Annotated in this window: 61 protein-coding genes, 3 tRNA genes and 3 pseudogenes; 26 read left to right on the forward strand and 41 right to left on the reverse strand. The window is 28.0% G+C overall.

Annotated features, from left to right (window positions below; genetic code table 11):
- The first annotated feature begins 125 nt into the window (after positions 1–125).
- Both AVBRAN12647_RS05275 and AVBRAN12647_RS05280 read left to right on the forward strand, forming a co-directional pair.
- Entirely contained in the window at positions 126–1,442 is a 1,317-nt protein-coding gene (locus AVBRAN12647_RS05275) for a hypothetical protein (RefSeq protein ID WP_336614796.1), read from the forward strand.
- Between the two features lie 42 nt (positions 1,443–1,484).
- Positions 1,485–2,303, forward strand: a complete 819-nt coding sequence (locus tag AVBRAN12647_RS05280; RefSeq protein WP_336614797.1) for a hypothetical protein — start codon at positions 1,485–1,487, stop codon at positions 2,301–2,303.
- Positions 2,304–2,600: 297 nt separating this feature from the next.
- Here AVBRAN12647_RS05280 and AVBRAN12647_RS05285 read toward each other — a convergent pair whose 3' ends face one another.
- Both AVBRAN12647_RS05285 and AVBRAN12647_RS05290 read right to left on the reverse strand, forming a co-directional pair.
- The gene (locus AVBRAN12647_RS05285; protein WP_239803156.1) at positions 2,601–2,912 is read right to left on the reverse strand and encodes a hypothetical protein; all 312 of its coding nucleotides are present in this window, start codon (positions 2,910–2,912) and stop codon (positions 2,601–2,603) included.
- Complete coding sequence (locus tag AVBRAN12647_RS05290; protein ID WP_336614798.1) at positions 2,905–3,372, reverse strand: hypothetical protein; 468 nt, start codon at positions 3,370–3,372, stop codon at positions 2,905–2,907. The genes AVBRAN12647_RS05285 and AVBRAN12647_RS05290 overlap by 8 nt, the downstream gene beginning before the upstream one ends.
- 286 nt (positions 3,373–3,658) lie before the next feature.
- Here AVBRAN12647_RS05290 and dcm (AVBRAN12647_RS05295) point away from each other — a divergent pair, with 286 nt between their 5' ends.
- The gene (dcm, locus tag AVBRAN12647_RS05295; protein ID WP_336614799.1) at positions 3,659–4,594 is read left to right on the forward strand and encodes a DNA (cytosine-5-)-methyltransferase; all 936 of its coding nucleotides are present in this window, start codon (positions 3,659–3,661) and stop codon (positions 4,592–4,594) included.
- Here dcm (AVBRAN12647_RS05295) and AVBRAN12647_RS05300 read toward each other — a convergent pair.
- Positions 4,586–4,909, reverse strand: a complete 324-nt coding sequence (locus AVBRAN12647_RS05300; protein WP_239803153.1) for a type II toxin-antitoxin system YafQ family toxin — start codon at positions 4,907–4,909, stop codon at positions 4,586–4,588. The two genes, dcm (AVBRAN12647_RS05295) and AVBRAN12647_RS05300, sit on opposite strands and share 9 nt — an antisense overlap.
- Complete coding sequence (locus tag AVBRAN12647_RS05305) at positions 4,902–5,081, reverse strand: hypothetical protein (RefSeq protein WP_239803152.1); 180 nt, start codon at positions 5,079–5,081, stop codon at positions 4,902–4,904. The genes AVBRAN12647_RS05300 and AVBRAN12647_RS05305 overlap by 8 nt, the downstream gene beginning before the upstream one ends.
- Before the next feature lie 372 nt (positions 5,082–5,453).
- Between AVBRAN12647_RS05305 and AVBRAN12647_RS05310 the strand changes: the two genes are divergently transcribed.
- Entirely contained in the window at positions 5,454–6,050 is a 597-nt protein-coding gene (locus AVBRAN12647_RS05310) for a peroxiredoxin (protein ID WP_214116319.1), read from the forward strand.
- Here the strand turns inward: AVBRAN12647_RS05310 and AVBRAN12647_RS05315 are convergent.
- From AVBRAN12647_RS05315 to AVBRAN12647_RS05340, 6 genes are all read right to left on the reverse strand, one after another.
- The gene (locus AVBRAN12647_RS05315; RefSeq protein WP_336614800.1) at positions 6,045–6,845 is read right to left on the reverse strand and encodes a hypothetical protein; all 801 of its coding nucleotides are present in this window, start codon (positions 6,843–6,845) and stop codon (positions 6,045–6,047) included. The two genes, AVBRAN12647_RS05310 and AVBRAN12647_RS05315, sit on opposite strands and share 6 nt — an antisense overlap.
- Before the next feature lies 1 nt (position 6,846).
- The gene (locus tag AVBRAN12647_RS05320; RefSeq protein ID WP_336614801.1) at positions 6,847–7,152 is read right to left on the reverse strand and encodes a thioredoxin family protein; all 306 of its coding nucleotides are present in this window, start codon (positions 7,150–7,152) and stop codon (positions 6,847–6,849) included.
- On the reverse strand, positions 7,139–8,527 hold the full coding sequence (locus AVBRAN12647_RS05325) for a cation:dicarboxylate symporter family transporter (protein ID WP_336614802.1): 1,389 nt from the start codon (positions 8,525–8,527) through the stop codon (positions 7,139–7,141). The genes AVBRAN12647_RS05320 and AVBRAN12647_RS05325 overlap by 14 nt, the downstream gene beginning before the upstream one ends.
- Before the next feature lie 109 nt (positions 8,528–8,636).
- A tRNA-Asp gene (locus AVBRAN12647_RS05330) sits at positions 8,637–8,713 on the reverse strand.
- Positions 8,714–8,729: 16 nt separating this feature from the next.
- Positions 8,730–8,805: transfer RNA gene (locus AVBRAN12647_RS05335), tRNA-Val, on the reverse strand.
- A gap of 8 nt (positions 8,806–8,813) precedes the next feature.
- Positions 8,814–8,889 (reverse strand) — tRNA-Lys (locus AVBRAN12647_RS05340).
- 345 nt (positions 8,890–9,234) lie between these two features.
- On the opposite strand from AVBRAN12647_RS05340, the gene phsA reads away from it, so the two are divergent.
- The 3 genes from phsA to nrfD (AVBRAN12647_RS05355) are packed head-to-tail and all read left to right on the forward strand — an operon-like array spanning position 9,235 to position 12,894.
- Complete coding sequence (gene phsA, locus AVBRAN12647_RS05345) at positions 9,235–11,370, forward strand: thiosulfate reductase PhsA (protein ID WP_336614803.1); 2,136 nt, start codon at positions 9,235–9,237, stop codon at positions 11,368–11,370.
- Between the two features lie 2 nt (positions 11,371–11,372).
- Positions 11,373–11,939 carry a 4Fe-4S dicluster domain-containing protein gene (locus tag AVBRAN12647_RS05350; protein WP_336614057.1) on the forward strand — a complete coding sequence of 189 codons (567 nt, stop codon included), beginning with the start codon at positions 11,373–11,375 and terminating at the stop codon, positions 11,937–11,939.
- Positions 11,932–12,894, forward strand: a complete 963-nt coding sequence (gene nrfD / locus AVBRAN12647_RS05355; RefSeq protein WP_214150088.1) for an NrfD/PsrC family molybdoenzyme membrane anchor subunit — start codon at positions 11,932–11,934, stop codon at positions 12,892–12,894. The genes AVBRAN12647_RS05350 and nrfD (AVBRAN12647_RS05355) overlap by 8 nt, the downstream gene beginning before the upstream one ends.
- A 23-nt stretch (positions 12,895–12,917) precedes the next feature.
- Here the strand turns inward: nrfD (AVBRAN12647_RS05355) and AVBRAN12647_RS05360 are convergent, their stop codons facing one another.
- The 4 genes from AVBRAN12647_RS05360 to AVBRAN12647_RS05375 all read right to left on the reverse strand — a co-directional run bounded on the left by AVBRAN12647_RS05360 (position 12,918) and on the right by AVBRAN12647_RS05375 (position 16,231).
- A complete protein-coding gene (locus AVBRAN12647_RS05360; RefSeq protein WP_214119630.1) occupies positions 12,918–13,574 on the reverse strand; it encodes a hypothetical protein in 657 nt (218 codons plus the stop codon).
- A 281-nt stretch (positions 13,575–13,855) separates the two neighbouring features.
- Positions 13,856–14,230, reverse strand: coding sequence for a hypothetical protein (locus tag AVBRAN12647_RS05365; RefSeq protein ID WP_336614054.1), 375 nt, complete (start codon positions 14,228–14,230; stop codon positions 13,856–13,858).
- A 987-nt stretch (positions 14,231–15,217) separates the two neighbouring features.
- Positions 15,218–15,883, reverse strand: a complete 666-nt coding sequence (locus AVBRAN12647_RS05370; protein ID WP_336614804.1) for a hypothetical protein — start codon at positions 15,881–15,883, stop codon at positions 15,218–15,220.
- Between the two features lie 171 nt (positions 15,884–16,054).
- Entirely contained in the window at positions 16,055–16,231 is a 177-nt protein-coding gene (locus tag AVBRAN12647_RS05375) for an SEL1-like repeat protein (RefSeq protein WP_336614805.1), read from the reverse strand.
- Here AVBRAN12647_RS05375 and nrfD (AVBRAN12647_RS05380) point away from each other — a divergent pair.
- A pseudogene (gene nrfD / locus AVBRAN12647_RS05380) lies at positions 16,225–16,413 on the forward strand (NrfD/PsrC family molybdoenzyme membrane anchor subunit); the annotation flags it as partial. The gene AVBRAN12647_RS05375 and the pseudogene nrfD (AVBRAN12647_RS05380) sit on opposite strands and share 7 nt — an antisense overlap.
- 73 nt (positions 16,414–16,486) lie before the next feature.
- Here the strand turns inward: nrfD (AVBRAN12647_RS05380) and AVBRAN12647_RS05385 are convergent.
- Positions 16,487–16,870, reverse strand: coding sequence for a DUF4878 domain-containing protein (locus AVBRAN12647_RS05385; RefSeq protein ID WP_336614806.1), 384 nt, complete (start codon positions 16,868–16,870; stop codon positions 16,487–16,489).
- A gap of 188 nt (positions 16,871–17,058) precedes the next feature.
- Here AVBRAN12647_RS05385 and AVBRAN12647_RS05390 point away from each other — a divergent pair, with 188 nt between their 5' ends.
- A complete protein-coding gene (locus tag AVBRAN12647_RS05390) occupies positions 17,059–17,586 on the forward strand; it encodes a hypothetical protein (RefSeq protein WP_214119628.1) in 528 nt (175 codons plus the stop codon).
- 537 nt (positions 17,587–18,123) lie between these two features.
- Here AVBRAN12647_RS05390 and dcm (AVBRAN12647_RS05395) read toward each other — a convergent pair.
- Entirely contained in the window at positions 18,124–19,077 is a 954-nt protein-coding gene (dcm, locus tag AVBRAN12647_RS05395) for a DNA (cytosine-5-)-methyltransferase (protein WP_336614807.1), read from the reverse strand.
- Positions 19,078–20,214, reverse strand: coding sequence for a restriction endonuclease (locus AVBRAN12647_RS05400; protein WP_336614808.1), 1,137 nt, complete (start codon positions 20,212–20,214; stop codon positions 19,078–19,080).
- A 169-nt stretch (positions 20,215–20,383) separates the two neighbouring features.
- On the opposite strand from AVBRAN12647_RS05400, the gene AVBRAN12647_RS05405 reads away from it, so the two are divergent.
- The 4 genes from AVBRAN12647_RS05405 to AVBRAN12647_RS05420 are packed head-to-tail and all read left to right on the forward strand — an operon-like array spanning position 20,384 to position 25,238.
- A complete protein-coding gene (locus tag AVBRAN12647_RS05405) occupies positions 20,384–22,048 on the forward strand; it encodes a hypothetical protein (RefSeq protein ID WP_336614809.1) in 1,665 nt (554 codons plus the stop codon).
- 16 nt (positions 22,049–22,064) lie between these two features.
- Positions 22,065–22,592 carry a hypothetical protein gene (locus tag AVBRAN12647_RS05410; RefSeq protein WP_336614810.1) on the forward strand — a complete coding sequence of 176 codons (528 nt, stop codon included), beginning with the start codon at positions 22,065–22,067 and terminating at the stop codon, positions 22,590–22,592.
- A 16-nt stretch (positions 22,593–22,608) separates the two neighbouring features.
- Complete coding sequence (locus AVBRAN12647_RS05415; RefSeq protein WP_336614811.1) at positions 22,609–22,797, forward strand: hypothetical protein; 189 nt, start codon at positions 22,609–22,611, stop codon at positions 22,795–22,797.
- A 14-nt stretch (positions 22,798–22,811) separates the two neighbouring features.
- The gene (locus AVBRAN12647_RS05420; protein WP_239803839.1) at positions 22,812–25,238 is read left to right on the forward strand and encodes a hypothetical protein; all 2,427 of its coding nucleotides are present in this window, start codon (positions 22,812–22,814) and stop codon (positions 25,236–25,238) included.
- Between the two features lie 39 nt (positions 25,239–25,277).
- On the opposite strand, the gene AVBRAN12647_RS05425 is transcribed toward AVBRAN12647_RS05420, so the two are convergent.
- Genes AVBRAN12647_RS05425 through ilvC form a run of 10 tightly spaced genes read right to left on the reverse strand, consistent with a single transcriptional unit; the run spans position 25,278 to position 32,896 of the window.
- Positions 25,278–26,150 carry an RsmB/NOP family class I SAM-dependent RNA methyltransferase gene (locus AVBRAN12647_RS05425; RefSeq protein WP_336614812.1) on the reverse strand — a complete coding sequence of 291 codons (873 nt, stop codon included), beginning with the start codon at positions 26,148–26,150 and terminating at the stop codon, positions 25,278–25,280.
- Positions 26,150–26,809 (reverse strand): tetratricopeptide repeat protein, encoded by a 660-nt coding sequence (locus AVBRAN12647_RS05430; protein WP_336614813.1) that lies wholly within the window; start codon positions 26,807–26,809, stop codon positions 26,150–26,152. Before AVBRAN12647_RS05430 ends, AVBRAN12647_RS05425 begins: the two co-directional genes overlap by 1 nt.
- 25 nt (positions 26,810–26,834) lie before the next feature.
- Positions 26,835–27,701 (reverse strand): tetratricopeptide repeat protein, encoded by an 867-nt coding sequence (locus AVBRAN12647_RS05435; RefSeq protein WP_336614814.1) that lies wholly within the window; start codon positions 27,699–27,701, stop codon positions 26,835–26,837.
- 32 nt (positions 27,702–27,733) lie between these two features.
- On the reverse strand, positions 27,734–28,501 hold the full coding sequence (locus tag AVBRAN12647_RS05440; RefSeq protein WP_336614815.1) for a tetratricopeptide repeat protein: 768 nt from the start codon (positions 28,499–28,501) through the stop codon (positions 27,734–27,736).
- Positions 28,502–28,517: 16 nt separating this feature from the next.
- Complete coding sequence (locus AVBRAN12647_RS05445) at positions 28,518–29,174, reverse strand: tetratricopeptide repeat protein (RefSeq protein WP_336614816.1); 657 nt, start codon at positions 29,172–29,174, stop codon at positions 28,518–28,520.
- 23 nt (positions 29,175–29,197) lie between these two features.
- Positions 29,198–29,704, reverse strand: coding sequence for a tetratricopeptide repeat protein (locus AVBRAN12647_RS05450; protein ID WP_336614817.1), 507 nt, complete (start codon positions 29,702–29,704; stop codon positions 29,198–29,200).
- Between the two features lies 1 nt (position 29,705).
- A complete protein-coding gene (ruvX, locus tag AVBRAN12647_RS05455; protein ID WP_214119608.1) occupies positions 29,706–30,080 on the reverse strand; it encodes a Holliday junction resolvase RuvX in 375 nt (124 codons plus the stop codon).
- Positions 30,080–30,859: a DNA-processing protein DprA gene (locus AVBRAN12647_RS05460; RefSeq protein WP_214150099.1), complete on the reverse strand. Its 780-nt coding sequence runs from the start codon at positions 30,857–30,859 to the stop codon at positions 30,080–30,082. Before AVBRAN12647_RS05460 ends, ruvX begins: the two co-directional genes overlap by 1 nt.
- The gene (locus tag AVBRAN12647_RS05465) at positions 30,834–31,877 is read right to left on the reverse strand and encodes a divergent polysaccharide deacetylase family protein (protein ID WP_336614818.1); all 1,044 of its coding nucleotides are present in this window, start codon (positions 31,875–31,877) and stop codon (positions 30,834–30,836) included. Before AVBRAN12647_RS05465 ends, AVBRAN12647_RS05460 begins: the two co-directional genes overlap by 26 nt.
- Complete coding sequence (gene ilvC, locus AVBRAN12647_RS05470; protein WP_214150100.1) at positions 31,877–32,896, reverse strand: ketol-acid reductoisomerase; 1,020 nt, start codon at positions 32,894–32,896, stop codon at positions 31,877–31,879. The genes AVBRAN12647_RS05465 and ilvC overlap by 1 nt, the downstream gene beginning before the upstream one ends.
- 99 nt (positions 32,897–32,995) lie before the next feature.
- On the opposite strand from ilvC, the gene AVBRAN12647_RS05475 reads away from it, so the two are divergent.
- From AVBRAN12647_RS05475 to rpsR, 6 genes are all read left to right on the forward strand, one after another.
- The gene (locus AVBRAN12647_RS05475; protein WP_214116357.1) at positions 32,996–33,814 is read left to right on the forward strand and encodes an HDOD domain-containing protein; all 819 of its coding nucleotides are present in this window, start codon (positions 32,996–32,998) and stop codon (positions 33,812–33,814) included.
- Positions 33,807–35,717: a ribonuclease R family protein gene (locus tag AVBRAN12647_RS05480; protein ID WP_336614046.1), complete on the forward strand. Its 1,911-nt coding sequence runs from the start codon at positions 33,807–33,809 to the stop codon at positions 35,715–35,717. The genes AVBRAN12647_RS05475 and AVBRAN12647_RS05480 overlap by 8 nt, the downstream gene beginning before the upstream one ends.
- A complete protein-coding gene (locus AVBRAN12647_RS05485; RefSeq protein WP_214116361.1) occupies positions 35,710–36,657 on the forward strand; it encodes a hypothetical protein in 948 nt (315 codons plus the stop codon). The genes AVBRAN12647_RS05480 and AVBRAN12647_RS05485 overlap by 8 nt, the downstream gene beginning before the upstream one ends.
- Positions 36,658–36,747: 90 nt before the next feature.
- Positions 36,748–37,131, forward strand: coding sequence for a 30S ribosomal protein S6 (gene rpsF / locus AVBRAN12647_RS05490; protein ID WP_214116362.1), 384 nt, complete (start codon positions 36,748–36,750; stop codon positions 37,129–37,131).
- A 10-nt stretch (positions 37,132–37,141) separates the two neighbouring features.
- On the forward strand, positions 37,142–37,666 hold the full coding sequence (gene ssb, locus AVBRAN12647_RS05495; RefSeq protein WP_214116364.1) for a single-stranded DNA-binding protein: 525 nt from the start codon (positions 37,142–37,144) through the stop codon (positions 37,664–37,666).
- Between the two features lie 10 nt (positions 37,667–37,676).
- Complete coding sequence (gene rpsR / locus AVBRAN12647_RS05500) at positions 37,677–37,937, forward strand: 30S ribosomal protein S18 (protein WP_214116366.1); 261 nt, start codon at positions 37,677–37,679, stop codon at positions 37,935–37,937.
- A 3-nt stretch (positions 37,938–37,940) separates the two neighbouring features.
- Here the strand turns inward: rpsR and AVBRAN12647_RS05505 are convergent, their stop codons facing one another.
- Together AVBRAN12647_RS05505 and AVBRAN12647_RS05510 are read right to left on the reverse strand one after the other, a co-directional pair.
- Positions 37,941–38,726, reverse strand: coding sequence for a hypothetical protein (locus AVBRAN12647_RS05505; RefSeq protein WP_336614819.1), 786 nt, complete (start codon positions 38,724–38,726; stop codon positions 37,941–37,943).
- 3 nt (positions 38,727–38,729) lie between these two features.
- Positions 38,730–39,152, reverse strand: coding sequence for a TOBE domain-containing protein (locus AVBRAN12647_RS05510; protein WP_214116375.1), 423 nt, complete (start codon positions 39,150–39,152; stop codon positions 38,730–38,732).
- Positions 39,153–39,249: 97 nt separating this feature from the next.
- Here AVBRAN12647_RS05510 and dcd point away from each other — a divergent pair, with 97 nt between their 5' ends.
- The 3 genes from dcd to AVBRAN12647_RS05525 all read left to right on the forward strand — a co-directional run bounded on the left by dcd (position 39,250) and on the right by AVBRAN12647_RS05525 (position 43,196).
- Positions 39,250–39,810: a dCTP deaminase gene (gene dcd, locus AVBRAN12647_RS05515; protein WP_214116378.1), complete on the forward strand. Its 561-nt coding sequence runs from the start codon at positions 39,250–39,252 to the stop codon at positions 39,808–39,810.
- A 220-nt stretch (positions 39,811–40,030) separates the two neighbouring features.
- Entirely contained in the window at positions 40,031–40,597 is a 567-nt protein-coding gene (locus tag AVBRAN12647_RS05520) for a cytochrome C (RefSeq protein WP_214116380.1), read from the forward strand.
- Positions 40,598–40,607: 10 nt separating this feature from the next.
- Complete coding sequence (locus tag AVBRAN12647_RS05525; protein ID WP_267525481.1) at positions 40,608–43,196, forward strand: molybdopterin-dependent oxidoreductase; 2,589 nt, start codon at positions 40,608–40,610, stop codon at positions 43,194–43,196.
- Positions 43,197–43,411: 215 nt separating this feature from the next.
- Here the strand turns inward: AVBRAN12647_RS05525 and AVBRAN12647_RS05530 are convergent, their stop codons facing one another.
- From AVBRAN12647_RS05530 to nspC, 7 genes and pseudogenes are all read right to left on the reverse strand, one after another.
- Positions 43,412–43,705 (reverse strand): hypothetical protein, encoded by a 294-nt coding sequence (locus tag AVBRAN12647_RS05530; RefSeq protein ID WP_336614820.1) that lies wholly within the window; start codon positions 43,703–43,705, stop codon positions 43,412–43,414.
- A gap of 349 nt (positions 43,706–44,054) precedes the next feature.
- A complete protein-coding gene (locus AVBRAN12647_RS05535; RefSeq protein WP_336614821.1) occupies positions 44,055–44,336 on the reverse strand; it encodes a hypothetical protein in 282 nt (93 codons plus the stop codon).
- 85 nt (positions 44,337–44,421) lie between these two features.
- Positions 44,422–45,393: pseudogene (gene selD / locus AVBRAN12647_RS05540) on the reverse strand (selenide, water dikinase SelD); the annotation flags it as partial.
- 44 nt (positions 45,394–45,437) lie between these two features.
- Positions 45,438–45,983: a sulfurtransferase-like selenium metabolism protein YedF gene (gene yedF, locus AVBRAN12647_RS05545; protein WP_214149899.1), complete on the reverse strand. Its 546-nt coding sequence runs from the start codon at positions 45,981–45,983 to the stop codon at positions 45,438–45,440.
- Complete coding sequence (locus tag AVBRAN12647_RS05550; RefSeq protein WP_214116391.1) at positions 45,983–46,327, reverse strand: winged helix-turn-helix domain-containing protein; 345 nt, start codon at positions 46,325–46,327, stop codon at positions 45,983–45,985. Before AVBRAN12647_RS05550 ends, yedF begins: the two co-directional genes overlap by 1 nt.
- A pseudogene (locus AVBRAN12647_RS05555) lies at positions 46,317–47,135 on the reverse strand (formate dehydrogenase subunit gamma); the annotation flags it as partial. The gene AVBRAN12647_RS05550 and the pseudogene AVBRAN12647_RS05555, both read right to left, overlap by 11 nt.
- 117 nt (positions 47,136–47,252) lie before the next feature.
- Positions 47,253–48,413: a carboxynorspermidine decarboxylase gene (gene nspC, locus AVBRAN12647_RS05560; RefSeq protein WP_214116395.1), complete on the reverse strand. Its 1,161-nt coding sequence runs from the start codon at positions 48,411–48,413 to the stop codon at positions 47,253–47,255.
- A 70-nt stretch (positions 48,414–48,483) separates the two neighbouring features.
- Here nspC and AVBRAN12647_RS05565 point away from each other — a divergent pair, with 70 nt between their 5' ends.
- From AVBRAN12647_RS05565 to AVBRAN12647_RS05580, 4 genes are read left to right on the forward strand one after another with little or no spacing between them, the layout of a single operon-like run.
- A complete protein-coding gene (locus tag AVBRAN12647_RS05565; RefSeq protein ID WP_214116397.1) occupies positions 48,484–50,847 on the forward strand; it encodes a putative bifunctional diguanylate cyclase/phosphodiesterase in 2,364 nt (787 codons plus the stop codon).
- Positions 50,834–51,055 (forward strand): MoaD/ThiS family protein, encoded by a 222-nt coding sequence (locus AVBRAN12647_RS05570; protein ID WP_214116399.1) that lies wholly within the window; start codon positions 50,834–50,836, stop codon positions 51,053–51,055. The genes AVBRAN12647_RS05565 and AVBRAN12647_RS05570 overlap by 14 nt, the downstream gene beginning before the upstream one ends.
- 2 nt (positions 51,056–51,057) lie before the next feature.
- The gene (locus AVBRAN12647_RS05575) at positions 51,058–51,513 is read left to right on the forward strand and encodes a molybdopterin synthase catalytic subunit (RefSeq protein WP_214149902.1); all 456 of its coding nucleotides are present in this window, start codon (positions 51,058–51,060) and stop codon (positions 51,511–51,513) included.
- A gap of 3 nt (positions 51,514–51,516) precedes the next feature.
- The gene (locus AVBRAN12647_RS05580; protein WP_214116403.1) at positions 51,517–51,981 is read left to right on the forward strand and encodes a hypothetical protein; all 465 of its coding nucleotides are present in this window, start codon (positions 51,517–51,519) and stop codon (positions 51,979–51,981) included.
- Here AVBRAN12647_RS05580 and AVBRAN12647_RS05585 read toward each other — a convergent pair.
- From AVBRAN12647_RS05585 to AVBRAN12647_RS05605, 5 genes are all read right to left on the reverse strand, one after another.
- The gene (locus AVBRAN12647_RS05585) at positions 51,976–52,620 is read right to left on the reverse strand and encodes a response regulator transcription factor (RefSeq protein ID WP_214116405.1); all 645 of its coding nucleotides are present in this window, start codon (positions 52,618–52,620) and stop codon (positions 51,976–51,978) included. The two genes, AVBRAN12647_RS05580 and AVBRAN12647_RS05585, sit on opposite strands and share 6 nt — an antisense overlap.
- Positions 52,614–53,807: a PAS domain-containing sensor histidine kinase gene (locus tag AVBRAN12647_RS05590; protein ID WP_336609332.1), complete on the reverse strand. Its 1,194-nt coding sequence runs from the start codon at positions 53,805–53,807 to the stop codon at positions 52,614–52,616. The genes AVBRAN12647_RS05585 and AVBRAN12647_RS05590 overlap by 7 nt, the downstream gene beginning before the upstream one ends.
- Before the next feature lie 2 nt (positions 53,808–53,809).
- Positions 53,810–54,412 carry a sulfite exporter TauE/SafE family protein gene (locus AVBRAN12647_RS05595; protein ID WP_336608691.1) on the reverse strand — a complete coding sequence of 201 codons (603 nt, stop codon included), beginning with the start codon at positions 54,410–54,412 and terminating at the stop codon, positions 53,810–53,812.
- Positions 54,413–54,432: 20 nt separating this feature from the next.
- On the reverse strand, positions 54,433–54,984 hold the full coding sequence (locus AVBRAN12647_RS05600; protein WP_214116410.1) for a DUF507 family protein: 552 nt from the start codon (positions 54,982–54,984) through the stop codon (positions 54,433–54,435).
- Positions 54,985–55,152: 168 nt separating this feature from the next.
- The gene (locus AVBRAN12647_RS05605) at positions 55,153–56,397 is read right to left on the reverse strand and encodes a citrate synthase (protein ID WP_214116418.1); all 1,245 of its coding nucleotides are present in this window, start codon (positions 56,395–56,397) and stop codon (positions 55,153–55,155) included.
- Between the last annotated feature and the right edge of the window lie 211 nt (positions 56,398–56,608).

Consider the following 56,608-nt stretch of genomic DNA (forward strand, 5'->3'; position numbering starts at 1 on the left):
CTTAAGGAAATTCCTAGTTTTATATTTGAAATTTTTGTAGAATTTGAAATTGCTTTTTTACTTTAAATAAATTAATAAAAATCTCTTATTTTATTAAGCTAGGAACAAAGAACCTAGAAAATCAAGTGCAAAAAGGTGCAATTGATTTAGATATAGCTAAGCAAACTAAAGATGAAAAAATCGCACAAGAGCAAATAAAAACTGCAAACGATATGGAAACTCTAAAACAAAATCAATTCGCTACAAAAACACAACCTGAAATATTTAAAATGCAAAAGGAAAATCACAAAGCAAACTTAAGCAATACCTATTCGATTATAAATGAGCGTAAGCAAAATATGTTTTTTAAAGACCAAGCTTATAAAGAACAAGAAGAAGCTAAAAAAGTAATGAGTGATTTTAATGAGTTTTCACTCAAGTTTCCTAACTTAAAAGGAGATGATTTAAAGAATGCTTATTATAAGCATTTAAACTATATGCAAATGGCTGCTTTTAATGACCCATTAGCAACAGATACCCCTACTCAAATAGCAAACGCTCAAAAATACTTAGATAAACAGCGTTTATTTGAAAAGCATTTAGGATATACAGGACAAGGCTATCGTGCAAACGAAGATAACTTTAACCCTATTCCTAAAGGTAGTGGCAATAGTGCAAATAGTATGAATGATTATTTTGGAGTTTTAGACAAGGTTTCACAAATAAGCGATACAAAAGAAAACCTAGAAAAAGAATTAAAAGATATTGATAGTAAAATATTGTTAGCTAAAAAAGATGGAGAAAAAGAAAATATAATAAAATTAGAGCAAAGAAAAGATGAATTAAAAAACAATTTAAAACAATATGGAAATATTAATATCCCTAATGTAGGAGTAATACATACTTTAGGAGCATTGCAACAAATTTATGGTAAAGAAGAAGGACTTAATAGACAAAACGAACTAGAAAATCTAGCGGCACAAAAGAAACTATTGAATACTTATGCAGGATTAATTGAAGAGTCTAACCTACACGGATGGGATGGAAATGTATTAAATAAAACGCTTAATATTTTAGGATATGGAACAGTTAAAGACAACTTAAGAGAAGTAGCAAAACAAATAAAAGTATTAGCACAGACAAAAAGTATGAAGCTAAAACAACAATATGAAATATTTGCTTCTTTAGTTGATGATGATAGCTTATTCGGACAAAATGATGAAAGACTTATGCAAAATGCTAAGATATTTGATAATTTCTTAACTACTCAAGTAGATAGTGTATTAACAGCGTTTAATGATAGACAAAAAAATATGATAAAACAAGGGGTAAAATACGACCTTAAGCCTGTAGAATATTATTTCAAAAACAAACCTAAAAAAGCAAATTATCAAGGTATAAAAACTAATTATTCTAATAAAGGACTTGGTTATAACAATCCTTATGCAGGTGCAACTATATAAGTTTTAACTCCTTTTATGTTAATATAAATAAAAGGAGTTTTAATGAAATATATAGTTTATTTATTATTAATATGTAGTAGCTTATTTGCTTTTAGCGATGATGAATTATTTAATCAATTACCTAAAAATTGGGATGATGAACAAAAGAAAGAAATAGTTAAATATTATAAAGAATATGGTAAAAATTATAATAACATAAATGATTATGCAAATGATACTAGAAATAATTTCTCTAAGCTTTATAAACAATCAGAATATTTAATTAACGATGATAATCTTTATGCTCATTATGAGCTAAATGATAAGCATAGAGTGATTAATTCATATATAAATTATTTAAACGACAAAACACTAAAAAAAGAAAACGCCCTAGATTTTAACGCTTTTATATTTAACAAAATTAGTAGATTAGAAAGTGATTTAAAATCGGAATTACAAAGCTATTATGCAGTATTAAACGCTAGTAATATAAAAAACTCTTGGCTAAATGAATATGCAAGGGATTATAATAAGGCTTTAAAGATGAACTCAAGCTATGATGAAATAGTATTTAATATCTTTATAAAAGCACATTTTAACGAATATGAATTAAGTAAAAATGCAAAAAATGAAATAATAGCAACGGACAAAGCCTTAGGGCTTAGTGCAAATGTAGGCGATATAGAAAGCTTTAATTACTATACCTTAAAAGCATTTATTTTAAACTATCTAGTAAGTTTTTTAGGGCTAATTGTAGGCGTAGTTCTGTGTGTAAAATATAAACATAAGGCATTAGTATATATAAGTCCTGTTTTATTATTTATCATAGGTTTAACGATTGATTATTTTGTAATCGGAATAAAATTACTTAAATATGTGTAAACCCTAGCAAAACACGGCTAATTTGCTAGGGTTAGGTGAATTGCTTTAAGCTTAGGCTAAGCCGTGCTTCACTATAATTTGATTAAGGTATTTTCAAAGTAGTTGCTTTACTAGAACTTTTTTAAGGTTCTAAGTAAAGCTATGATTAAAACGATTAAAATAATTGTTTCCCCCATATTACCACCTTTCCACCCTAACAAGCCTAAGGCAAAAAGCAAATCATATTATAAATTAATTTTTATTAAAAACATTTTAAATAATATTTTTATGGTATTTTCCGTTTTGGAAATAACCACTTTAATTAAAATAAGCTAAGCAAGTTTCTAAATCTTCTACACTAGAATTATGATATTTTTTAACTTTACTAATAAGATTTGTAATACCTATTAAGTCATAATTAAATAAAACAGCAAAAGCCTCATTGATATCTTTGTGCTTACATTCGCTAGAACCACAATAATTGTTTATATCATCATAGCTTACTAAAGCACCACTACATAAAGCGTTCTTTATAAAATCTAAATTGCTTTTATTCTTTTCTTTAAAATATTTTTTAAATAATTCTGTTAAGGCTATTTTTCCACGACCAACTGATATAGAATTAGGCATTAGCTAAGCCTTTTGCATATTCTATAATATCAAAATCTTTACTTTTAGCCATTTTGTAACTAATATCGCCTACAAAATCAAACAAATCTTTATTTAATCTTGTTTCTAATGAATTTTTTGTAGCTATTAATAAAGATTTAGCTTTTAAATCTATTTTTGAAAACTCATCATTTACCACAATATCTTCTGCAAATAATTTTAAAGTTTTGTTTATTTGCTCTATACAAGCTTGTGCATCATCTTTTAAATCGCTTTCAATATATCCTATTTTTAACAAATCAAAAAAACACTGCTCCAAACGATTACAAGCTTCTTTGTATTGATTTAACAAAACAAAACATTCATCATCACTTTTACAAACATTAACCTTAGTTACTTCGTGTATCTTTTCAGCATCTAAAGAACTACTACATAATAGAAGCGAAAGGGCTAATGATTTTAATATTATATCTACTTTCATAATTTAATTCTACTACACATTACATTATAAGGTAACAAAACACCTTCTAAAAAATATCGCTTAATGCGATATCACTACTCCCTCAATAAACTTTACATTTTTGTAATTAAATCAAAAAAACTTTAATTAATGATTAAAAATTTTATGGCACTAAATTTGATTTTGATTTTTTGTTAAACTTTTGCAAGCAACTTGCGAAAGTTTAAAAATCAAAAAAAGCTTAAAAATTACGGCACTAAAACGACTTTTAGCTTTACGCTATCTTGAAAATAAAAAGGATAGACAAATGCTAAAAGTTGCGGGATTTTTTGCAGGTAGTGGTGGGATTGAACTTGGATTTAGCCAAGCTGGATTTAATATAATTTATGCAAACGAGATAAATCCATTAGCAGCTAAAATATACGAAGCAAACTTCAAACACAAAGTAGATATTAAAGATATAAAAGATGTAGATAATGTGCCTAATTGTGATGTAATAGTGGGTGGTTTTCCTTGCCAAAGTTTCTCTTTAGCTGGTCTTAAGCTTGGATTTAGTGATAAAGTTAATGGTAATTGCTTTTTTGAACTTGCAAGAATGATAAAGCTTAAAAATCCAAAAGCATTTATGCTTGAAAATGTAAAAGGACTTGTAAATCACGATAAGGGTAAAACACTAAATATTATTAAAAACACTCTTAAGGATTTAGGATATTACTTACATATAAATATTTATAATGCAAAGGAATATGCAAATATCCCACAAAATCGTGAGAGAATATTTATAATCGGATTTAAAGATAAAAAAGCTTATGAAAGATACAAGCCTTTAGAAAAAGTGCCTTTAACTAAAAGTATAAATGAGTTTGTAGATTTTAATGCTTTAGTAGATGAGAAATACTATATAAAAGAGAGTTTTACTAGATATGAATTAGTAAAAGATATAGAAAAATATAAAATATATACTATTGCATTCAAACAAGCTAGAACAAATAAAGATGATGTATGCCCTTGCTTACTTGCAAGTATGGGCAAAGGTGGTGGTAGAACACCTTTTATAAAAACAAGTAATAATAGGATTAGAGCATTAACTCCTAAGGAGTGTTTTAAACTGCAAGGCTATCCTGATGATTTTATTTATCCACAAAATATATCTAAAACACAACTTTACATAGCAGCAGGTAATAGCGTAGTAGTCCCACTCATAAAAGAAATCGCATTAAGTATCAAAGAAGCTTTAGAATAATTCAGAGTGCGAACCTATCGCATAAAGATATAAAATCAATTTGCCGTTTTCGTAGTTATAAACGAGTAAAATATCAGGCTTTATATGACATTCATAATATTTAGAATATTTGCCACTAAGTTTATGATTTTTGTATTTTTCATCTAGGCTTTTATGATTTGCTAAAGTGCTTATAACTTCTAATAACACTTCTAGCTCATCGTTTTTAAGCTCTAGTTTTTTAAGTTGTTTTTTAAAAACCGATGAAAAAACGACCAAATCATCAAAATTAGCAGTTAGTGTTTTGTAAAAATATATTAATTGATTTTTATTCATTCTCTAGCTCTTTTAAAATATCACTAGCTTTATAAAATTCTCCGCTTATTGCTTCATCTAATAGATTAATTCTTTTGATATTAGCACTTTTATCAAGGTTTTTGATAAAGGTTTCTAACGCACTATAAACTTCATTTGAAATATTGGTGTTTTCTATGATTATCGTTGCCATAATAACTCCTTTTGTAAAAATTATAGCACTAAAATGAGATTTTACAAAACGCTAAACTCTTTTTAATTTAATTAAAAGGAGTTTTGATGACTTATGAAGAATTTCAAAAATTATATAATGAAGATAAAGAGTTTAAAAGTTTAATAGATGAAAAAGCAAATCATATTATAAATTAATTTTTATTAAAAATATTTTAAATAGTTATTTAAATTAAATAATCTTAAAACTAATACTAATTCATAATTTTTATAAAATTACTTAAAATCTTGATTTAAATTATTTTAGGATAATTTTTGTATGATTAACATTTCTATTAACTTTTAACATTTATAATTTTTTAACAAATAAAAATTATTAATAAGGAGACAAATTATGTTAGTTACAAAAAAAGCACCAGATTTTACAGCTCCAGCTGTATTAGGAAACAATACAATAGATAACAATTTTAATCTATATAAAAATATGGGTAAAAAAGGAACAGTAGTATTCTTTTATCCAAAAGATTTTACATTCGTATGTCCAAGTGAAATTATCGCATTTGATAAAAGATTTAAAGATTTCCAAGATAGAGGAATTAATGTAATCGGAATTAGCGGCGATAATGAATTCTGCCATTTTGCTTGGAAAAACACTCCAGTAAACCAAGGCGGTATTGGTAATGTTCAATTTCCTTTAGTAGCAGACCTTACAAAAGAAATCGCTCGTGGTTTTGATGTATTATTTGATGAAGCAGTAGCTTTAAGAGGTTCATTCTTATTAGATGCTGATGGCACAGTTCGCCACGCAGTAATTAATGACCTACCATTAGGAAGAAATATTGATGAAATGATTAGAATGGTAGATACAATGCTATTTACAAATGAGCATGGTGAAGTATGTCCAGCTGGCTGGCATAAAGGCGAAAAAGGTATGAAAGCTGATCCAAAAGGTGTTGCTGATTACCTAGCTAACAATAGCGAAAAACTATAATTTAAAGGCTAGGATTTTCCTAGCCCACTTAAAATTAAATAATTTTTTAAATATTGATTTTTTCACTTCTGTTTTCTTACTTATAAAATTTACTTTTATATTATTTATATTATTTGGTATAAAGTCTTTGTTGATTTTGTGATTATTTATATAAAAATATTTTTTGCTAATATTATTTGCGAATGGAATTTCATTAAAAGATACATTGCCATTTCCAAGTGCTTTAAAAATCTCATCTTTTCTACTTTTTCTAAAATCATAAAACCTAAAGCCTTGCTTAATGCAGTTTAAATAAAATTCCACTTCTTTATCTATATCAAAATCTATCTCATTTGGGCTAAAAATACTATGATTTTTGGGTTTGAAATTATACAAAAACTCACAATTTTGATTAAATATTTTTATAAAATCTTGAGTGTATATAAATCTTAAAAATCTAGTTTTTTTACCCTTGAAATGTCTTAAATCTGATTTTAAAAATCCGTTTGCAATAATTTTTACATTTTTTGGAAAATTTATATTTTTTAAAAATGATAAATTTTCAATGAAAATATAGTCAAAATATTTCAATTTTTTAACTTGTAAAATCGCTAAATCATTAAAAATATCTATGTGATAAATATTTTTATTTAAGCCTTTTGTATCGGTATTACAAATATATAAAACTAGATGATTTTTGCTTAGATTATTTGCTAATTCTTTTAAAAGAATTTCAATTTCGCTATTTTTAGAATATATATAAAATCCATCAAAATTCTGTGAAAACACATTGTTAAGTGATGGATTTTTAAACATTTTAAAGCTTTAAAACGCCTTCTTCAATCAAAGAAATTGAGTGTGGCTCAACCACTCTTATATGCACTTCCTCTCCATTTTTTAAAAAAAGTATCGTAGGAATATGGCGAATACCCAAATCAGCTCTTATATTTTCATCTTTATCAATATTTACATGGTAAAAATTTATATTAGTATATTTTTGACTAAGCTCTACCAAAAACGGCTCAGCAATCTTACAATCCCTACACCAAGGTGCTCCAAAAGCTATAACACAAGTTGCATTGTCTTTAATATCTAAATATTCTTGATAATTAATCTCTTTCATTGTTTAAATCCTTATATTCATTTTTATTTAATGTTTTTAACTCGCTATCAGTCGCAATCGCTGCAATCATAGCACCATTTACATTGCTCATAGTTCTTACCATATCTATAATAGGGTCAATTGCAAAAATCACACCTAGCAAATAAAACTTATCTCCAAGTCCAAGCCCTGTAATCATAATAGAAGCTGCTACAATTGAAATTCCAGGAATTCCTGCGATGCTTAAAGACCCAACAAGAGTAATTATAATAATTAAAACTGCACTAGATAAATCAATGCTAAGCCCTGCACTATGCATAATAAACGCAGCCACAAGCCCTACATAATACCCAGCACAGCCACTCATTCCTATAGTAGCACCCAGCCCTGCTACGAAGTTTGCATTGTTTTCACTAACGCCTAATTTAGTATGAAGTGTGCGAATGGTAATCGGTAAAACACCCGCTGAACTTCTTGAAGTAAAAGCCAATAATAGCACTTCAAACGCTTTTTTATAATACACCATAGGAGATAAGCCGTGAAATGCTAAAATGATAGAAAATACAACAATCATTAAAATTCCACTTGCATAAGTTAATATTATAAATAACCCAGCTTCTTTCATAGCTGCAACTCCATTTGCTATTAGCACATTTGCAATCATCGCAACAACAGCATAAGGCATTAGTTGGATTATATTTGTAATTACATTCATAATAATTTTGTTTATAAAAATTACTAGGTTTTTATAGGTGCTAAATATTTCTTTATTTTCTTCTTTTGTGCCTATTTTTCTTGCACCAAGAGTGAATAAAAATGCTACTAAAATTACTCCTAAAATATTATTATTTGCAAAAGAATCTATGATATTATTTGGCATTAAACCTAATAAAATTGAGCTTAGGGTTCTAGCTTCTTTTATAGTTTTTGAAGTTTGCACTACAACATCGCTTCCTAGATTAAATATTACACCTAAACTAAGACCTATAGCACTTGCAATTGCAGTAGTTATTAAAAGCCAAAAAATACTTCTACTAAGAATTGATGAAATTTTTACTCCACCTTCAAGCTTTAATAAAGATGATGAAATTCCAAAAAACACAATAGGAACTATCATAAGTTTTAATAAGCTAATAAAAATACTTACAACGAAAGAATACCAAATTCTAGTTTGCTCAAGCCATAAAATTTCTTTAGAATTTGCAGGATAATTTGCCAAATATTGAGCTAATACACCCAAAATAACACCTAAAAATAGTGCCAATGTCATTCTTTTTGCAAAACTTATAGTATATGCTAAACGATTTAGCCAAAAGCATAATATTAAATAAACTAATACAAAAGTAATTGATAAAGGCTCTGAAAGTGTAAAAAAGTTAATGAAAAAATCTTTCATAATTCTCCTTTAATATTTTTTTTAAGAGATAGATTTTATCCTAAATAAATTAAGAAATAAAAATATTAAAGGAGAGAACTATTGTTTAAATTTTTAAAAGAAAGGGAAATGGCGCGGCGGACGGGGCTCGAACCCGCGACCTCCGGCGTGACAGGCCGATATTCTAACCAGCTGAACTACCGCCGCAACCTAGTTTAAGAAATGGTGGTCGCTATAAGACTCGAACTTATGACATCCACCTTGTAAGGGTGGCGCTCTACCAACTGAGCTAAGCGACCAAGATTGATGGTGTCCTGTGCTGGATTCGAACCAGCGGCCCCCTCATTAAAAGTGAGATGCTCTACCTGCTGAGCTAACAAGACATTAAAATATTTGTGAAAGGCTAAATAATACAAAAAAAATTTTTAATTGTCAAGAAAAATCTAAAAAATTATATTTTAATTCAAGAATTTGGCATAAAAAATAAAAAGAATTTAAATTCCGATAATTTAAAATAAAATATATTATAATTTTATAATTTAATTAAAATTTTTAAGTATAATTTAATTAAATACTTTGAAAGTATTTGTATTTTAAGGAGTATTAATGCAAAGAAGGGAATTTTTAAAAGGCTCTGCATTTTTAGGTTCATTAGCCTGTATTAATCCAGTTTTGAGTGCTAATGCCTTTACAAACGGGGATAAAAAAGTGTTTTTTCGGTTTGCGAGATGTGTTCTACTCGCTGTCCTATTGAAATAAGCGTTAAAGATAATAAAGGTGTATTTATTAATGGTAATCCAAAATTTAGTGCAAATAAAACAAGCGTATGTGCAAGGGGTGGAGCAGGAATTAATCAATTATATGATAAAAACCGCCTTATTAAGCCTTTAATTCGTGTAGGTAAGCGTGGGGAAAACAAATGGCGTGAAGCTAGTTGGGATGAAGCTTTAAACCTAGTTGCAACAAAGTTAAACGAAATAAAAGAAAAGCACGGAGCAAAAAGCGTAATATTTACAAGCAAAGCCGGAGAATCTCACACTCATATGAGTAATTTTGCCTGTGCTTACGGCAGTCCTAACATATTTTCACATTATTCAAGCTGTCCGATTACTTATAATATGGTTTTAGAGCATACTTATGGCGGCGGCTTATCAAGAGATTTTGCTAATGCAAAATATATTGTAAATTTCGGACATAATTTATTTGAAGGTATAGTAATAAGTGATGCTAAAAAACTAGCTAAATTTGCAGCTGCAAGTGATACAAAACTACTTGTCCTTGAGCCTAGATTTAGCGTAGTTGCTGCTAAGGCTGATGAGTGGCTGCCTATTAAGCCAGGAACTGATGTGGCATTTTTAATGGCATTAATTCATATTTGGCTAAGAGATGAAAAATACGATAAAGAATTTGTAAATGAATATTGCATAGGACTTGATGAACTTAAAGCTAGTGTAAAAGATACAAGCCCTAAATGGCAAGAAAGTATCACTGGAATTAGTGCTGATACCATTGAGCGAATTGCCGATGAAATCTATAAAGCTGCTCCTAAAGTAGTAATTGATTGGGGACATAAAACCACTACTACTTATGCAGAATATCAACGCACAAGAGCTATTGCAATAGCAAACGCTTTAATGGGAAATTATGAGAAAAAAGGTGGAATTCACACTAGCAAAAATACAAATACTTTAAACAAAATCATAGGCGAAGATATTTTCCCTACTCTTGACAATCCTAGCAATGTTTTTAAGGTTCCTAACACTCCTAGAATTGATGGTGCAGGTGAAGTTGGAAATAAAAACTATTTTGTATCCAGAAAACACGGAGTTTTAATGGATATTGCCCCTGCAATACTTAGCAAAAAGCCATATCCTATTAAAGCTTGGGTAAATACTAGGTTTAATCACTTAGTAAATGTAGCAAATGTAAATGAGAGTTTAAAGGCTATAAATGAGCTAGATTTTATAGTAAGTATTGATATATATTTAAATGATTTTAGCAATTTAGCTGATGTGGTATTACCAGAAAGCTCATATTTAGAGCGAGATGAGAGCATTGCAACTATAGGAAATGGCTATTATATGAGAAATAAAGCTGTAGAAGTTATAGGCGATACAAAAAGTGGTTTTGATATATTTAGAAAACTAGCAAGTATGATGAAAATTGATGAGCTTTATACTTATACGACAATAGATGAGTATAGAATGCAACAAGCTAAAGGCAATGTAGATTTACTAGCAAATCTTAAAAAAGATGGAATAGTAACTTATAAAGTCCCTAGTCTTTATTTAAGAGAGCCAAAAACCATAAAAGAATTTGCTAAAACTTATCCGCAAATTAAAGATAAAATTGATAGTAACGGCGAACTTAGTTCGCTAATTAGTTTTAAGACACCTAGTAAAAAAATAGAGCTTTTCATAGAAAAAGTTGAAAACTTATTCCCAACTCACGGCTGTTTAAATACAACTGATTATGATGTGTTTAAAAATCATGAATTTTGTCTAACGAGTGGCAAAACTCCAATTCATACAAACGCTCATACTCAAAATATCCCAATTTTAAATGAATTAATGAGTGAAAGTCCTGTGTGGATAAATGAAACTAAGGCTAAAGAATTAGGCTTTAAAGATGGCGATTTAGTATATTTAGAAAATGAATTTGGCAAAATCCAAGTAAAACTTATGCTAACTCAAGGCATTCGTCCTGATACATTGTTTATTTATCACGGATTTGGTCGCAACACTCCAGCACTTAAAAACATTCACGAAATAGGTGCAAATGATAGCATAGTGCTAGGTTCAAGAAGTGGTTATGTTTGTAGCACAATGGTTACAAATATAGGCGTAGATATTAAAAGGGCTTAAAGATGAAAAAGTTTGTAATGATTCACGATGAAAATTTATGTATAGGTTGCGAGGCTTGTAGCGTAGCTTGTAAGAACGAAAATCAAATTCCAAGTGGGGTTTTTAGAGTGCAAGTTCATGCGAAAATGAAGGGAGTTTTTCCAAATCTTCAAACAGATTTTACAAGGGCAAGTTGTGTAATGTGTGAAGATAGCCCGTGTGTAAGCGTATGTCCTACTGGAGCTAGTTTTAAACTAGCAAATGGAATAACATTAATTGATGAAAATTTATGCGTATCTTGCAAATACTGCATATTAGCCTGTCCTTATAATGCAAGATTTCTTAATCCTATCACAAAAGCAATTGATAAATGCACTTTTTGTTATCCAAATAGAGTAAGCGATGGTTTAACCCCTGCTTGTGTTAGCGTATGTCCTACTGATGCATTAATTTTTGGGGATATAAATGATAACAATTCAGAAATCAATAAAGTCTTAGCAAGTAAAAGCGTTGAATATCCTAAAGCTCATTTAGGCACTAAACCAAAACTAGGTTTTATAAAAAACACAAAAGGAGGACGCTATGAATAATATGGCAGGAAGCTTAATGCAATATAATGAGATTTATTGGCCTTGGCCTATTGCACTATATTTGTTTTTAGCAGGGCTTAGTGCTGGGTGTTTGATGGTTTCATTAATAGTAAAATTTAATAGATTTACACATAATACTAATAGTATTTGGGACGCTACGATTAAAGCAGGAGCGTTAATTTCTCCACTTGCTATTAGCTTGGGGCTTTTGCTTTTGATAATTGATTTAGGCAAACCACTTACATTTTATTTATTGCTAATAAAATACAATTTTACTTCGGTTATGACTTTAGGTGTTTTATTTTTATTAGTTTATACACCTTTAGCATTTTTATACGCATTAATCATTTTTGAGCGTGAAATAGGGCTTTATTTTAGGTTCTTAATTCCTATTACAAATTCCATAAGAAAAATGGCTAATTTTGCAAAGATGATTGAATATGTATTGTTTTTCTTAGCTTTATGTGTTGGTGCTTATACGGGATTTTTATTAAGTGCGATTTCTAAAATCCCTTTATGGAATACTCCTATTTTACCATTGCTTTTTGTGGTTTCTGCGTTTTCTTGTGGAATAGCTGCAAATATACTTGTGGGAATTTTATTTTTTAAAGCTCATTTAAATAAAGAAAACATAAAGTATTTATTAGTTTTAGATTTAAGAGCAATAATGCTTGAAATCCCTATTTTGCTTTTGCTTTTTGTAGGAATGTATTATAGCGGGGGCGAGAGTTTAATCTCACTTAAGGCTATATTTTCTCATGAGTTTTATTCAAAATTATTTTGGTTTGGCGTGTTAGGAACGGGGCTTGTTTTACCTATTTTAATAGCCCTAACCGCACTTAAAAACCACGCCTATAAACCTGCATTCATAATAATAAACTCTCTTGCTGTGCTAATTGGAGTAATAATGTTAAGATTTTTTATCGTTTATGCAGGGCAAGTTTGCATTAGCTAAAGGTTTTTCCTTTAGCTAAGCTATTATTTAACGCTATAAGTTACAAAGCCTTTATTTGTATATACGCTAAATTCCACAACATCAGAACAATCAAATATGCCAAATTGTTTAGTTTCACCAAATTTCATTGGCACTTTATAATCATAATAATATTTTCCATTGTATTTTTCTTTAGCAACTTGTTTTGCTTTTTCACAACTTTCAATATATTTTGAATCTTGCGTTTTTTCTACTCTTTCATTTATGTGTTTCAAACCTTCGCTTGTATCATCTAAATCGTATTTGTACTCATAACTACAATCTTCTTTACTTAGTTCTGCCCATTTAATTAATTTTTCGCAATAATCAATCCAATTTTTATTTAATATTCCAGCATTACATAATTTTGGTGGAGTTTCATCAGATATTAAGTTATCGCTTAAATTGTATCCATCATGTTCTTTATTCCAATCTCTTACTTCACAAGTACCACGATTTGCTGTAATTTTTTTAATTTCAATATCATCTTTAGTTGTTAGGCTTAAAATGTGTCTTATCGTAATATATTTACCGAATCCTTTTGTTTCAGTTTCAATATTAAATTTAAACACATCTTGACTTAATTCTTTTTTTTCATCAGAACAAGCACTCATAAATAATGCCACGCTACAAAACAAACTAGCTGTTAATAATTTTTTCATATTTTCTCCTTTTGATTTGGTTTAAAGCCTAATGCTTTGCATTATGCTTTTTGTAAAATCAGTATAATACCCCCCCCCATTCTTAAGTTTTACTTAATTTGTATTGTTTAATATGATTAAAAATTTTATTGCATTACAAATCCTAAAAATTAAATTAAAATATATTTTAAATTTTACTGGAATTTATTTTTGTATTTTTTAAAGAGTGCGTGTTAATATAATTTTATTAATTTAGTTTGGAATTTATTTTCGCAAATAAATTCCAATTAATTTTGAATAAATTATTTAAATGGGTAATCCATATACCAAGTGCCATTTATTTTTGTAAGACCTACTTCGCTATCATCAGTTCGTCCATACTTTTTCATTACAACGCTAACATTAGCTTGAGTTTCAGATTCATTTATTACAAATGTATTTACTAATTCAATGCCTTGTTTGGCAATACTTCTTTTTATGTCTCCTGCATTCTCAGTTAAATCTTTTATAAATTCCTTTTTTTCATCTTCTGATTCAAAATGAACATACTTAGCAGCCTCTTTTCCATCTCCTACCATAAATGCATTTATGTGTTTTTTAACCACAATATCAGGAGCATCACTCCCACAAGCTACAAACATTACAGCAAGGGCTGCAAGACTAAATAATTTTTTCATATTTTCTCCTTTTGATTTGGTTTAAAGCCTAATGCTTTGCATTATGCTTTTTGTAAAATCAGTATAATACCCCCCCCCCATTCTTAAGTTTTACTTAATTTATATTTAAAATTATGAAAAATTTATTGTTTTTGTTATGAGTTGTATTTGTTAAAGTTATAAATGCTTTTAGGTTTTGATTAATGAAATTCTTATTTTAAATTATTTGATATTTTCGATGAATTTCCTATTTGAAATTCTTAGAATTTCAAATAGGAATTAGAATTTAAAAGCTCTTTCTTAAAGTCATATTAAGTGAATAATCTACATTCAAATCACCAAAAAATGTCCTTTCAAACTCGGTCATTAGCCTTAGATTATTCGTAAATTATAATTAAATGAAGCATTAGTTAGCATTCTTGCGTCTTTTTTGCCTTCAATTTGTCTAATTATATTTTAATCTCTTATGGTTTTATCGCCGTTTTTAGTTAAATTGTGAGTTGAAATTCCTATTTTAAATTCCAGCCTAAAATATAAAAATTATTATCTAATTTTGTAGGCAAGTACTTGCTAAAGACACTTAAAACCTTCTCATCACAACCAGTTTAATAACCTAAATCACAAGCTTTAACATAAAGTTCTTTTGCTTTTTAATTGATAAAAACTATTTTATCACTACCTAACATAATAAATTTCTAATTTTATAGGGTATTTTATGGTGTTTGGTGTCTGTACTAGTATTAACAAATCAAATAAAAATTTATAAAATTTGACTTTTATTTTAGTAAATATTGTAATTTTTTTATAAATTCAAAATTATAAATTTATCAAAACAATGCTTTTTAAAGATTTATGCTTTTATTTATATCTTTAAATGTCAATATATATTAAAAATTACAAATTTTAGACTTTGTTAAGTAAAAAAAAATATAATCTTGTCCGATGAACGAAAGGGGTAGACTTCTGCCCCACTCTAAGTTTCAAACCGTGTTTATTTTCTACTTTATTTTATATATTTAAAAATTGCTTAATATCCACATTTATCATATCTAAAACATCATCAAGAAAGACATTGATTTTATCTGGCATAATTCCTATTGTTGTGTTTTTGATATTTGTTGAAATACGCGGAAATACTTTGTCTGGATTGTTATCGTTGATTTTTGTTTTTAATATATTTTCCCAGTGATAACTTCTGTTTCTAATATCAACAAGCAAACTTAAGATTATTTTCATCTTTTGCTGATTAGAAAGCTTTGTTTTTTCTCCTTTGATATTTTTATAATAATTTATATTTAAAGAACAATATTTTTTAAAATCAATATTATCTATATTATCAAAAAACACAGAATGATTTAATCCACTTTGTTTTACAAGATAAACAACTTGTCCTAAAGTCAAATTTGATAAATATTGTTCGTGGTTAATACTATCATTACCATATCTGTGTTGGATTATTTGAACTTGTTTTAAAATCTCATTATCTTGACTATTTATTATCCAATCTTTGGGCTGATACATATCAAATATATTTCTAACACATATTTCAATTGTTGCTATTTTAGGCGTAATTTTGCTTATGAATATTAAGTTGTCAAAATGTTCGTTTATGTTTTTATAGCAGGATAATCTTTTTGCTGAAATCAAATCTTTTAGGCTTAAATTATTTGCCATAATGCTTCCTTAGTTTTGGCGTATTATATCTTAAAACAAGCGTTTAAAGTTTTTTATACAAACAAAAACATAAACTAAACTTAAAATATACGAAATTTATATAGATTAAAAAAGGTTCTTGGTTTTGTTTCAAATCAACAAAACCAACAGCATCTAATGAAAAAGTTTATGCTATTCAATTATTTTCTTATATTCATCACAAGGTTTGAATATTACTCCATAATAAGGGTCTAAATCACAAGCTTTTTTAAAGTATTTTTTAGCTTTTGATAAGTCTTTTTTTACAGATACTCCGAATTTATACATTAACCCTAAGTGATGACAACTTTTAACAAGAGTTTTATTCAAAATTATTTTGGTTTGGAGTGTTAGGAACAGGGCTTATTTTACCTATTTTAATAGCCCTAACCGCACTTAAAAACCACGCCTATAAACCTGCATTCATAATAATAAACTCTCTTGCTGTGCTAATTGGCGTAGTAATGTTAAGATTTTTTATCGTTTATGCAGGACAAGTTTGCATTAGCTAAAGGTTTTTCCTTTAGCTAATAATAGATTTTGGGATTTATCTAAGATAAATTCCAATAAATTTTTAAATTACAATTATATTATACGTTCAATATACCAAGTATCATTTATTTTTATCAAATCCACGTTATCATCAAAACTTTCACCATTTTTGAATGTTACCAAAATTTTAACTCTAGCTTTGTCTTCAATTGAATATGATAATTTTGTTTCAACTGATTTGATACCACCTATTCTTTCAAACTTTTTTGCTTTTTCTCCATTATCTTCTATAAATTCTTTCTTTTTATCTTCTGATTTAAAACGAAAGCAGTTAGCAAATTTTTTCACTTCTCCTTTAGCAAACTCATCAAGACATTTTTTTGCTACTACTTCGGGAGCATCACCGGCTTTAGGAACATAATTCCCACAAGCTACAAACATTACAGCAAGGGCTGCAAGACTAAATAATTTTTTCATATTTTCTCCTTTTGATTTGGTTTAAAGCCTAATGCTTTGCATTATGCTTTTTGTAAAATCAGTATAATACCCCCCCCCATTCTTAAGTTTTACTTAATTTGTATTGGCTACATATAATTTATTTAGCTAAGCTAATTGTTTAATGAGTGTTTTTATACTATTTGCTGAATATTTTTTAAGGAGAATTTATGAATAAGTTAATTTTAAGTGTTGCTTTAGCTTCATCGCTTTTTGCTGCTACATCGTGTGATAAGGTTTTAAATAAACTTGATGAGCAAATCACAAAAGTTCAAAATCAAAAAAAGGCAAATCCAGAAAGGTTAGAATATTTAAAAACACAAAAACAAGAAATCAGCAAAAATTGTGTAGATGGTAAAATAGATAATGAAAAATTAAAAACCATCAAAGCTGAAACTAAATATGATTACGAGAGTAAAAAATTAGAAAAAAGCCAAGCAAAACTAAATGCTAAAAAAGAAAAAGTTGAAGATAAATACAAAGATGATTTAGAAAAAATCAAAGCTAAAAAAGATAAAGAAGCTAAAAAATTAGCTGATAAAGAAGAAAAAGAATTAAAAAATAAAGCTAAAAAAGAAGCTAAAGAATTAGAAAATAAAGTTGATGATAAAGTAGAAAAAGTTGAAAAAGAGCATAAAAAATCAGAAAAAAAGCTTAAAAAACTTGAAGAAAAACTAAAAGAACAAACAAATAATTAAAACTTTCCCTAAATACTATTAAGTATTTAGGTTTTAACTAATTATTGTAAAAACACTAATTGCCAAGCCAAACAATTAAAATAGCTAATTAGAATATTTTGTAGTTGATTAGGCAAGACAGATTATTAAAATAATTTGTTTTTTATAAGATTTTGCTATGTATTGATTAAATATCTTATCGTTTTCTTACTTTCAAGTCTTTTTAATACTATTAAATCTATCTATGTAGTTTTTATAAATAAATTCCATAATAACTTTTATTTTGTTTTTATAATTTAAACTCATTAACTAGCTCAATATTTCTTAGAATATTACAAATTTATTAGCAAAATGATTTAACCTAATTTCCTTAATTTTGCTATGAAAAAGCCTGAATGAGTATTGGTTGGCTTTATGCGATAAGTTTTAGCAAGTCTAATATCGCTATATTTTTCATTGTAATTACTTAGTCCTTGCAAATATTCGCAAGGAAATTATCATAAATTAACCTTATAATAAAGCTATTGTTTTTTAATTAAAATATTCAAATAAATATTTTTATAATTTTTCTTTATTATTGCTATATATAGCTAGTTTGATATTTTGTGCAATTTTTTCTATCATAGGTACCACAACAGAATTTCCTGCTTGTTTATATAAGTGAGAATCAGCTATATTTGGAAGTTTAAAATCTTTTGGAAAACCTTGAAACATAAAGCATTCTTTAGGTGTTAATTTTCTAATTCCATATTTAGTCAATACTAGGGGAACATTATGTCCTCCTGTTCCCATATTAGCAGTAAGTGTTGGACAGAGATTATTTTTGTTTTCTCTAATATAAATTCTTCTATATTGATATATAGTATCTCTGTTAATAACACCATTTTTTACCATTTCATAATTTTTACAATTTTTATCACTGTAATAATATTTATCATCTACTTTTTTATCAAAATCTACTATATCGCTAATTTTTTTATTTAATTTCTCTTTACTAGGAAAAGAAAAATTATCAAAGGCTGTTTTATTTAAAAATCCTACTATATAAATTCTTTCTCTATTTTGAGGAGTATTTGCATATTCGCAAGCATTTAAAACTGAACTTGTAACATAATACCCCATATTGTTAAGGGTACTAAAGATTGTTTCATAAGTCTTGCCACTATCATGTGATTTTAGATTTTTTACATTTTCTAAGAAAACAACACTTGGTTTTTTATCCTTAATTATCTTAGCAAGTGTAAAAAATACATTTCCTCTTTCATCATTAAAACCCTTCTGATATCCAGCAATACTGAATGCTTGACAAGGAAAACCAGCAACTATCATATCAATATTTGGAATATCATTAAGTTTTGCAATATCTTCTACAACTAATTTGTGTTTGTGGTTGTATACGTATGTCAATGCGGCATTTTTATCAATCTCGTTTGCATAGATTATATTAAACCCAGCATTTTTAAAGCCTAGCTCAATACCACCAACACCGGCAAAAAATCCTGCTATATTCATTTATATTTCTCTTTCTTCTTGAAATTTTTCAAAGCTACCACTTTCTAAAAAATCTAATTCGTAATAATGCGAATTTATCTTTCTTAGTTTTACACTATCAATTCCTAGTAAATCAAGTTTATTTTTAGTTAATATTTCATATTCTTTTAATCTCAATACTTCCCTTAATATCCATTCACCTAAATCTTTATTTGGATCACTCATTAATGCTTTTCCATTTTCTTGAGCTACTTTCATTTTTAATTCTTTTTGATTTGGTAAAAGCACACTAAAACTCTCGCTTTTAAAATCATCACTATTGTAAGGAAAAAAATCTTTAAAAGCCTTATGGATCCAACTTGGGATAGGGATATAAGCTTCATTAGGGTGCCTAACCCTACCATTTGCATTCCATTGGTTAAGCCCTGATTTTGGCATAACTTCATTTTTATTAGGACTATATAAAGGTAAAACAATAAAATCTTCAGATATTTTTTCTTCAGTTGTTAAATCTTTGAAATTTAAATTTAATAAAAATTCATAAGGGTCTTTTAATATTTCAACATTAAAAGAATATAAAAGATTGTCAGTTTGAAATCTTTTTAATAATGTGCTTTTTGATACATTGAAGTTATACATGTGTAAACCATCGCTAAAATGTATATTTTTCGTATCATCTTTAATTATTCTAATATGGTTTAAATTAATTAAATCCATATTTTCTTCATATATAGACATTTTGTTTTCACTACGAGTTAATAAATGATAAATCATATCACTAACACCGCTGATTCTTTTAGTTACTTCTATTCTTTCGTTTCTAAGCATTGCTATTTTTATAATTTTTTCATCTATTTTAAGATTTGTGAAATCACATAAATCTTTATTAAATTCAGCAACCTTTTGAAAAGTATTACCATTGCCATGTAAAAATGTTTTTAATCCTATACCAAAATTTCTTTTGCTTGCATCTGCTGAAATATCACTACGAGATAGATTGTTTGCGCTAAAAGCTTTGCAAAAAATATTTTCCATTAGGCGATAATACATATAAGGAATTGAATTGTTTTCACTAAAAAGCTCTGATAAACCTCCTATTGTGCTAAGTAATTTTATATAAATATCTTGTTCATTTTTGTTTTGTAATTCATAAAACATAGTTCATCCTAATTGTTAGTTTATTAGCTAAATTACTCTTAGTTAAAACATCAAATAAAGTAATTAAATAGTCTCTCATTTTAATCCTAAAATAAATATATTATAATTATTGTAAAATTTATATATTAAAATATACAAATATAAATAATTAATTTAAGCAGACTTTTAAATGAATACACCAATAAAGAAATTTAAAGATATTATTCCTACCCAACAAGAAGTAGGGCAAGAGGAATTAGATAGCTTTGTAAATATGTTTTATGATAAAAATCATAATTTCTTTTACAAAAATGAAAGTATCGAATCAACTGGCAAATCTGGTTGCTTATGTGAGCTACGCCCTGATGAAGAAGTAGAAAGAAAAACAAAATTATATGAAGAGATAGAAAAAGTTAAATCAATATATGATTTAGAGTATTTTAAGACCAAAAGTTGTAGAGAAATTAATCTTCTTGATGTGGATAAAATGATAAAACTAAGAGAAGAATGGAAGAATGATAAATTTTCTTATGTTCTAATTTCAAAGTTTATAAAATCTTTATTTGATGTAAAACATCATCTAAAAAAAATAACAAAAGATGAGGTCTTAGATACTTTTATGATGTTTGGACTTGCTAGTGGCTTTGAAAAGATACCAAATGCTTTTTCAGGCGTTCATGCAACAAATAAGGATAAAATCTATTCATCTAACAATTTAATAGATTGCTTTAAATATGATGATTATCAAATAATCTATAATGAATATTTTGATATTAAAAGACATTATTATTTCTACAATGAACGCTGTACTGGTGTTAATTATATAGATAGTTTTTCTATCAATAAATCAAAAGAATATTATAATAAGGTATTTTTTACTAACCAAGAAGATTTTAAAGAAAGAACAAGGATAGAAGAATTAAGAAGAACATTTTGTTACGAATACCTATCTTCAGATTTTCTTAGTTTTGATGATGATAAGCCTATGGCTGTTTTGCACACTAAAGCTCAAAAGTTTTGGAAATCTAGGCTAGATTGTTATAACAGAGGCAATCCTGTAAAAATTACATTCAATTCTGTTTGTCTTTGTCCATTATTTCATAAGTTATCAGATAAGTTTGATAAAAGATTACCATCTCAAGTAATGTTATCAGAATACTTTTGTTTTTATGGTTATCAAATGGCTACATTTAGATTAAAAAATAATTTATTAAAAGATGGTGAAAATCTATTAGAAAATCTAGCAGATTTTTTATTAGAGATTATAAAAGATGATGATTTATTGGATTTTATGATTAATAATTTCATGTTTATGTTTAATAAATATGAAAGAATTAGTAATTTTTTTAACTATGAGTTTGATGATGCTTTTAAAATATTCTTTTCATTTTCAGATGATATCAAACTAAATTATCCATTCATTGTTTTAGAAAATATAAAAGCCAACGAACCAAAAATATATGAAATGTTTTTGAAAAGCAATTTTTCATTTTTTAATGAAATAACACCATTTTATGATATTAACTTAGTTAATAAAGCTTTTAGATTATATAACTTTTTAAAAACCTATAAAAATGATTTTCAGACTACTACACAACAAGATGTAGAATTTAATATAGAATGCCTAAAAATATATATTTTTGCAGGCTTACAAAACCACTTATTTTTTATTTTAGGCTATAAGCAAATAGAACTAGATTATTTATATATTTATTTTAGGAAGATTGGTTTTTTTAGTCCTAGTTTTGAACCAAATTCAGTAATTGAAGTGAATTATAAAAAAACTATTGAAGAGATGGAAAATTTTTTCAACGGTTTAAAAGAAAAATTTATAGAAAAATATGTAAAATTATAATAAATAAGGAAAATTAATGAAAATTATTCCACAAATTTTAATAAATGATACAAAAAATATAGATGTTCAAAAAGCTCACGCATTAGAGTATTATATAAGATTAGCAAAAAGAAATTGCCATATTTTTTTAGATGAATACTATAAAAACTATACTTCAATATCAATAGATAAAAAATATTTTTTATTAGCAGAAGCATCAGATGTTTTTAGCTATTTAGAAGCAATAGCGGATTTGATTGATAAAATTAGGAATTATACATTTGATACTTGGAGTGGAGCAGAACCTATATTCAATCCGTTAGAAGAAGGTAAATTTTATAAAAGCTCGTATATAAATACGGAGAATTTAGATATAAATGTTTTTAAAGATATATTAATTAAAGAAAAATTAGTTAAAATATTCGAAAATTTAGAATGGGAAAATTTATGTAATCTCATTACTAAAGTTTATAATCTTTTAGATAAAGAATTAAGAGAGGCAAATATTAAAGATAATTGTTGGAAAAGAACAACTAATAGATTTAACCTTTGCTGGGATATGTGATTTTAGGAGTTTGATTGTGAAGTTATTAATTCAAAAACAAGAATTTGCATTGGGTTATACTTTACCATTAAGCATTGCAAATACATTGGTTTATGAATATGAAGTTGCTCTAAGACCTCATGATAAATTTAAACAAGATTTAAAAGAAAAAGGATTAAAGCTAGAATATAAAAATGGAGAATTACATTTATATAAAATAATTTAAGAAGCGTTAAAGATATGAGAATAGAGTTAATTCCTGAGATTTTTAGACCCACAAAGTTTGGCTGTGCAAGACTTTATAATAGTATTAATAATATCCTAAGCCACTCTCCTATTGAGCATAAATTATTAACTTATGATAATATCTTAAGATTAGATACTACTTTATTAGACGATAAGGAAAAAAAATATATAAATGCTATCTATAATGATAGACCTGATTTGCTTGTAGATGCCACGATTTTACCTAAAGAGTTTTTTAATGAAGACTTTGTTTTATGTACTCCAGGTTCTACACTAAGCAAAGACACTATATTAAAATTTTGTGTACCTTTTGACGGTAATACTATTAGCGATAATAACGATAGAAGAAAAGAGCTTACTTTAAATGGTGCAAAAGTTAAAGAAGAAGACCTAGAAGAATATCATAGAATCTCACAAGAAGATGGCAATAAACCTGTATTTGAAGGTGGTTTATTAGCTAGTATTATAGATATGGATTTTTTCTTAGATGAAATATTTGATGAATTAAAAGATTATGCACTTTTACCTAGCCATAAAAAATGGAGAGAAACACTAGAAACAATGAAAGCCGAAATAGAAGAAAAACTATTTACGGAATTAATGGTGAACGAAAAACAATTAAAGGACTTTAATAAAAAGGTTAAAACTCTAGGACTTATGTTACACGGAGAGCCACTAGAGTTCAAGCTTCCTTATAGAGAAGAAGTTTTAACATTTGCAAAAGTATTAAAGCAAGCTCAATCTTTAAATGATGGTATAGGCTTAAGAATTATTTTTGATAATATATTGGATAATTTATTTAAAGCTTCTCATGTAGTAGTAGCAAAACGCACAAGTATTAATGACGGTAATTTGTTTTGTGATTTTTATAATAAAAGAATTTCATTCATTAATGAACTAAACCCAGACTACAATGAAAACTTAGACTTCTTTATTAATTTCTTTGATAAAGAAGAATATAAAAAACGCTTTTTACACACTAAAAGAGCGTTTAAATATTTATATGAAAACATGGAAAGACTTGATATGTCTTTTTGTGATAAATTACATGGTAAAAAATTAATTGAAATTTTAGACATTTTATATCTTGAAAGAGATAATTTTCCTATATCTAAAAATGAAAAACAAATAACTATGTCTAAAAGTTTAGCTGAGGAATTATCTTCTTTAATCGCTCTTGCATCTTTAAACCCAAACTTAGATAGCGTATCTGAAGAGTTTTATTTAAAAGACCTCGCAAAAGAACTAAGAGATTATTCTGAAAGCACAACTAATATTAACGAACCATTTTTTCTTTATCATGAACAAATCACAGCAAAAGCTTGGTTTTCTTTAGCTTATAGGTTTTTAAATTATTACGTATCTAGAGGTATAAAAGATTTTGAAAAAGCACTTGGTATTTGCCAAACATTTCTTTTAACTTTTGGTAGCGAAAACATAATTCCTAGTGCAAAAATAAGCAGAATTAAAAAAACACAATTATTTTGCTTATTAATTAATGATAAGGAACTAACCATACTTTATGAGGGTATAGATAACATTATTAGCACTAATGAAGACGTATTAGCATCGGAGATTGAAAGGATAAGAACATTGCTCCTTAACGGTGGTGGTGGGCTTTTGTATTCAAGACCAGCATATGAGACTATCCATAAACCTAAATCTTCAAACGACCATTATTCTTGGGGGGTTCAAGAAGTAGGTAAAGATAGCGTCTATGACATGTTTCATAAAGATATAAAAAGAATTTATTGTAAAGAAATTATCCCTGAAACTACTAAGGAACAATATGATACTTTCAATTCTACAATTACAGACAAGCATAGAACAAGAACTTATAATAAAAATATTAATGGGTTTTCGCTATTTAATAGTTTTAAAAAATTATTTTATAATAAATATAATTTTAGCTATGAAAATCCACAAATAATTCAAGCTTTTGATTGTAAAATTACTGAAAATAAATACTATTTAAGTCAATCAGAACTACCTATTTTTACAGAACATTTATTTTTTATTGCAAATAGTAAAAAAAGAATTCATAATTATTTTCTTACTTACTTTGATAAACAAGAAAATAGCGTATTTACTCATTTCAATTGTAGAGGGCATTTCTTACAAAATATCAATTTTTCATTAAAAGATAATTTATTTTATAATGACATAAATAATCGTAAATATAAAAAAAACTTTTCAAACAATTTTTTAAAATGGGATAGAGGTTTTATCCGTGAGTCAATAGAACCTATCAATCAATGGAAAACATTTGGTATAACAATAATTACATTTTTTTTCCACCCAGCTAGATTTCTAGGATGGAATATAGAATTTGAGATTGTCAAAAAGGAAAACTTTTACGATTCTTTAAGAGAAGGATTTTTCTTTTATTATAAGAATAATTTTTATAAAAAAGGAGCTTAAATGGAAATAATAAATGATGAAATCTTTTTTATTTTTTAACTAGCCTAATTTCCTTAATTTTGCTATGAAAAAGCCTGAATGAGTATTTGTTGGCTTTATGCGATAAGTTTTAGCAAGTCTATCATCGCTATATTTTTCATCATAATTACTTAGTCCTTGCAAATATTCGCAAGGCAAATCAATTTCTAAAAGTTCTATATTAAATTTAGAATTAAGTGCATTATAAATCACTGCTTCGTTTTCATAAAAATTATGCGTGCAAGTGCTATAAACTAGCTCCCCACCAACCTGTAAAGCTGTTAGGGCAGAGTTTAAAAGCTTTTTTTGAGTAGTGGCGATTTGCTTTATTTCTTTATGGCTTTTTGTGATAGAAAAGTCGTGCATAAATGTGCTACAAGGAGCATCAAGCAATATTTTGCTAAATCTCTCGGGTGTCTTGCGACCTATCAAAATGCCATCGTGATTATAGGTTTTTGCTTTTATGCCGTAGTTTGCTAGGATTGTTTTAAGCTTATGAAATCTTTTGCTATTTAGCTCATTTGAGCTTAGATTTTCACAATTGTCGCTAAAATTAGCTAGATTTATACTCTTACCCCCTGGAGCAGCACACATATCCAAAATAATATCGCTTGAGCTAACATTTAAAGCCTTAGCGCATAAATAGCTTGAATAATCTTGTATATAAATCCCGCCATTTATTGCCAAATCGTGAGTTGAAATTCTTATTTTAAATTCTTGCCTAAAAATATAAAAATTATCATCTAATTTTGTAGGCGAATACTCACTAAAAGCCTTTAAAAACTCATCTTCACAGCATTTAATTGAGTTTATAAATACCCCGAAATACTCCAAATCAATTGGCTTTTTAAATCCATAAATCTCGCTAAAATGCTCGGTATGATTAAATATCATTAATATCCTTGTTCATTTAATACTTTATAATTATTACAACCATCTTGATGTCCTAATTCACAAGCTTTTTTAAAATAATCTTTAGCTTGTTTTTCATCTTGTTTTACGCTTTGTCCGTTGTAATACAAAATCCCCAAATTAAAACAACCTCTATCATCATTACCATTACAACCTTTGGTATAAAATTCTTTTGCTTTAGAATAATCTTGCTTTACTCCTAATCCTTCATAATATAAAAACCCTAAATTAGTGCAACTTGGAATATTTCCACCATCACAAGCTTTGATAAAAAGCTCTCTTGCTTTAGAATAATCTTGTTTTACACCTTGTCCGTTTTCATACAAAATCCCCAAATTAAAACAACCCATAGTTTTCCCACTATCACAAGCTTTGATAAAAAGCTCTCTTGCTTTAGAATAATCTTGTTTTACACCTTTTCCGTTTTTATATAAAATTCCTAAGTTAGTACAACCATTAACATCCCCACCATCACACATTTTATGCCATAATTCTTGTGCTTTTACATAATCTTGTTTGCCATAATATTCTAATCCTAATTTAAAACAAGTTTGAAAATCTCCGTTATTACACTTACTTTCAAGCTCATTTGCACCTAAAATACCAGCACCTAAAAGCACTAAAAATAATAATTTTTTCATTTTATTTCCTTAAAATTTCTTATTATTAATATCCTTGCTCGTTTAATTTTCTATACCAATAACAACTATTCTGACCGCCTAAATCACAAGCTTTGCCAAAATATTCCTTAGCCTTTGTTTTATCTTGTTTTACACCTTTGCCTTTATAATACAAACTGCCTAAATTAAAACAACCATTAGGTAACCCATCTTCACAGGCTTTAGTAAAAAGCTCTTTTGCCTTAATAGGATCTTGTTTTACTCCATACCCACTGCTATATAAAACACCTAAATTATAACAACCAACACTTTCTCCACCATCACAAGATTTAGTATAAAATTCGCTTGCCTTTAAATAATCTTCGCTTGTTCTAATCACCCCTTTGCTATATAACAATCCTAAACCATAACAGCCTTCAGTAAATTCATCATTACAAGCTTTAGTATAAAGCTCTTTTGCTTTATCATTATCTTGCTTTACACCATTTCCGTTAGCATATAAATTTCCTAAATTAACACAGCCAACAACACTTCCCGCATCACAAGCTTTGGTAAATAACTCTTTTGCTTTTATATAATCTTGTCTTATTCCAAACCCTTCACTATATAACAACCCTAGATCAGAGCAAGTCGTAGCATCTTCATCACAAGCCTTAATAAAATATTCTTTTGCTTTAGCATAATCTTGATTTATAAAAAAGTAAAATTCACCCAAGCTAAGGCAACTAAGAATTTGTCCGCTATCACAAGCCTTGGTAAAATATTCTTTTGATTTAGTATAATCTTGATTTTTAGCATATTCTACTCCTAAATTAAAACAAGCTTCAAAATCCCCTTGATTGCACTGACTTTCAAGTTCATTTGCACTTAAAATACCAGCACTTAAAAGTGCTAAACATAATAATTTTTTCACTTTACTTCCTTTAAATTTATCATTGTTATTTATCAAAACCCTTGCTCATCTAATATTTCATAATGACTACAGCCGTTGTGTTCGTCTAAATCACAAGCTTTTCTTAAGTATTCTTTAGCTTTTCTTTTATCTTCTCTAACGCCTTGCCCGTTATTATATAAAGCTCCCAAATTATAACAACCCATAGCATCGTTACCATCACAACCTTTAGCATAAAGTTCTATTGCTTTTGCATAATCTTGTTTTGCTCCAAATCCGTTTGCATACACAACCCCTAAATTAGAGCAACCACTAGCGTTTTCACCATCGCAAGCTTTAGTAAAATATTCTTTTGCTTTTATGTAATCTTTTTTTACTCCAAATCCATTTGCATATAAAATTCCTAAATTAAAGCAACCCGTAGCATTTCCGTTATTGCAAGCTTTGGCATAAAACTCTCTTGCTTTAAAATAATCTTGCTTTATTCCAAGTCCTTTTTCGTATAAAAACCCTAAATTAGAGCAACCCATAGTATCCCCATTATCACAAGCTTTAGTATAAAACTCTCTTGCTTTTGTATAATTTTGTTTTACTCCAAATTCATTCGCATAAACAACCCCTAAATTATTGCAACCCGTAGCATTTCCGTTATCACAAGCCTTAGTAAAATATTCTTTTGCTTTAGTATAATCTTGATTTTTAGCATATTCTACTCCTAAATCTGAACAAGCTTCCAAATCGCCCTTATTACACTGACTTTCAAGCTCATTTGCACTTAAAATACCAGCACCTAAAAGTGCTAAACATAATAATTTTTTCACTTTACTTCCTTTAATGTCATTGCTTGTTTATTTTTTTATACAGCAAACAACTAGTATGTTCTCCATAATCACAAGCTTTTTTAATTAATTCAATAGACTTTTTAATATCATTTTCATATAAACTTGATAAAGCTAAACAGCTTTCTCCGTCTTTATTATCGCAAGCTTTAGTCCATAATTCTTTTGTTTTTTCAATATCTTTTGCAATGCCAATTCCAGAATAATACATAAAGCCTAAAAATCCACAAGCACCAAAATCTTGTAGTTCGCAACTTTTAGTATAAAATTCTCTCGCCTTATTTAAATCTTGTTTTATGCCATCTCCTTCAAAATACATAGAACCTAAATTTGTGCAAGCAAAAGTATGTCCACCATCACAAGCTTTAATATAAAACTCACTTGCTTTTTTTAAATCTTGTTTTACTCCATTTCCTTGTTCGTAAGATAATCCTATATTAAAACAAGAAGAAGCATCTTTACCTTTACAAGCCTTAATCCATAATTTATTTGCTTTTTTAAAATCCTGCTCTACATCTTCGCCACTTGCATATAAATATCCAAGAGCATCACAAGCTTTATAATCGTTTTTATTGCAAGCTTTTTCTAATTCCTTAATATCAACTGCACCTAAAACACTTGCACCTAAAAGTGCTAAACATAATAATTTTTTCACCTTACTTCCTTTAAATTTCTAATTTAATTTTTCAAATTCTCAATACTTTTACAAGCTCTTTCATCGCCTAAATCACAAGCTTTTTTTAAATATTCTTTAGCTTTTTTATCCTTATATAAAAATGATAAAAAATAACACCCAACAGCATAATTATGATTACAAGATTTGGTATAGAATTTAATAGCTTTTTTCTTGTTTTGTTGCGTTCCAATTCCATAAGCATTCATAAAACCTACTACATAACAAGCTTCATATAAGTTATTTTCACAAGCTTTAGTATAAAGATTTATGGCTTTAGTATAATTTTGCTTAGTTCCTATTCCGCTCTCATATAAAAACCCTAAATCATAACAAGCTTGCATATTTTTATTCTTACAAGCTTTAGACCATAAATTATAAACTTGTTTTAAATCATTTTCGTATTCAATTGGCTCTTTTGTAAAATCAATATTTTTAAAAATCTCAAATCCTAAGTCATAATCATTTGCTAATAAAACTTTAAATATAAGCAAACAAACGAGCTTTTTCAATTTAAATTCCTAAATAATCCTTAAGCAATAAAAATGCTGCAATGCTATCTTGTTTGCCATCTTTTTTTTTGCTACTAATAATTTTTGCTGCTTGTTTGCTTGTAAAACTTTCATCGTGATAGACTATATTACTAAACTCAATTAGTTTTGAAAAATGCTCCACTCTTCTTCGCATCTCATCTTCAGCACTACCACCCATTGGAATGCCTATTACAATTTTAGTGATTTTGTGCTTTTTGATTAGTTCTTTTACTTCTGTGGCTGCTTGGTTGCGATTTATTCTAATTATTGCAGGTTGTGGCATAGGAATTTTCATTATGCTAATTGCAACGCCAATTCGTTTAAGTCCTAAATCAAGTGCAAGTATATTTTCCATTAAACACTCCTAACTAAAACTCCATCAATTATTATTTTTCCATCAAGTTCATAATCATATACTAATTCGCCGTATCGCTCTAAGGCTTCATCAAGATTTGCTCCGTTTTTACAAAATTCTAAAAACTCATCGTAGTTTTGAGTGTAGCATTTTTGAACGCTGAAGTATTCTTGCATTTGTGCTACGAAAATATCAATATCATAAATTATTTTTGCCTTATAGTTTGCGATTAGCTCGTTTGTGCCATCACTTTCTCCTATTCTTTGGGCTAATACATAAATATCTTTTCCATATTCTAGGGCGTGTTTTGCTGAGTTTAATGAGCCGCTTTTAAGGTCTGCTTGGGTGATGATTAAAATATCTCCAAGAGCTACTACAAGGCGATTTCTAGCTAAAAAATCGTGTTTTAATGGGATATGATTTGGCTCGTTTTCGCTTAGTGCTAGGGCGTTTTCATATATTTGTTTGATGATTAATTCATTGCTTTTTGGATAGATTTTATTAAGCCCATTTGCAAAAATTCCTATATGATAAGGCAGGCTTGCTTTTGCACTTTCAATATCTACTCCAATTGCTCCACCACTTACTACGCAAATACCTATTTGGCTTAGTTTTTGTGCTAGTTTAAAGGTTAGATTTTTTGTATAAACGCTCATTTTTCTAGAGCCTACTATACTTATTTTAGGCATTTTTAAAAGTTCTAAATTGCCTTTATAATAAATCTTATTAGGCGGGTTTTTAAGAGTATTAAACTCATTTATAATCGTTGTATATATCATCTATATAAACTAGCTCAACTTTAGAAAAGTTATATTCGCTAATTGCTTTTAGGCTATTTTTGTGTGGGTGTGCTATGGCTATTGCTCTTTTGTGTTTTAGGGCAAATTCCACTGCTTCATCTAGCTTTTTGCGAATATCATTTAAATCTTGTGAATTATCTAAAAATACATTTCTGTGGATATAAAATTGATTAAATTCTTTTGCAATTGTAGGTGCTTTTGTGTTAGCGCTAGTCCTTGAATCAACGAAAATCAAATCATATTTTTTCAATGCTTTAAATAAATTTCTCATAGCGTTTTCATCTTCGCTAAATAATGAGCCTGTATGATTGTTTAGATATTTTAGATTTGGAAAAGCGATTTTGATATTTTTAATCCTATTTTCAATCACTTGATAACTATCATTTGGAGTAAGGGTTAGCGGCTCTTCTTTATTAAACTTTAAAGCCCTTAAAGGAAGGTGTATCATAAAAGATTTAAATTCTTTTGAATATTTATTAGTGTCTGGGTGATTGTTTGTGTTAGGAAAAAAGCTCGGAGTGATTTTTTTACCATTTTTAATAATTTTTTTGATTTCTTCGCTTTGTTCTTTTGTCGCAACATCATCAATAATAATTGCTAACTTTGCCTTAATATTAGTAGCACTTGCTAAAGAACCAAAGGCTGAAGTTTCTTTAGTATCAAAACAAGTTACGCTAGTTACCTTACAATTATCATAATTTTTTTCTAAATCCATATTAGCAAATATATCACTAAAATTTTGATTTAAATTCTTTTCTTTATCAATGCTTTTTTCATTTTTATAATTATTTATAGCATTTACTATTGTTTGCGGTTTTGGTTTTTGAATTTCTTTTTGAGTTTTTATCTCTTTAGTTTCGCTAATTTGCTCTTTGCTTTCGTATATATTTAAATATACTAAAAGCCCTATGCCAAATAATAATAAAAATAAAAAAATTATTTTAAGAGTTTTAGCAAAGCTAGAATTAGCTTTGCTTTTTTGCTTTTTTTTAGCCATTAATTTTTATCTTGTTGAACTAATTTGCTTTTTTCAATCCAAGGCATCATTTTGCGTAATTTAACGCCAGTTTGTTCTAAAAGGCTGTTTTTAGTAATATTGCGTCTTGCATTCATTTTTGGATAATTTGCACGGCTTTCTAAGATGAAATCTTTTGCAAATGTGCCATCTTGAATATCTTTTAATACTTTTTTCATAGCTTTTTTGCTATCTTCGTTTATAACTTTTTCGCCTGTAATATAATCGCCGTATTCAGCTGTATTTGAAATAGAATATCTCATATCAGCAATTCCGCCTTGATACATTAAATCAACGATTAATTTCATTTCGTGTAAGCACTCAAAATATGCCATTTCAGGCTCATATCCAGCTTCTACAAGTGTATTAAATCCTGCTTCAATAAGTGCAGTCAAACCTCCACAAAGCACTGCTTGTTCGCCGAAAAGGTCTGTTTCTGTTTCGTCTTTAAATGTAGTTTCAATTATAGCTGTGCGTCCGCCACCAATTGCACTTGCATAGCTTAGTGCTAGAGCTTTTGCATTACCGCTTTCATCTTGAGCAACTGCTATTAAATCAGGAACACCGCCACCAATTACGAATTCATTTCTTACCGTATGACCTGGTGCTTTAGGTGCTATCATTATAATATCTACTCCTTTTGGAGCTACAATTTGTCCGTAATGAACATTAAATCCGTGAGCAAATGCTATAGCTTTTCCTTCGCTTAAGTTTGGTTTAATTTCGCTATTAAAAATTTGAGCTTGAAATTCATCAGGAGTTAAAATCATAATAACATCAGCTTTTTTAGTCGCATCAGCTACGCTTAAAACTTCAAAACCTTTAGCACGAGCTTTATTAGCCGAGCTTCCTTCTCTTAGACCAATTACAACTTTTACACCACTATCTCTTAAGTTTTCAGCGTGAGCGTGTCCTTGTGAGCCAAAACCAATAATCGCAACTATTTTGCTTTTAATTAAACCTAAATCGCAATCACGATCATAATAAACATTTACTGCCATATTTTTCCTTTTCCTTTTGATTTAATTAAGCAAATTATAACTATTTTAGTTACAATCTAATAAAAAAATATCAAATTTTATTTACTTAAAAGGTTTATTATGCAAGATTTTATTAGTAAAAGAATAAAAAGCCTACCTCCGCTTAATGAAAGCACTTTAGAAATTCAAAGAATTTGTAATGACGAAAACTCATCTTTAAAAGATTTAGCGAAAATAGTTGAAAAAGACCCAATGCTAACTGCAAATATTTTAAAATCAGCAAATTCGCCTTTATACGGATTTTCAAGAGAAATTAGTAGTGTTGATAGGGCTGTTAATTTGTTTGGAATGACAACTATTAAAGGATTTGCTTTAAATGCAGCTGTTAAAAACTCTTTTAAAATCAATTTAAGTGCTTACAATATGAATGAAGCAATGTTTGCAAAAATCTCAACTATGCAAAATTCATTAGCAATTAATTGGCTTAATAGAAGTGCAGACAATACTAAAAAAGTCGTAATTCCAGCATCGTTTTTGCTAGAAATTGGCAAGATAATTATATCTTCTGAATTAGTTGAAACAAATAAAGCAGAAGAATTTAAAAATGGATTAAGTGATTTAAGAAATATTAAAGAATTAAGTGATTATGAAAAGCAGTTTTTAGGAATGAGTAGCGAAGAAGTAACTTCTATGATATTTGATAAATGGAATCTTGAAGTTGATATGATTGATGCTATTTTTTATAGTGTAAATCCAGAAAACGCAAGTAATGATATAAAAAAGAATGCAATTGCATTAAATATAGTTTCAAATCTTATTAATATTTTTGGATTTTTTAATGAAGAAATGATAGTTCAATGTGTATTAGACGCTAAAAATAATGGCTTATTAGGAGATAAATTAATAGACGCTATTAAAGTAGTAGAACAAGATGCTTGAGTTTTTAGAAAACATTAGGCAAGGTTTTAATAAGCTTAATGCTAATTCAAAACAAAAAGAAATAATTAAAGTCTTATTAACAGAAAAAATAGTAAGCGAATACAATAATAAAATCTATTTTAATAATGGATTTTATTATGGCAAAATGGATATAAATTCTAAAGGCGATGGATTTTTACAAGCGTCGTTTTTAGAGCGAGATTTACTTATAAAATCAAAAGACTTACATTCAGCAAGATACGGCGATATTGTAATTGCAAAAAAGATTAAAAAGCAAAAAGGTCGCCCAAGTGCTGCTGTAATACTTGTCTTAAAAAGAGAAGAAGAATTTTCTTTAGTTATTACTCAAATGCTAAAAAATGTAGTATTTGGAAAATGCTTTAAAACAGGACTTTTAAGACAACTTAGTGTATCTCAAAAATCATTAAAAGCCTTACCTGTTGGCACTATTTTAAAGGTTGATAATGCAAGTTCAAATGTAGTAGAAGTGCTAGGGCATATTAGTGATGAAAAAGTAGATGAAAAAATCTCTATGGCTTTATTTAATAAAACTGAAGAATTTGATAAAGCGTGTTTAGATGAAGCAAATGCTTATAGTGGCAGTGTTGATGCTAGTTTTTATCCTGATAGACTTGATTTAAGGCATTTGCCATTTTGCACGATAGACCCAATTCACGCAAAAGATTTTGATGATGCTATTTATTTTGATGAAAAAAATCAGATTTTATATGTAGCAATTGCTGATGTAAGCGAATATGTAAGGGCTTTTAGTGCTTTAGATAACGAAGCTTTAAAGCGTGGATTTAGTATATATTTTCCACATAAAAGCATTCCTATGTTGCCAAGAGTTTTAAGTGAAGGAATTTGTTCTTTAAACCCAAATGAAGACAGGCTTTGCTTTGGTTTTAAAATATATTTTGAAGGTGCAAAAGTAATAAAAGAAGAAATCTATGAAGGCATAATTAATTCAAAAAGAAGATTTAATTACGATGAAGTAGATGAGTATTTAGACAAAAAAACTGATTTAAAAGAATGCAATTATTTATATTCTTTAAATGAGCTTACAAAAAAAATAAGAAATGCTAGATTAAATAAAGGTTTTAATTTTTTAACAGAAGAGCTAAGAATGGAGATTGATAGCGACTGGCAAATTACTAAGACCTATTACGAGCAATCAACAAGGTCTCATCAATTGATTGAGGATTGTATGCTACTTGCTAATAAAGCAGCGGCTAAAATGTGCCCTGATTTAGCTATTTTTAGAAACCATCAAAGCCCAAATTACAATAAAATCGCTGCTATGTATGAAGAATTGCAATTATTAGGACTTGATTTTAGTGGTGGAGAAAACATCTATGAAAATATCAAAAATATTCAGAGCTTAGCAGATGAATTAAATATCCGTGCTGAAGTAGATAAAATCATCATTCGTTCATTTAAAAAAGCTGAATATGGACATGAAAATAAAGGGCATTTTGCATTAGGATTTGAAAGGTATTCGCATTTTACAAGTCCTATTAGAAGATATTCGGATTTGATTTTGCATAGATTATTAAAAGCTCTTATGAAAAATCAAGATAAACTATTTACATACCTTAGCACGAACCTTGAGAATAAATGTTTTGAAGTTAGTAATCTTGAAAGAGAAGCTGATAAGGTGGCAATGGATTTTTGTGATAGGGTTTATGCAAGATATTTTCATAAAAATATTGGTAAAAGATTTTATGTAAAAATCACTAAAAACGAAGATATTACAATAGGTGTTTTAGATGATGAGTTTAAGGGTGCAAGGATATTTATTGCAAATCCTAATGTAACTTTATTTTCTAGGGTTTTAGTTGAGATTTATGAAGTAGATTTAATAAGCGCTAAGGTTTTTGCTAGGATAGTTAAAGATGTATGAAGCAGAATTTAACAAAATAAAAAACAATCTTCCTAATGCCTTTATGCTTTATGGGGCGTGTAGATTAAGCATATTTATAAACTTAGAAATCATAAAAAGTCTGAAAAAATACGATGAAAGGCTGATTTTAAGAGATAGCGATTATAAATTAAATAAAGCTGTTGATTTTTTAAGTGAGAGTTCGTTATTTGCTAGTTCTAAGCAATTGATTTTGGAATTTGAAAAAGGAATTTCAAGTAAGGATTTAAAAGAAATTCTAAAACATATTAATAGTGAAAATCAATTAATATTAGCTATTTATGATGGAAAAGCTTTAAAAGATTTAGAATTAAGTATTAATAATAATTTTGTTAGATTTTTTGAGAAAAAGACTAGCTTTGAGCAAATTGCTTTATTAAAAGAAATTACTAATTTTTATAAAATAAATGCTAGTGAAGAAGCCTTGCAATATCTTCAAAAAAATTATGAATTTGATATATTTAAAGCAGGTTGTGAGCTTTTAAAATATAAAAATCAAACACTAGATTTAAGCACTATTAAAGAGCATTTAGAAAGCGATAATGCTTTAGGGTTTGATGATTTTTTGAGTAATTTTTTAAAGACAAAAGAGCCAAATGAATATATTTATAAAATATTAGAAAATGAAGATGAAATCGCTTTAGTTAATAAACTTTATTCAAGTTTAATAAGACTTTTTACAATAAGTGCAAATCTAAAAACAAATGGTAGAATTGATTATAAAATAGCCTTTGGTTACACTCCACCAAGACAAGTTTGCGTAGAATTAGAAAATCAAGCGAGAAAATTATCTAATTTTTACGAAGAAATTTTCGCAATTTTATTAAACGCTGAATATGAATTAAAACTAAATAACAATAATTCTTCAAAAGAAATAGCATATTCAAATCTTTTAAAAATATATTTTTTAATAAACTCATAAAATATTAAGATTAAACTGCTAAAATCAAGCCTTGCTTTATGCAAAATTCCTTGCTTAGTAAATCTAGGCTTAATATCCAAAAGGAGAATCATGAGACATTATGAGGTTTTATTCATCGCAAAGCCAACGCTAACTGATGAAGAATTAAAAGCAAGAGTTGAGTTTGTTAAAGAAACTCTAGTAAAAAATGGTGCTGAAATTGCAAATACTATTGAAATGGGTACTAGAAAATTAGCTTACCAAATTGATAAATATGAGCGTGGCGTATATTATGTAATATATTTTAAAGCTCCAGGTTCATTAATTAAAGAACTTGAGCGTGTTTTAAAAATCACTGAAGATGTAATTAGATTTTTAATCGTTAAATACGAAAACAGACGCGAAATCGCTGCGTGGGAAATACTTTCTCAAGGCAAAAGATTAGGTAAAAAAGAAAGCAAAAAAGAAACTAAGGCTGAAACTCCAGCAGAATAAAGGATAAGATATGAATAAGGTTATTCTAATAGGTCGTTTGGTAAGAGATGTAGAAATAAAAACTATTAGTACAACAGGTAGTGCGGTAGTAAATAATGCAATGGCTGTTAGTAGATATAGAAGCTCAAACACAGGCGAAAGAATAGAAGAAACTTTATTTATAGATGTAGTGTTTTATGCTAGATTAGCAGAAATTGTAGGACAATATTTAAGAAAAGGCTCAAAACTAATGGTTGAAGGCTATTTACAACAACAAACTTGGGTAGATACAGCAACCAATCAAAATCGTTCAAAAATTCAACTTGTAGTTGAAAATATGGAAATGTTAGACAACAAACCTGATGAAATGCAAAATAATAATGCTCCTAGAAACAATTATCAAGCAAATAATAACTACAATAGACCTACTCAAAATAATTATCAACAAAATAATTATGCAAGAGAAGAGCAGAATTATCAAAGACAAAATAATTTTGCTGAAGAAAGAAATAATTATAATTATAACTCGGCAGATGATGCAGAGATACCATTTTAAAGGATAAATTATGGCAGAAAAAAGAAAGTATTCAAGAAAATATTGCAAATTTACAGAAGCAAAAGTTGATTTTATTGATTATAAAGATACAGCATTATTAAAACACGCATTATCAGAGCGTTTTAAAATAATGCCAAGAAGATTAACAGGAACAAGCAAAAAACACCAAGAAATGGTTGAGCTAGCTATTAAAAGAGCAAGAGCAGTTGCTTTAATTCCTTATGTATGCGACCGCAAAAACGTAGTTACAAATCCGTTTGAAGGTCTATAATTCTTAGGCTAGATTTTCTAGCCTAATTCTTTTATCATATACAAAAATAAAAATAAATATAGCCAAAGTAATAAACAACTCACTTAAAGCATTTATCACACTTTCACTGCTTGCAAAATAACTATGTGCAAATTCTATAAAATAATGAAGTATCAAAGGCATTGATAATAAAAATAAATAAATACTTCTAAGCCTTATATAAATTGAAATTATAAGTAAAATCAAAAAAGAAACTAAAATATAAAAAATATCTATGAGCTCATAAAGAAGTAACGAGCAAGTAAGATATAAAATAATGCTAAAAAAATAATATAAATTATCTTTAGCAATTATAAATAATAATATAGATATAAATACAAATGCCATTAAACAAATAAAGAAAAGCTCATTAGATTGGCTAATAAAGCTTAAAGCACAAAATATGCAAAATACAAATATAAACGCATAAAATAAAGCCTTGAAAAAATCTTCTAATTCACAAGCAAGATTAATTTTATCTTTATCAATTAATAAGCTAAATAAAACCACTATAAAAGATGGGATAAATATTACAAAAGAAATAATCTGAAGTCCTGCAAAAGGAATTAATAAAAATATATCATCATATACTGCTTTTTCATCTATAAATACACGAAATATTTTAGTGATATTATCAGGTTTTATAAGCAAGTATAAAGCAAAAAATAAATAATAATAAATATTTAATTTTTTAGTAGAAAAAGAAAAAGCTATGAAAGATTTTTCATTTGATTTAATCTCACTTATTAGCCAGCTTAAAAATATTTTCATATTTTATTCTTTAATTCCTATTAAAATATCACTTGCTTTTATTAAAACATTTACATTATCACTTATATTTAAATCCATCTTATTTGCACTATCATTGGTTATGCTAGCTGTAATTAAAATTCCATTACAATTAATTTCTATTATGCTATATACCGAACCATTTTTTATACTTACGATTTTGCCATTTAGTTCATTTGCACTACTTAAACGAGTAGCACATTCGTTTTTGCTAACAATTACAGAATTTGCTTTAAATACTGCTATAGCATTATCATTTATTTTTAGATTTAAATCATCTACACTTTCTGTAGTTATTAAAGATTTGATTGTTTTATTGTTTTCTAATTTTGCAGTAACTAATGAAATAATAGGCGAACTCTCAACTTTAGTTATTTGTATTTTTAATATATTTCTTGCACTTAACATAATCTTCCTTTAAATTCATAAATTTCATCTAATAATAAAATAAAACCTATATTAAAAATTAAATGTATAATAGTTAAAAATCATAAAAAGGATATGAATGGGACTAAAAAGTGATGCTTGGATAAAAGAAATGGCATTAAAACACGAAATGATAACTCCATTTTGTGAAGAGAATGTAGGTAAAAATGTGGTTAGCTATGGACTTTCTAGTTATGGGTATGATATTCGTGTTGGGCGTGAGTTTAAAATATTTACAAATGTAAATAGCACTATGATTGACCCTAAGGATTTTAATGATAAAAATGTAGTTGATTTCGTAGGTGATGAGTGTATTGTTCCTGCGAATTCATTTGCACTTGCAAGAACGGTTGAATATTTTAAAATGCCAAGAGATGTATTAGCAATTTGTCTTGGTAAAAGCACTTATGCAAGATGTGGAATTATTGTAAATGTTACACCTTTTGAGCCTGGATTTTGCGGTCATATTACAATAGAAATTAGCAACACCACTCCACTACCTGCAAAAATATATGCAAATGAAGGTATAGCTCAAGTGTTATTTTTACAAGGTGATGAGCCTTGCATTACTTCTTATGCTGATAAAAAAGGTAAATATCAAAATCAAACAGGCATAACTCTTCCAAAAGTTTTAAAGTAATTTATCTTCAAGAATTTGAAAGTGATTTTTCAAATTCTTAAGTTTTATTATTATTCCAAATAATATTTGCATTCTAAAATTATTCTTAGCAAGCACCTTAATCTAAGGCAAATTAAATATTCAATAAAATATTTTATGAATAAAAATTATTTACTATTTAGTGCAATAATTTTATAATTTTTAACAAGTTTTAAAAATTAATTTTATTTTAAGGAGATTTATGAAAAAGATTTTTTTAAGCTGTGCTTTAGCGGCTTCAGTATTTGCTGCAGAGCAATTTAGCGGTAAAATTATTAATCTTTACACTTCAGTAGATGCGAAAAAAGCAGAAGGAAAACTACTTCCAACTAATGCTTTTGAGATAGTAAAAGACGGCGATTTAGCTGAACTTAAAATTAAAGGATATTACAATCCTAATCAAGGTAATATTTTATATTTTAATGACAAAAATAGAATTTTAGTAGCAGCATTTGGTAAAAATGCTAAAGTAGATTTTAAAGTTGAAAAAGAATTAAAAAATGGTTTTAAATTAGCTAGTATTAAAGTATTTGCTAAAAAAGATGAGCTAGTGGATTTAGAAAAATCAGCAAAACCACTTTTTGAAAAAGGTAAAGCTATGTTTGAAGAAAATTGTGGCATTTGTCATCCACTTCATCCTGTTAGTGAATTTAATGCAAATCAATGGCCAGCTACATTTAAGGCAATGGAAACAAGAACAGGAATTGATAAAGCTGATAGACAATTAGTGGTGCAATATCTACAAAAACACGCAAAAGATATGAAATAAAGGAGACATTATGCTAAATAGAAGAAGTTTTTTAAAAGGTTCAGCTGCAGTTGGTGCTATGAGTTTTGCACCTATAAATGTATTAGGAGCTGAAAGTAAAGCAGTTGCTAGTGGTTTAGTAAAAAATGGCGAAGTTGTAACGGGTGCACATTGGGGTATTTTAAAACTTACTATAAAAGATGGTAAAGTAGTAAAAAGTGAGCCATTTGATGCAAATCAAACTAAGAATTTAAAAAATGATTTACAACACTACACACCTGATTTAGTATATGCTAATCGTGTTAAATATCCTTATGTTAGAAAAAGTTTCTTAGAAAATCCATTAGATAATAAACCTGAACTTCGTGGTAAAGATGAGTGGGTTAGGGTAAGCTGGGATAAAGCTTTAAAATTAGTTGCAGAGAGCTTAAAAAGAACTTATGATGAAAAAGGAGCTAATGGGATTTTTGCAGGTAGCTATGGCTGGAAATCAAGCGGAAATGTGCATAATTCAAGAATATTACTTCATAGATTTATGAACTTAACGGGCGGATTTGTAGGCTCATTAGGAGATTACTCAACTGGTGCATCACAGGTTATTATGCCTCATGTTGTTGGCTCTATTGAAGTTTATGAGCAACAAACTAACTTAGACTTAGTATTAGAAAATACAAAAGTTATAGTTATTTGGGGTGCAAATCCTATTGATACTTTAAAAATTGCTTGGACTGTAACTGATGGCGAAGGTCGTGCATATATGGAAAAAATCAAAGAAAGCAAAATAAAAGTAATTTGCATAGACCCAAGAGCTAGTTCAACTGTTAAATTTTTTGAAGGTAAAGGCGAATGGTTAGCTCCACGCCCAAATACTGATGTGGCAATGATGATGGGTATGGCTACATATTTAATTGATAATAAGCTTTATGATGCTGAATTTATGGAGAATTACACAATAGGATTTGATAAATTTAGTGATTATTTAATGGGTAAAACTGATGGCGTTAAAAAAGATAGCAAATGGGCTGAAAATATTTGCGGAATTAAAGCAAGTGTAATTGAGAATTTAGCTAAGGAATTAAGAGAAAATCTAAGCTTAGTAATGAGTGGTTGGGGTATGCAAAGAGCTCATCACGGAGAGCAACCTCATTGGATGCTTGTAACTTTATGTGCAATGCTAGGTCATATTGGTAAAGATGGTGGCGGATTTGGTTTAAGCTATCATTATTCAAATGGTGGCGTTGCTACAACTAATGCTCCAATAGTAGGCGGAATTAACGCTAGCATGAATGGTCTTTGGGATAAAGGCGTGTTTAAAGGCGTTAAACAAGGAACATTTGATAAAAATGGTAAATTTATACCTGGAAATAGTGGTGCAGGCGAAAATCTACCTGAGTGGTTATCAAAGACAAGTGATAATGAAATTCCTGTAGCAAGAATTGCTGATATGCTATTAAACCCAGGTAAAACAATAGACCACAATGGCAAAAAAATTACTTATAGTGATATAGATTTTGTTTATTGGGTAGGTGGTAACCCATTTGTTCATCATCAAGATTTAAAAACTCTAAAAAAAGCTTGGCAAAAGCTAAAAACCGTTGTAGTAAATGAGATTTACTGGACTCCAACTGCTAGAATGGCTGATATATTATTACCTACAACTAGCCAATATGAAAGAAATGATATTTCTATGAGTGGGGATTATTCTAATATGCATATAGTTCCTATGAAAGCTGCTGTTATGCCTGTTGAAGAGAGTAAAGATGATATGCAAATCTTTGTTGAACTTGCTAAAGTTTATGGAACTCTTTGTGCGATTAGCAAGGGTGCAAGTGAAAAAGATGCAGCAATGTTAGCTACAAAATTAGTAAATGCTTATACAGAAAATCAAACTCCAGAGCAAATGATAGAAAAATACTATAACGCTGCTAAGAAAAGCACAAGCGTAGAAATGCCTGATTTTAAAGAGTTTTGGGAAAATAATAAAGCATTGAAATTTGAAGCTTCTCAAGATGCTTATGAGTTCGTTAGATTTAAAGACTTCGTAGAAGACCCTATCTTAAATCCATTAGGAACTCCGAGTGGTTTGATTGAGATTTATAGTGAAACTATTGAAAAAATGAACTATAAAGATTGTAAAGCTCATCCTATGTGGTTTGAACCAATTGAATGGCTTGGTATGAAAGAAAAGAGTGCAGAATTTCATATGATTAGTCCGCACCCAACGAGCCGCTTACATTCACAACTATGCCACACAAGTTTAAGAGAAACTTATGCTGTAAATGGACACGAGCCTATTTTAATCAATAGCGAAGATGCTAAGGCTAAAGGTATTAAAAATGGAGATTTAGTTGAGGTTTTCAATGCTCGTGGTAAAGTTATTGCAGGAGCAGTTGTAAGCAATGATGTATTAAAAGGCGTAGTAGTGTTACAAGAAGGTGGCTGGTATGACCCTGATGATAATAATGATTGCAAATACGGATGTGCGAATGTGCTAACAATAGATATTCCAACAAGTGAGCTTGCAAATGGAAATATCTCTCATACAGCTTTAGTAAATATCAAAAAATTTGAAGGCGAAAAACCTGAAATCGTAGTATTCACTGAACCTGTAAAAGCATAATATTAGGGGCATTTGCCCCTAGAATTTAATTTTAATTATTCATTATTTTTTCAAAATCAAAAAACCATTCTACTTCTTCAATATTATTAAATTTATCGGATAAATTTGATAATTTAACTATTTTAAAACCACATTTATTAACATAAAAATGGATATTTCTTATTTCAAAATAAGGTGTTGTTTTAGTCTAAACTTTAGTTTTAGAAAAATTTATACTATTTGCCAAGTTTTAAAACCATAGCTTTTATTATGAAATTCTTCAAGTATATAAAATAAATCAAGATTATTTGTTGGGTATTTTCATCTATTAAAAGACATACTCCACCTATTTTTACACCATTGTCATATACATAAAAATTTTTAGCATTTTTATTTTCTAAAGATTTGAAAATCTCATCGATGATGATTACATTTTCATCGGTTTTATCTCTAAGACTTATTTGAAAAGTATTTTGCACATCTTTTGCGAAATTAAAAAACTCATCACTAGAAATTTCTATTAATTCCATAATCTTCCCTTGATTTAGATTGAAATTATTTAATTAGCTTGTTGAAAAGTTTTTATAGTGATTAATCACTTGGTATTTAATTATTATCTTGATGGCTATATTCAATCTAACAATCAAAGAGTAAAAAATTCACTCAAGATTTGGCACTATTTTTAGTGGTGTTGCTAAGCAAGTGGGTTGATTAGTATTTTTTATAAAGAAGTCTGTGCGATAAATATGAGATAAATTTTTTATATTACTACGCTTTAAATTCCTTAAAATTAATAATTACAAATTTAAATTTGAATATTAAAAAACTCATAGTATTTAATGAATTTATGAAAGCATAGTTAAGGGGATTTTCCCCTTTTTAATAATTATTTAATTTAACACAACCCTCTTTTGAGCCGAACGAACACGCAAGATTATATAGTTGTTTTATTTTGTCTAAGTTTTCTTTAGAATTTGAGTTTTTAGCTAATTCATCAGCGACTTTAATGCAAGAATTTGCATCTTTATCTTTTATACATTTTGTTTGATTGCTTATTAAATCAGGGTTTGATAAAAGCTCCATAGGGTTTAAATTACTTAATTTAAAATCATTACAAGCACTAAAAACTAATGCAACTAAAATAGCAAGGATTTTTTTCATTATATCTCCTTATTTGTAATTAGATAATAATTATACCCCCCCCCCTAAGTTAATGTATGATAAATATTTTTAGAAAACTGATTTATTAAAAAATACAAATTCTATTATCGTTTTTCTTTACAACTCTAGCAAAGGCGTAGGCGTTTATGTTTGCATTTTGTAAAATATCTAAAGCTTTTTGAGTATCTTTTTCGTTAATGCTAATGATTAATCCACCACTTGTTTCTGGAGAATACAAAAGTAAATCATCTTCAATAAATGATTTTACAAGTCCTTTTAAACTATTTTTGTTTGTATAACTAGCTGCTCCAAAAAGCCCTAAATTAGCGTAATTTAAAGTATTTTTATAATACTTTATCGCATCAGAATTGATTTCAATTGATATTTTATCATTTAACATTTCGCTCAAATGTCCAATAAGTCCAAAGCCTGTAATATCAGTGCAAGCATTGATTTTTATGCCATTTAAAAGTTCTAAAGCTTTATTATTTAGGCTTTTCATACCATTTATACATTCGCTAAAATCATCGTCTAAATTAGCCTTAATAGCCATAGCATTAAGACTTGTTCCTAGTGGTTTTGTAGCTATTAAAACATCATTTTCTAAGGATTTGTTATTGCTTAAAAAACTATCTTTTTTAACATAACCAGTAACGCTAAGCCCTAAAAATACTTCACTAGAATTTAAAGTATGCCCGCCAGCACAAAATCCACCCGCTAAATTAATAGTATCATTAAGCCCTGCTATCATTTGTTTTAAAATATCTTGAGATAAGCATTCGCTAAATGCAACTATATTCATAGCACTCATAACTTTTGCACCCATTGCAAAAATATCGCTTAATGAATTTGCTGCAGCAATTACAGCGTAATCATAAGCATCATTTACGATTGGGGTAATAAAATCAAGTGTTTGAACTAAGGCAAAATCTTCTAAATTAGTAGAAATTACCTTAGGATAATCAATAACACAAGCATCTTCATTACTAGTAGTTGAGCTTAATATAAATTCACTAGGTTTAATATTAGCTAAAGCATTGTGTAAGTCAGCCTGACTTAGCTTAGCTCCTCAACCTGCGTGCTTGCTAAATTGAGTAAGTTTCATAGATTTACCATTTTTGTTTCAAATAAAGTATCTATTATCTCAACTGCGTTTGAACTTCTACCAATTTTTGGACTAACTTGAAAATAATTTAAGCAATTCGCACAACATAAAATATCAACTCCATCATCACTTAAAGCTTTTAAAGCATTAAATGCTGGATGAGTATCATCACAAGCTATAAAAACAGCTTCGTTTATTAATACAACTTTTTGAATTTTTCTTTCTTTTACAGCAGTTAAAAATCCAATTAAAAGCATTGCTCCTAATTCGCCTTCGCCAACTTTTAAAGATTTTAAGAATATTCCTTCTTGTTGTTTTGCTTCATCTTTTGAGCTTTTTATTTCGCTTTTTCTTAATTTAAAGCAAAATCCATTAAGCTCAAATTCTTGATTTAAATTCTTAAGCAATCTTTGGATATTTTCTTTTGCTGCTTCGTTATCAACTATTATTTCTAACTCATCATTAATTGCTAAATTAATTAATGTTTTTTTTGTTTCAATTACAGGTATCGGACAAGCCTTGCCGCTAAAATCTAGTTTCATTATTCTTCCTTTTTAAATAGTTCGTTAAATCTTTTTTCTAAAAATTCTTCTAATTCTTTTTCTAATAATTCATAATTTTTCATAAATTCTAAAGCCTTAGGGCTAAGAATAGTTCCGCTATCTTTACTAGCTCCTTTTTTGCTAATAAATATATCTCCGCCTAAAAATTTTTCTGTGCTAGTTTTCTTAGTCCAAGCCTTTTTATAACTCATATGAAGTTGTTTTGAGCTCTCATTAATTGAGCCAAATTTTTCTATGGCTTTTAATATCTCATAATTACCTTTTCCAAAAATTTCGCCGTCTTCTTCTAACCAGAATTTGATTTTAGGTGTTTTATTTTTCATAGCTATAACTCGGTGTTATTTTTCCATTTTTTGTAAGTTCTTTATACCAATAAGAATGCAAAATATATACTTCTTCTTCTTCTTTATATCCTGTTATCATTGCGTGAATTGAGCCTTTGATAGCAAATACAGCCATATATAAATGCACGAAAAACATAGCAGCACAAACAATGCCTAAGATATTATGAACTATTGCACTAAGTCTTAAAATATTAATATGACTAATTCCTAACATATTTTGTAAAAATTCGCTCTGAAAATCTAAAAAGAACATAAACGCACCAGTAATTATCATAATAGCTCCACCAAAAACGGCTATGTAATACCACATTTTTTGACCGAAATTATATTTTCCCGCTGGAACAGGTCTTTTAACCTTGCTTAAATATCCACCTACTATCATAAGCCATTTTATGTCATAACTAGCAGGTAACATTCTTTTAATCCAGCAAAAAAACATAGGAATAATTGAGATAAAAAATAAAATAGTAGCAACTCCGTGAAGATTTTTGCAAAGTCTAACAAATACTCCACCACCAAAATAATGACCATTCATAATAATTAAGCCTGTTGGAATTAATATAATCCAAGCAAGTGCAGCAATGAAATGAAAACCACGCTCAAATAATGAAAAGGCATATATTTTTTTGCCTTCGTGACTAAATGTTTTAGGTCCTATTACCATATAATGTAATGAAAACGCACAAAGCACTGCAATTAAGACAATTAAAGCAAGTGAAGCAATGTAACTTGATGCTAATATTGTCCAAATTTCTCCTAATTCATAGCTAGTAATATTAGTAACTCTTCCTGTAGTTGTTAAATCACTAGCATTTAAACAGGTAAATAAAAATGCTAATACAAAAAACTTTTTCATAATATCTTCCTAAAATGATTTTATTCTTTAATTTATATCAAAATATTTTTAATTTCTCCTTGAATAGTCATTAAAATTAAATTCTTTTTGACTTTTAATGCTACCATCTTCACCAACATAAATTAAACTTGGTAATTTTACTCCGTTAAAAGTTGTATTTTTTACTATTGTGTAATGAATTTGGTCGCAAAATATTATCTTATCTCCTATATTTAGTTCTTGATTAAACTCATATTCTCCCATAATATCTCCTGCAAGGCAAGAATTACCTGTTAAAAGATAGCTATTTTTAGTGCTTTGTGTTTTTGCTAATTCATCACGACTTGCTAGGATTTTTGCATTTTTTACTTCGCTAGTGTAAGGCATAATGATAGTATCAGGCATATGAGCTTCAGCACAAATATCTAAAATTGCTATTTTTTTCTCATTTTCAACAATATCTAAAACACTAGCTATTAAATCCCCCGTTTGCCAACCAATAGCTTCTCCTGGTTCAAGGTATATTTCAAGATTATATTTTGATTTAATAGCTTTTAAGAATTGAATTAATTCTTCTACTTTATAGCCTTTTTTTGTGATATGATGACCGCCACCAAAATTAATCCATTTTAATGGGTGTTTTGTTAGATATGGTTTTAAGAAATTATCTTCAAATACTTTAAAGACTTTTTCTAAACTCTCAAAACTCTCTTCGCATAAAGCGTGAAAATGTAGCCCATCAACTATTATTTCGCTATCTAATAAATCCTTTGCTTTAATGCCAAGCCTTGAGAATTTGCCGCAAGGATTATAAATTTCTTTTGGAGCTACTGAAAACTCTAAATTACAGCGAATTCCTAAAGATTGATTTTTATAATTTTTATGATTTATAACTTTTTTATATTCATTCAATGAATTAACCACTATATGATGACTAAGATTTAATATTTCTTCTAAATCGTCATTGCTAAATGCTGGTGCGTAAGTGTGGATTTCTTTATCTACAAATTCTTTAGCAAATTTTGCTTCCCATAATCCACTGCAAGTGCAACCTTTTAAGTAATTTTTAATTAAAGGCATAGCAGCACTAAATGCAAATCCTTTTAAAGCTAATAAGACTTTAACTCCACTTTCTTCTTGAATTTTTTTAAAGATTTCAAGGTTATTTTTTAGTTTGCTTTCGTAGCAAATGTAAGCTGGTGTTTTAATATTATTTTCAATATATTTCATTACAATTTCCTTTCGGTATTAATAATTTTGCTATAATATCATATTAAATTTATAATATATTAGGTATTTTATGAAAGAAAGAAAGTCAATTTTAGAAGAATCAATAAAGAGCTTAACTCTTTATTCAATAATATTTTTTGCGTTAATTTTTAGCGTTGGAATATTTGTTATTAAATCAAGTTATACGGAAGAAGTAAATAGCCTAGAACAAGAATATAACGAACAAATCAATTTATCATCAAATAAATATATCAAAGAAGAACTTAAAAATATTAAAAAATATTTAGATGCAGAATTTTCATATTTAGACGATAGTGCCAAAGAATTTGTAGATAGCGCTTACAATTTCGCATTAAATTATTTAAACACTCACGAAGATAAACAAAAAGCTTTAGAATTTTTAAAAGCAAATATGGGTTATCCTATTGATATTGATGTTTTTGATGGAATTGACCCGACTTATTATTACTACGCTAGGTATGTTGAATTAGATAATAAAAAAATATTAAGAGTTACTTTAAATCCTAAAAAATATGAAGAAACTCAAAGGGTAGTAGCATTAAATAATATTAAAAATCTTCACAATGCTCAACTTTCTTATTTTAATGCAAAAAGATTAGATGATAATTTTAATTTTTTAGGTAATGAAAGATGGTATTGTGTATATGAAAATGAAGCTTACACTTGCTATGATAAAAATTGGTGGTTGGCTTTAGAATTTACCGTTAAAAGTGATGTATTAAAAGAAGCTTTAGAAGAAGTAAAAAGTAAAAGATTTGAATCGGCATTAATACAAGGTGCGTTTTTAGGTTGCTCTATATTAATTGGATTTTTAGGCATTTTGGTATATATAATAAGAAAGAAGAAAGAAGTAAGAGCGCAAATAGAATTAGCTACTAAGCATTTTGATGTAGCATTAAATAAACATATATCTAATTTTAATAAGAATAAACAATTAAATAGTGATTTTGCATTTAAGGAATTTAGAACTTTAAGTTATGCTTTACTTAGATTTATAAGACAAATTCAAGCCAAAGACGGGAATATCAAAAAACAAGCGTATATTGATAATATTACCGGTCTAATGAATATGATAAGTGTTACTGAAAGCCTTGATAATTATGTAAAAAAAGATAATAAGGTATTATTATTTTTATTTTTTAACATAGATAATTTCAGAATTTATAACTCAATGTATGGAAGAAGTTTTGGTGATGAAGTTTTAAAAATCGTAGCTTATAGACTTTATACAACCTTAAAAGGTATGGCAACAGGCGATAATGAACATTTTGAGAGCTTAGACTTTATAAAATATGATAAATATAAATTTATACAAAATAAAACTACTTTTGAATGCCTTGCTAGGGTTAGTGCTGATGAGTTTTTATTAGTAATTGAAGTAGATAAAAATGAAGATTATTTTACATTAGCTAAAAAATACCATCAAAAACTAACAGCAAGAAGCATTAAAATTAATTCAAATGATGATTTAATAGAATATGAGCCATTTAAAATTAATGCTAGAGTTGGATTTAGTATATATCCAAAAGATAGCAAGAATTTACACGAATGTATAGGAAATGCTGATTTAGCAATAGAAAATGATAAAGCTAGTGGAGATAATTGGATATTTGGTTATACGGCAGAAATTGGCAAACAAAATGAAGCTAATTTAAAGCTACAACAAGATATAAGAAATGGTATTGTAAATAAAGAATTCTTATTATATTATCAGCCAAAAGTAGATGTAAAATCTGGCAAAATTATAGGAGCAGAAGCTCTTGTTAGATGGCAAAAAGGAGATAAATTAATATTTCCAGACCAATTTATAGGAATTTGCGAAAGAAGTAATTTAATTATTACTTTAGGTAATGAAATTATTAAAATGGCTTGTGAAGCTCAAAGAAGATGGTTAGAAAAAGGTCTTGAATTAAAACTTAGTATAAATCTAAGCACCAAGCAGCTTTTAAGCGAAGGAATAGTTCATACAATAGAAAAAAACATTCAAGGCATACCGCCAAGATTAATTGAATTTGAAATCACAGAAAGCTTTTCAATAGAAAATGCAACAAGTAAGGCTATTATTGATAAAATCAAAAAACTTAATGTAGGTTTATCAATGGACGATTTTGGTAAAGGGTATAGTTCTTTATCTTATTTAAATGACCAAGATTTAGATTTTGATGTTGTTAAAATTGATAAATGTTTTATACAAAATATAGATACTAATGAAAAAAATAGAAGATTGGTTGAGTTTATTGTAAATGTTATTAAATCTTTAAATAAACGCTCTGTAGCTGAAGGTGTAGAAAATATTGAGATTTTAAATTTCTTAAAACACTTAGGTTGCGATGAGTATCAAGGGTATTATTTTAGCAGACCTGTTCCTGAAAATATTTTATTAGAAAAGGTATATGAAAATGGTAAAGATTAATTTTTTAGGACCTATTAATAAAAATTCTATTGAATTAAATGTAAAAAATGTTCGTGAATTAAAAAATGAGTTATTGAAAATTGAAGATTTAAAAGAATGGTTAGAGATTAGTGCTATTGCTATAAATGATAATTTCATAGATAGTTTAGATATTGCATTAAAAGATAACGATGTAGTAAGCATACTACCTCCTGTTTGTGGTGGTTGAGCGTGAAAGAATTTCAAATATTTAATAATGCTCTTGATGAAAAAGCTTTATATAGTGAATTTTGTGGAATTTGCAAAGAGTTAAATTATGGAGCATTTTTAAGTTTTAGCGGGATAATTAGAGCAGAAGGCAATATTAGCGGTCTTAGTTTTGATATATATGAGCCAATTTTAAAAAAATGGTTTGATGATTGGTGTGAGAAAACTAGGAATTTAAATATTAGATTATTTTTTGCACATGCAAAAGGAGATGTATTAGTAGGTGAATGCTCTTATTTTGCAGGGATTGCAAGCTCACATAGAAAAAACGGCTTAGATATATTTGCTAAGTTTATTGAAGATTTTAAACAAAATGCACCTATTTGGAAATACGATTTAATTAATAATCAAAGAATTTATGCAAAGGATAGAAGCTTTAAGTTGCCTAACGCAGGTCTTTTAAGCAGCAAGGAAGATTAAGTAATGAATAAAAAAGCATTAGTAATAGAAATTATTATTGTATGTATTGTGGTACTTGCGTTACTTATTTTACTAGGTCTTAAGGTATATAATTCAAAAAATGAAGCAGAAATGTCAAAATCAATCAGAAACTTAGCTACATTGATTAATGATGTAGATACATATTATTCTAATAATGAAAATTTTATAGATATTCCATTGATGACTAAAGTAGGGCTTGATAAGGATATGTGGTTTTTTGTTAAATCTGAAAAATGCTTACACTTTAGCACTTTTAGAGATTTTTTGATAGTTAAAAAAATTGAAAAACCAGGGGAATTATGTTCTACATTATTAAGTTATGATTCTGTTAAATCGCTATTAATAGGCAAAGACACTCCGGGCGATGAAGCTGTAAGTGTTAATATAAGCAATTCTAATACTATATTTATTAGAATGGGTATTAAATACGATAATTCTATATTATAAAACTATTTTATAACCTGTTGAAGTAATATTTTTTATAATATTTACACCCAATTTATCTCTAAAACGCTTTATAAATGTTCTTACAGAACCATCTTTTACATCGCTTTTGCCCCAGCAAATCTCTTTTATTTCATCAAGACTTACAACTTTTCCTATAGGTTCACTAAGGGCTTTTAATAAAGTTAATTCTTTTTTTGTAAGTTCAACTTCAAATTCTAATGTTTTAAAAGTTGATTTCATATAATCAATCGTATAATCACCTATTTTAGTAACTTTACTCATATTTGAAACCAGGCTTTTTACACTTGCGATTAATTCTTCTGGAATTACAGGTTTGATTAAATACTTATTCACATTAACATCAATAGCTTTTAGTAATTTTTCTTTATCACTATGGGCTGAAATTACTATAATAGGCGTATTTGGGCTTAGGTCTTTAATGCTTTTTGCAAGGCTTAAACCATCTTTTAGTGGCATTAATACATCACAAATTACAATATCAGGACGAAGTTTTTTAAATTTATTTAATCCACTTAAGCCATCTTGAGCGTAATGCACTTCATAAAACAAAGGTGCTAAAATATCTCCCATTAGATGAGCTATATTTTTCTCATCTTCAACAATTAATAAACTTAACATTCTTCTCCTTTAAAAATAAGTTCAAAATATGCACAATTGCCCTTGTTAAAACATCTTATATCTGCATTTATTTTATTTAAAATTTGCTTACAAATGTAAAGCCCAAGTCCTACGCCTTGTTTTTTGTGTTTAGTTGTAAAATATGGGTCAAATATATGCTCTATTATATTAGAAGGAATTGCCCCTGCATTATCGCTAATTTGCAAAATCAAATTCTTTTTTTCTTTAAATACTTTAAAATGTAGTATTTTATCATCTAGTTCTTGTTCTAAAAAAGCATCTTTAGCATTATTTATAATATTTACAAGAACTTGCACTAATTCATTAAAATTACAAAATAAGCAGCATTTTTTAGTATCAATATCAAATGTAGTTTTTATATTATTTTTTTTCAATGCTTGGTATGTTATATATAAACTATGCTTAATTATTTTTATTAAATTATGTTTTTCTAAAGGCGTATTAGGATTAATAAAGTCCCTAAAATCATTAATAGTTTGGCTCATATTTTGGATTAATTTTTGACATAATTTATAATGTTTATCTTTTTTTTCGTTATGCAATAAATAAATAGCTAAAGATAATTCATTTAAAGGTTGTCTCCATTGATGAGCTATATTTTCTAACATTTGTCCTAAGATAACTTGGCGATTTTGTTGAAATATTATTTTTTGTTGAGCATTATTGATTGCTATTGCGTCTTCTATTTTCTTTTCTAAATTCTCATTGAGTATTTTTAAAGAATTTGTCTTTTGAGCTACGACTTGTTCTAAATTCTCATTTAATTGCATTAGCTTTTGTTTAGTTGCAACAAGCTCTTCATTTAAGGTAAAAAGTTTAGTAACATCGTGTCTAATAGCTATAAATTCAAATATTGTTCCATCTTCATCAAAAATTGGAATTATTGTTGTTTGTGCGTAGAAAAAATCCCCATTTTTCTTTTTATTTTTAACAACTCCTTTATGAACACGCCCAGCTAAAATAGTATCCCATAATTTTTTAAAAGCACTCTTAGGCGTATCAGGGTGGCGGATAATATTGTGATTTTGTCCTAGTAGTTCATCTTCACTAAAACCACAAAGATTGCAAAATTCTTCATTTACAAAGGTAATAATCCCATTTATATCTGTTTTTGAAACTATATTTGTGTTTTCAATTGCATTTTTATATTCATTTAATCTATACATTTTTACCTACTTAATTTAAGTGCTAAAAAGCACAAATAAAATCCATAAACAATAATTAAAGCAAAAAATAAATATTGAATATTTTTAATTTTTCTAATTTTATTTATAAATATAGAGCCTAAAAGCATAGCAGGAAGAGTGCTAATCCCAAAAATTAACATATTAAGCCAAGCTTCATTAACGCTTTTTGCAATCATTGATTTTGCTACGAAAAAATATACTAAACCACAAGGAAAAAATCCATTTAAAAAGCCAAATATAAAGCCTTTATATTTTGAAGTTTTTTTATTGTTTAAAAATACCATTATTTTTTTATATATGAATTGATTTTCTATAAAAGCTAGTAGTTGTCCCTTAACAATTAAAGCAAATCCTAAAACAACGCAAAAAGCACCTAAGATAAAATATAAAAATACTTGTAAGTTTAAAGAATTTAAAAAATAACCTAAAAAATAAGCTATAAGACCTATTAAAATATAAGCACAAATTCTACTAAAATGATATATAAAAATATCAAAAAAATTACTCTTTTTGTGGTTGAATAAAAGAATTATTCCACCACACATAAAAAAACAATGAGTAAGACTAAGACCTAGTCCTAGCACAAAAGTGCTAAGAAGATTGTTTATAACATCTTCCTTTTTTTAAGCTCTTCTTCATAAAGCTTTTCGTAAATTAAATCGTATTCTTCGCTACCAGGAACGATTTTTCTTTTGTAATTATTAATTTTATCAAATACTAGGTCTTCAATATCTTCGTAAGTTTTTAAGTATTCAATCATACTTGAATAAATCACATTTTTTACTCTATTTTCTGATACATTAAAATTGATTAAATCTTCATCAACCAAAGCATCCAAAATAGCGTGAGATAAGGCATTATATCTATCTTCATAATTCATTTGGATTTTATATTCATCTGCTAGTTTTTTCTTAAGTAACCAAAACATATTTTTTCTATCAACTTGCATTAAATCCATTTGGCTTTCTTGCTCTGCTAAAATCTCATTTACCTTCTCATCAAGTGATTTTTCTTTTAATACTAAGGCTGTAATAATTTTTGAAACTACTTCTTTAACTGGCTCTAAACCATTTACTAATTTTACAAATTTTGAGTTTAATAAATCTATTGAAATTTTATTTGAAACATAAGGAATATGTGGTTGTCTAATACGCATTTTTAATCCTTTTTTATTTTTCTTCATTATAAAATATATTAGTAAAAATGAATATAACAATAATAATTAATTTTTAACTTTTGATAATTTTTAAAATGCCTTAATATTAAGCTTTTTAAGAGTTTTAAAGCATTGATTTGAATTCGGAATTTCCGAATTCAAATTCTTTTAATCGCCTATATAAATTTGTCTTGGGCGAACTATTTTTAATGGGCTTTCTTTTTGCTCAATTAGTTGTGAAATCCAGCCAGGAATTCTACCTACTACGAATAATACCGCAAACATTTCATTTGGAATTCCTAGAGCTTTTAAGATTAAGCCGCTATGAAAATCAACATTCGGATATAATCCACGGCTTACAAAATACTCATCATTTAATGCGATTTCTTCAATTCTAGTTGCAACTTTTACAAAGTTTGCATCAATTCCAATTTCGCTAATTAATTGGTCTCTTAATTTTTTAAGAACTTTTGCTCTAGGGTCAAAGTTTTTATAAACTCTATGTCCAAAGCCCATTAGTCTAAATGGATCATTCTTATCTTTTGCTCTTTTAATAAACTCATCAACTCTATCAGGTGTGCCAATTGTCTCAAGCATTCTAATCACACCTTCATTAGCACCCCCGTGTGCATGCCCCCACAATGCACCAATTGCTGAACTAATACAGCTATATGGGTGAGCGTGAGTGCTACCGACTGAACGCACTACACTTGTGCTTGCATTTTGTTCGTGATCAGCATGAAGCATTAAAACCGTATCTAGTGCTTTTACCTCAATAGGTCTTAGATTTACATGCTCGTATGGATATGTTCTTAACATATATAAAAAGTTTTCGGTAAATCCACGATCAAGATTAGGATATGCCATAGGAAAGCCATTTTTATAGCGATACGCACTAGCAGCTATTGTTGGTATTTTTGCTACGATTCTGGCTGCCATTTCCATATAATCTTCGTGCTTATCCATATTTAAATGGTCAGGATAAAATGTTGAAAGTGCTGCAACTGCTGCTTGCATAACTGCCATAGGATGAGCATTGTCAGGGAAAGCGTCAAACAATTTATGCATACCTTCGTGAATAAAGCTTCTTTTTTTAAGCTCATATCTAAACGCTTCTAATCTTTCAGGACTTGGTAATTCTTTATGTAATAATAAATGCACTACATCTAAAAAAGTTTTATTTTCTGCTAGCCATTCAATAGAATAACCACGATGCCTTAATTCTCCTGCTTCTCCATCTATATAAGTAATACTTGATTTACAAGTTGCAGTGCTAGTTAATCCTTCATCATAAGAAAATGCACCTGTTTTTGAATATAAAGACGAAAAATCAATTGATTTTGCACCTCTAGTTCCACTTAATACATCAAATTCAAATTCTTTACCATCGTAAATTAATTTTGCTTTTTCCATTTTTAACTCCTTTTTTAATAGTTATGTATATTTTAAAAGGAATTTGTGAAATATTGTAAAAAACTTACTTAGATTTTTGCTTATGTGTTTCAATAAGTAACGAAATTTTAGGAATAGCCCACATAAATATGACAGCTTCAATTAAAGATGATAAAACCAAAGCTAAATAAAAAGAATTATCAATTAAGTTTAATTTCATTCCTAAAGTTGC

The sequence above is a fragment of the Campylobacter sp. RM12647 genome (assembly GCF_020138135.1).
Classification (GTDB): domain Bacteria; phylum Campylobacterota; class Campylobacteria; order Campylobacterales; family Campylobacteraceae; genus Campylobacter_E.

Bases quoted from the DNA above. Each gene is read 5' to 3' on its own strand.
- AVBRAN12647_RS05280 (WP_336614797.1), top strand. From the start codon at position 1,485: ATGAAATATATAGTTTATTTATTATTAATATGTAGTAGCTTATTTGCT.
- AVBRAN12647_RS05285 (WP_239803156.1), bottom strand. From the start codon at position 2,912: ATGCCTAATTCTATATCAGTTGGTCGTGGAAAAATAGCCTTAACAGAA.
- AVBRAN12647_RS05290 (WP_336614798.1), bottom strand. From the start codon at position 3,372: ATGAAAGTAGATATAATATTAAAATCATTAGCCCTTTCGCTTCTATTA.
- dcm (WP_336614799.1), top strand. From the start codon at position 3,659: ATGCTAAAAGTTGCGGGATTTTTTGCAGGTAGTGGTGGGATTGAACTT.
- AVBRAN12647_RS05300 (WP_239803153.1), bottom strand. From the start codon at position 4,909: ATGAATAAAAATCAATTAATATATTTTTACAAAACACTAACTGCTAAT.
- AVBRAN12647_RS05305 (WP_239803152.1), bottom strand. From the start codon at position 5,081: ATGGCAACGATAATCATAGAAAACACCAATATTTCAAATGAAGTTTAT.
- AVBRAN12647_RS05310 (WP_214116319.1), top strand. From the start codon at position 5,454: ATGTTAGTTACAAAAAAAGCACCAGATTTTACAGCTCCAGCTGTATTA.
- AVBRAN12647_RS05315 (WP_336614800.1), bottom strand. From the start codon at position 6,845: ATGTTTAAAAATCCATCACTTAACAATGTGTTTTCACAGAATTTTGAT.
- AVBRAN12647_RS05320 (WP_336614801.1), bottom strand. From the start codon at position 7,152: ATGAAAGAGATTAATTATCAAGAATATTTAGATATTAAAGACAATGCA.
- AVBRAN12647_RS05325 (WP_336614802.1), bottom strand. From the start codon at position 8,527: ATGAAAGATTTTTTCATTAACTTTTTTACACTTTCAGAGCCTTTATCA.
- phsA (WP_336614803.1), top strand. From the start codon at position 9,235: ATGTGTTCTACTCGCTGTCCTATTGAAATAAGCGTTAAAGATAATAAA.
- AVBRAN12647_RS05350 (WP_336614057.1), top strand. From the start codon at position 11,373: ATGAAAAAGTTTGTAATGATTCACGATGAAAATTTATGTATAGGTTGC.
- nrfD (WP_214150088.1), top strand. From the start codon at position 11,932: ATGAATAATATGGCAGGAAGCTTAATGCAATATAATGAGATTTATTGG.
- AVBRAN12647_RS05360 (WP_214119630.1), bottom strand. From the start codon at position 13,574: ATGAAAAAATTATTAACAGCTAGTTTGTTTTGTAGCGTGGCATTATTT.
- AVBRAN12647_RS05365 (WP_336614054.1), bottom strand. From the start codon at position 14,230: ATGAAAAAATTATTTAGTCTTGCAGCCCTTGCTGTAATGTTTGTAGCT.
- AVBRAN12647_RS05370 (WP_336614804.1), bottom strand. From the start codon at position 15,883: ATGGCAAATAATTTAAGCCTAAAAGATTTGATTTCAGCAAAAAGATTA.
- AVBRAN12647_RS05385 (WP_336614806.1), bottom strand. From the start codon at position 16,870: ATGAAAAAATTATTTAGTCTTGCAGCCCTTGCTGTAATGTTTGTAGCT.
- AVBRAN12647_RS05390 (WP_214119628.1), top strand. From the start codon at position 17,059: ATGAATAAGTTAATTTTAAGTGTTGCTTTAGCTTCATCGCTTTTTGCT.
- dcm (WP_336614807.1), bottom strand. From the start codon at position 19,077: ATGAATATAGCAGGATTTTTTGCCGGTGTTGGTGGTATTGAGCTAGGC.
- AVBRAN12647_RS05400 (WP_336614808.1), bottom strand. From the start codon at position 20,214: ATGTTTTATGAATTACAAAACAAAAATGAACAAGATATTTATATAAAA.
- AVBRAN12647_RS05405 (WP_336614809.1), top strand. From the start codon at position 20,384: ATGAATACACCAATAAAGAAATTTAAAGATATTATTCCTACCCAACAA.
- AVBRAN12647_RS05410 (WP_336614810.1), top strand. From the start codon at position 22,065: ATGAAAATTATTCCACAAATTTTAATAAATGATACAAAAAATATAGAT.
- AVBRAN12647_RS05420 (WP_239803839.1), top strand. From the start codon at position 22,812: ATGAGAATAGAGTTAATTCCTGAGATTTTTAGACCCACAAAGTTTGGC.
- AVBRAN12647_RS05425 (WP_336614812.1), bottom strand. From the start codon at position 26,150: ATGATATTTAATCATACCGAGCATTTTAGCGAGATTTATGGATTTAAA.
- AVBRAN12647_RS05430 (WP_336614813.1), bottom strand. From the start codon at position 26,809: ATGAAAAAATTATTATTTTTAGTGCTTTTAGGTGCTGGTATTTTAGGT.
- ruvX (WP_214119608.1), bottom strand. From the start codon at position 30,080: ATGGAAAATATACTTGCACTTGATTTAGGACTTAAACGAATTGGCGTT.
- AVBRAN12647_RS05460 (WP_214150099.1), bottom strand. From the start codon at position 30,859: ATGATATATACAACGATTATAAATGAGTTTAATACTCTTAAAAACCCG.
- AVBRAN12647_RS05465 (WP_336614818.1), bottom strand. From the start codon at position 31,877: ATGGCTAAAAAAAAGCAAAAAAGCAAAGCTAATTCTAGCTTTGCTAAA.
- ilvC (WP_214150100.1), bottom strand. From the start codon at position 32,896: ATGGCAGTAAATGTTTATTATGATCGTGATTGCGATTTAGGTTTAATT.
- AVBRAN12647_RS05475 (WP_214116357.1), top strand. From the start codon at position 32,996: ATGCAAGATTTTATTAGTAAAAGAATAAAAAGCCTACCTCCGCTTAAT.
- AVBRAN12647_RS05480 (WP_336614046.1), top strand. From the start codon at position 33,807: ATGCTTGAGTTTTTAGAAAACATTAGGCAAGGTTTTAATAAGCTTAAT.
- AVBRAN12647_RS05485 (WP_214116361.1), top strand. From the start codon at position 35,710: ATGTATGAAGCAGAATTTAACAAAATAAAAAACAATCTTCCTAATGCC.
- rpsF (WP_214116362.1), top strand. From the start codon at position 36,748: ATGAGACATTATGAGGTTTTATTCATCGCAAAGCCAACGCTAACTGAT.
- ssb (WP_214116364.1), top strand. From the start codon at position 37,142: ATGAATAAGGTTATTCTAATAGGTCGTTTGGTAAGAGATGTAGAAATA.
- rpsR (WP_214116366.1), top strand. From the start codon at position 37,677: ATGGCAGAAAAAAGAAAGTATTCAAGAAAATATTGCAAATTTACAGAA.
- AVBRAN12647_RS05505 (WP_336614819.1), bottom strand. From the start codon at position 38,726: ATGAAAATATTTTTAAGCTGGCTAATAAGTGAGATTAAATCAAATGAA.
- AVBRAN12647_RS05510 (WP_214116375.1), bottom strand. From the start codon at position 39,152: ATGTTAAGTGCAAGAAATATATTAAAAATACAAATAACTAAAGTTGAG.
- dcd (WP_214116378.1), top strand. From the start codon at position 39,250: ATGGGACTAAAAAGTGATGCTTGGATAAAAGAAATGGCATTAAAACAC.
- AVBRAN12647_RS05520 (WP_214116380.1), top strand. From the start codon at position 40,031: ATGAAAAAGATTTTTTTAAGCTGTGCTTTAGCGGCTTCAGTATTTGCT.
- AVBRAN12647_RS05525 (WP_267525481.1), top strand. From the start codon at position 40,608: ATGCTAAATAGAAGAAGTTTTTTAAAAGGTTCAGCTGCAGTTGGTGCT.
- AVBRAN12647_RS05530 (WP_336614820.1), bottom strand. From the start codon at position 43,705: ATGGAATTAATAGAAATTTCTAGTGATGAGTTTTTTAATTTCGCAAAA.
- AVBRAN12647_RS05535 (WP_336614821.1), bottom strand. From the start codon at position 44,336: ATGAAAAAAATCCTTGCTATTTTAGTTGCATTAGTTTTTAGTGCTTGT.
- yedF (WP_214149899.1), bottom strand. From the start codon at position 45,983: ATGAAACTAGATTTTAGCGGCAAGGCTTGTCCGATACCTGTAATTGAA.
- AVBRAN12647_RS05550 (WP_214116391.1), bottom strand. From the start codon at position 46,327: ATGAAAAATAAAACACCTAAAATCAAATTCTGGTTAGAAGAAGACGGC.
- nspC (WP_214116395.1), bottom strand. From the start codon at position 48,413: ATGAAATATATTGAAAATAATATTAAAACACCAGCTTACATTTGCTAC.
- AVBRAN12647_RS05565 (WP_214116397.1), top strand. From the start codon at position 48,484: ATGAAAGAAAGAAAGTCAATTTTAGAAGAATCAATAAAGAGCTTAACT.
- AVBRAN12647_RS05570 (WP_214116399.1), top strand. From the start codon at position 50,834: ATGGTAAAGATTAATTTTTTAGGACCTATTAATAAAAATTCTATTGAA.
- AVBRAN12647_RS05580 (WP_214116403.1), top strand. From the start codon at position 51,517: ATGAATAAAAAAGCATTAGTAATAGAAATTATTATTGTATGTATTGTG.
- AVBRAN12647_RS05585 (WP_214116405.1), bottom strand. From the start codon at position 52,620: ATGTTAAGTTTATTAATTGTTGAAGATGAGAAAAATATAGCTCATCTA.
- AVBRAN12647_RS05590 (WP_336609332.1), bottom strand. From the start codon at position 53,807: ATGTATAGATTAAATGAATATAAAAATGCAATTGAAAACACAAATATA.
- AVBRAN12647_RS05600 (WP_214116410.1), bottom strand. From the start codon at position 54,984: ATGCGTATTAGACAACCACATATTCCTTATGTTTCAAATAAAATTTCA.
- AVBRAN12647_RS05605 (WP_214116418.1), bottom strand. From the start codon at position 56,397: ATGGAAAAAGCAAAATTAATTTACGATGGTAAAGAATTTGAATTTGAT.